The organism is Allorhizobium sp. nf9_anc, assembly GCF_056323085.1.
The window spans coordinates 4,069,301-4,126,971 of sequence record NZ_CM150481.1; the positions used below are offsets into that span (position 1 = coordinate 4,069,301).

A 57,671-nucleotide genomic window follows, 5' to 3' on the forward strand; every position below is an offset into this window, starting at 1 on the left:
GCCTTCGAGGCGCTGTTCCACCCAGTCGGCACTGCTGCCCTCAATGGTGACAGTGTCCCGCTGCTGGTCGAGCAGCAGTGTCACGGTTTCGTCGCCGCGCACCAGCATCACGCGCTCTCCGGCAAGGTCGATCCGGGCACTGCCAGACAGTGCAATCCGGGCTTCCGTGATGACCTCTTCCGTCGCCTCGTTTGGCGCGGTAACCGCGTTTTCGGTGGGAGATGTCCCGGATTGTGCCTGGGGCGTCGGCGACGTCATGAAGCTGAACGTGGAGCTCGGTTTCGCAACGCTCGGCGCCGGAGCCGCTGCCGCTGAAGGCGCCGGCTCTGTGCGGGTGATCGTTTCGCGCGTCGTCTCGATCCAGTCGGGATTCGGATTGGGGCCGATCGGATCAAAACGGGGATAGGTGACGGTGATGGCGCCATCCCGATCGATGTCGAATTCCGGTCTGATTTCGTAGGATACCCAGTCAGCCAGATAGTTGCCGGCGATACCCCAATTGGCCTGGGAGATGGTCTTGCCGATGGCGAAAAACCACCAGCAGAACAGCAGGTAGATGGCCAGGATGCCAATCGAGAAGGGGATCCGGTAGCGTTGCCAGAGACTACGCTCCAGCACCTGCGGATAGCGCTCTGCCAGACGGTTCAATTCGGCTGTGTTGATCATCGACATGGGAACCTCACGTGACCGACTGGAAGGCCTGATCGCCGACGAGCTTTTGGCGCAGCCAGGCTGAGAACTGGTCGACGGCAATGACGGTCGACAGAAGGAGAAGCACGATGGCGAGGGTCTTTGCTTCGTGGCCCTGGCCGATCGAAAGACGCAGCGCTTCGCCGATCCCGCCGCCACCGACGGCGCCGATGATCGTCGAGGCGCGCACATTGATCTCGAGACGCAGCAGGAAATAGCTCATGAAGTTCGGCATGACCTGGGGCGTGATCGCAAACCAGACGCGCTCGAACCAGTTCGCGCCAACGGCCCGCAGGCCCTCATCCGGTCGCATGTCGGCGTTCTCGATGACTTCGAAGAACATCTTGCCGAGTGCGCCGATGGTGTGGACCGTGACAGCAATGATCGCGGGGATGGGGCCGAGCGACAGAATGGCCAGGAAGAAGCCGGCGATGACGACTTCCGGAAAGGCACGCAGGATTTCCATGAAACGGCGCACCGGCCAGCGGACCCAGTTGCTCGCCATGGTGTTTTTTGCGGCGAGAAAAGCGAGGCCATAGCCGAAGATCATCGCAATCACGGTAGACAGTAATGCGATGTTCACCGTCTCGAGCATCTTATGAAAATATTCGGGGATGTAGAGGCTCTCGGTGATGTAGAGCCGTCCCTCGGGATAATTGTATTTGAGGCTGCCGTCGTCATAGGGCGAGGGCAGGTCGAACATGGCACGCCAGATTTCCCAACCGTCGCGGGGCGCCAGATCGCCGATAAAATCGAAGAGATATGGAAGACGGTCGAAGAACTTGCCGGAATTGGTCTCGTTGGCGAACCAGAGCGAACCGGTCACCGCCATGATCAGGATGACCGCGCCAAGGCCCGTATACATGCGCCGCTTGGCCGCGAGCTCCTGCCAGTGGCGCTCGACGGCTGCGCCGCGTTCGCTCAAGATGGGCTGTGTCGCCGTCATGGCCATCACCGCAATTCCTCTGGAAAAGACTTCAAGGAAAGACCGCCGGCGGTTTCCCGACCGGCGGTCTCATTAACTCGTTGGCAATCAGCCGCCGATGGTTGCCTTGCGGGCGTCGATGATCGGCTTGTAGAAGTCGACGTTCACGTCCGTGTAGCCCTTGAAATCACCGCCCTGGACAGCCGAGAAGCATGCCGGGTCGGAGTTCGGCAGATCCGTCATGAACTGCTTGAACTTCATCTTCATGTCCTCATTCATCGACGTGCGGACGACGATCGGGCCGTTCGGGATCAGCGGGGACTTCCAGACTTCAACGAGGTCGTCCATGTTCAGGATGCCCTTGTCGACCATCTTCTTCAGGTTGCCCGAGGTGTAGCCGTCCTTGAATTCGCCAACGCCAGAACCCCAGGTGGTGCCGACGTCGAAGGTGCCCTTGACGACTTCGAGAACGAGGTTCTCGTGACCGCCGCCAAAGCCGGTCGAGGAGACAACCTGGTCAACCGGGGCGCCGAGAGCTTCCGGCAGGGTGACGAGGGGCACGAGGTAGCCGGAGGTGGAGTCCGGATCGGCATAGCCGAGCTTCTTGCCCTTGATGTCTTCGATCTTGGCGATGCCCGAGTCCTTGCGGGCGACCATGATCGAGTAGTAGCCGCTCGAACCGTCGGTCTGAACCGTAGTCAGGATCGGCTCAACGGCGTCAGCCTTGGCGAGGTAGACCTTGGCGAAGGCGGAGGCGCCGAGTTCGGCGTAATCGAGCGTGCCGCCGAGAAGGCCCTGGACAACGCCGTCATAGTCGGCGGCCGGGAAGAGCGAGACCTTTTCAACGCCGAGAACCGACGGCAGCTTTTCGGTCATGCACTGGAAGTTGCGCAGGCGGTCGGCTTCGTTTTCGCCGCCGAGGATGCCGATGCGGAATTCCTTGAGGTCTTCGGCGTGGACGCCGGAAGCCAGAGCGACGAGTGCTGCCGTAGCGAGCAGGGTCTTCTTCAACATGAGTTCATCTCCTGTTTGGTAGGATGAGGGTGTGTCTTGACTTCTTGCCCTTGTCGCAGGGCCTGCGATCGTCGTGGCTCAGGCCTCGGCAACTGCGAGGGGGCGGAGGCCGGCGGATGAGGTCTTGCGCTGCTCGTTGTCCTGATGCGCAAAGGTGATGCTCGTCGAGGTCATGGTCTCGTCGATGCCGGCGCCATGCTGGTCGGCGCCGTAGATTTCGTGGACAGCCTCGGCCGTAAGATCAGACGGCGTTCCGTCGAATACGACGCGGCCACGCGCCATGCCGATGATCCGCTCGCAGTAATTGCGGGCCGTATCGAGCGTGTGCAGATTGGTGATGACGGTGATGCCTTCGCGCTCGTTGATGTCGCGCAGCGCGTCCATCACGATCTTGGCGTTGAGCGGGTCGAGCGAGGCGATCGGTTCGTCGGCCAGGATCATCTTCGGCGATTGCATGAGGGCGCGGGCGATTGCCACGCGCTGCTGCTGACCGCCCGAAAGCGTGCCGGCTGCCTGCAGTGCCGTCTGTTCGATCCCTAGGCGCTCCAGGGCTGCGATCGCCATCAGGCGCTCTTCGCGGGAGAAGATGTTCAACACGGAAAGCGCCGTGGAACGATGGTTGAGACGGCCAAGCATCACGTTTGTCAGGACGTCAAGGCGCGGCACGAGGTTGAACTGCTGGAAGATCATCGCGCAATCACGCTGCCAATTGCGGAGTGCTGCGCCATGCAGGCCGGAGATCTCGAGATCGCCGAAGCGGATGCTGCCGGACGTGGGGTCGACCAGGCGGTTGATCATGCGCAGCAGCGTCGATTTGCCTGCACCCGAGCGGCCGATCACACCGACCATCTGTCCGGCCGGGATCTCGAGGGTTACGGAATCAACGGCCTTGTTGGTTCCGAACTGGCGGGTGAGGTTGTCCAGCCTGAAGCGCATCGTCGTTCCTTCGCCGTCATTAATTGCGGTGCTGGAGATGCATTAGCGTGGGCCCGTGAAGCGCTAATGTCAGTTTTGTGTCGGATTTGTTAAACTTCGCAAGCATCTGAAAAGACTGAATTTAGGCGTGCTTTGCGATGAATTCCGGGGCGTCCATGTGACGGAAATCATCCAGTGCTGCGAACAGGCGATCGTGGTCCCAGTCCCACCAGGCGAGCGCCTGCATGCGCTCGGCAACTGATCCGGGAAACCTCTCACGAATCAGCTTTGCCGGAACGCCGCCGACGATGGTGTACGGAGCCACATCGCGGGAGACGACGGCACCTGCGCCGATCACCGCACCGTCACCGACAGTCACCCCCGGCAGGACGGTTGCGCCATGGCCGATCCAGACGTCATGGCCGATCACGACCCGGTTTTCCCGACGCCAGGCAAAGAAATCGTGGTCGTTCTCGGCGCCATCGAAATAGTCGGCTGCACGATAGGTGAAGTGATGGAGCGTCGGGCGCCAGGTCGGATGGTTGGTGGCGTTGATGCGGACGCTTGCTGCGATGTTGGCAAATTTGCCGACCGTCGCGCACCAGATCGAGCCGTCCTGCATGATGTAGGAATAGTCGCCCATCTCGACTTCTTCCAGACGGCAACGATCGGCAACTTCCGTGTAGCTGCCGAGGGTCGAATTCACGACCCGGGCGGTCTCGTGGACAAGAGGGGCGATCCCGAGCTTCTTGGTCATGCTGCTGTCTTTCGCGGCGAAAACTGCATGACATCGAGGATGCGGTCGGCGACGGCTTCGCGCACTTCCTCGTCATGGAAGATGCCGAGCAGAGCGACGCCGGCTTCCTTCTTCGCGCGGATCATCGAGACCACAACGGCGCGGTTAGCCGCATCGAGCGAGGCCGTGGGTTCGTCGAGAAGCAGGACAGCATGATCGGTGATGAAGCCGCGGGCGATGTTAACGCGCTGCTGCTCGCCGCCGGAGAAGGTGGACGGTGGCAGCTGCCAAAGATCACGCGGCAAGTTTAGCCGGCTCAAGAGTTCGCTTGCGCGTTCGCGTGCCTGGTCCGAGGCGACCCCGCGGGCGACCAGCGGCTCGGCCACGACGTCGAGCGTCGACACGCGCGGTACGGTGCGCAGGAACTGGCTGACATAGCCAAGCGTGCCGCGCCGGACCTCAAGCACGGTGCGCGGGTCGGCGCTCGCGATATCGACGATCCGGCCGGCGTGATTGACGAGGATCTGACCGTTGTCGACGGCATAGTTGCCGTAGAGCATCTTCAGCACCGAGCTCTTGCCGATGCCAGAGGGGCCGCCGAGCACAACGCATTCCCCTGACGCGATAGAGAAGGAGACGTTGGAAACGACCGGCAGAACGAGCCCGCCGCGCAGATGCATGGTGAAGCTCTTCGAGACTTCGGAGACGATGAGGGGCGTGGCCATAGGTTTCTCCGTCAGACCTGCAGGATCGAGGATACGAGCAGCTGGGTGTAGGGTTCGCGCGGATCGTCGAGCACGCGGTCGGTCAGGCCTTGTTCGATGACATGGCCGTCCTTCATCACCATCATCCGGTGGGAGAGAAGCCGGGCCACCGCGAGGTCGTGGGTGACGACGATGGCGGACAGGCCGAGGTCGTTGACCAGACCGCGGACGAGATCGAGCAGGCGGGCCTGGACCGAGACGTCGAGGCCGCCGGTCGGCTCATCCATGAAAACCAGGCGGGGGCCGGTGACGAGGTTGCGGGCGATCTGCAGGCGTTGGCGCATGCCGCCGGAAAAGGCGCGGGGCTGGTCGTCGATGCGATCGGTCGAAATCTCGACGCGCTCCAGCCATTCGCTCGCCGTCTGGCGGATGCGGCCATAGTGCCGATCGCCGACGGCCATCAGACGTTCGCCGACATTGGCGCCGGCCGAGACGGTCATGCGCAGGCCATCAGCCGGATTCTGGTGCACGAAGCCCCAGTCGGTGCGCATCAGGAAGCGTCGTTCAGCCTCTCCCATGTGGTAGAGCTCGCGATACTGGCCATCGCGCATGTGATAGTCGACGCTGCCGGTCGTCGGCATCAGCCGGGTTGAGAGGCAGTTCAGGAGCGTCGTCTTGCCCGAGCCGCTTTCGCCGACGATGGCGAGCACTTCGCCCGGCCAGAGGTCGAAAGAGACCTCCTTGCAGCCGATACGCTTGCCGTAAAACTTCGAGAGATTGCGGACCTTGAGAAGTGGCTGGTCGCTCATTCTGCGGCCTCCTTTTTCTGGAAGAGCATCTCGCCGATATGGCCTTCCGCCTGACGCGTCTCGCAGTGGTCGGTATCCGAGCAGACGAACATCCGCCCGCCCTTGTCGTCGAGCACGACTTCATCGAGATAGACATTGTGGGCGCCGCAGAGCGCGCAGGGCTTGTCGAAGGTCTGGATCTCGAAGGGGTGATCCTCGAAGTCGAGGCTGACGACGTCGGTATAGGGTGGGACCGCATAGATGCGCTTCTCGCGACCGGCGCCGAAGAGCTGCAGGGCTTCCGACATGTGCATCTTCGGATTGTCGAATTTCGGCGTCGGTGAGGGGTCCATCACGTAGCGGCCCTCGACCTTCACCGGATAGGCATAGGTTGTGGCAATGCGGCCGTGTTTGGCGATGTCCTCGTAGAGCTTCACATGCATGAGGCCGTATTCTTCCAGCGCATGCATCTTGCGGGTCTCGGTCTCGCGTGGCTCCAGGAAGCGTAAGGGTTCCGGGATCGGCACCTGATAAACGAGCACCTGGCCTTCCCTCAGCTTCTCCTCCGGGATGCGGTGACGGGTCTGGATGATCGTCGCTTCGCTGGTCTTTGTGGTGACCGCGACCTCGGCGACCTTCTGGAAGAAGGCGCGGATGGAGACGGCATTGGTCGTGTCGTCGGCGCCCTGGTCGATGACTTTCAGCGTGTCGTCGCGGCCAATGATCGAGGCTGTTACCTGCACGCCGCCAGTGCCCCAGCCATAGGGCATTGGCATTTCTCGGCTGGCGAACGGCACCTGATAGCCGGGAATGGCGATCGCCTTCAGGATCGCGCGGCGGATCATCCGCTTGGTCTGTTCGTCTAGATAGGCGAAATTATAGGTTGCGAGTTCGGTTGCCGGCGCGGTCATTCTGCGGCCTCCTTCAGGTTAGTCTGTTCAGTTCGGGTGGCCTCGTGCTTGACCCGCATGCGGCGGACGAGGTCGAGTTCGGCCTGGAAGTCGACGTAGTGCGGCAGCTTCAGGTGCTCGACGAAGCCGGTCGCCTGAACGTTGTCGCAATGGGAAATGACGAATTCCTCGTCCTGGGCGGGCGCCACGACATCCTCGCCGAATTCCTCCGTGCGCAGCGCCCGATCGACCAGCGACATGGACATGGCCTTGCGTTCACCCTGGCCGAAGACAAGGCCATAGCCGCGAGTGAATTGCGGCGGGGCCTTGGCCGAGCCCTTGAACTGGTTGACCATCTGGCATTCGGTGACGCGGATTTCGCCGAGCGATACGGCAAAGCCCAGTTCCGGCACATCGAATTCGACCTCGACCAGACCCATGCGGATTTCGCCGACAAAGGGGTGGGTGCGGCCATAGCCGCGCTGGGTCGAATATCCGAGCGCCAGCAGGAAGCCTTCGTCGCCGCGGGCGAGTGCCTGCAGACGCAGGTCGCGGGGCATCGGAAATTCCATCGGCTCGCGGGTGATGTCGCCGGCGATGTGATCCTCGGGCATCTCGCCATCCGGCTCGATCAGGCCTTCGCCATCGAGGATGTCGGAGACCCGCATGACATGCTCCAGACCTTCCTCGCGCTGGTCGCCCGTTTCCACCGTGTTTTCGTCGAGAAGCGAGGGGTCGAGAAGGCGGTGGGTATAGTCAAAGGTCGGCCCGAGGAGCTGCCCGCCCGGCAGATCCTTGTAGGTGGCGGAGACGCGGCGCTCGACGCGCATCTTACCTGTTTCGATCGGCCGAGAGGTGCCGAAGCGCGGCAGCGTGGTGCGGTAGGCGCGGAGCAGGAAGATCGCCTCGATCATGTCGCCGCGTGACTGCTTCAGAGCAAGTGCTGCCAGCGCACAGTCGTAGAGCGAGGCTTCGGCCATGACGCGGTCGACGGCGAGGCCGAGCTGGGCGACGATCTGATCGATCGTCACCGACGGCAGCGATCTGTCACCACGGCGACGGTCGGCAAGCAGCTTGTGGGCGTTGGCGATGGCTTTCTCGCCACCCTTGACGGCAACATACATGGCTCAGGCCTCCATCTCGCGGATCATGGTCGTGCGCGGCAGCGCGATGAAGCGGCGACCTGCGGTCAGCACCACGTCGACACCGCGCGGGAAGAGGGCGCGATTGTCGGCCCATTGGCGCAAGAAGGTCTCAGGCAAGCCCTTCGGGGCGATCTTGGCGGCGTCGCGAATGCCGGGACCCGTCAGTTGCAGCGGCCGGCCTCCCTCGAGCGACGCGACCTCGACGACCAGCGTCGTCGAACGATCAGGGTATTCCTGGGTTCCCAGCGCAAATTGTGCCAGCGACGGGAACGGTGCTCCCGCTTCAACGAAGGCAAACTTCGCATCGGACTTTGTGGAGGTCAGGCTGGCGCCGGTGTGGAAGCCGACCCAGCCGGGCAGGGCGGATTTCGATAGGGCAGTCGTCATCCAGATCGGCGTATCGTGATCGCAGAGCGTCAGAAGGAGAGCACCGGCCGCAATGCCGAGCGGCGCGGGCGGAGCCACTGGTACCTCCACGACACCTATGGTGCCCGGCTGGGCCATGGCATCCATGACGGCCCGGAAAACCGTCTGTGCATGTGTCACGGCATCCGGGAAGCCGCCGTCCAGGCTTTCGGTGTGTCCAATCATCAGTCTTCTCCGCGGACCATGGTGAAAAAGTCGACCTTCGTGGCCGCCGTTTCGGCTTCCAGCTTTTCGGCATCCGCCAGAAGGCGTGTTTCGACGGGTGTGAAGAGCTGTGTGTCGAGCGCCGCCCTTACTGCTTCGTCTTGCGCCACGGCGTCGAGCACGGCCGAGAGACTGGCCGCCTTCCGGTCCGTGCCGAGGCGATAGCCATGGCCGATCCGTCCGTCAGAGAGCCTGACGCTAGCGCGGCTCACCGTCGCTTCGCCGAGATTGAAGGGTGCACCACCGCCGCCGATGCGACCCTTGACCATCACGAGCCCGGTCTCCGGCCCGCGCAGTGCGGTAAACACGGGCGCGGGGTCGAGTGATGAAAGGGCTGTTTCCAGTTCGGTCAGCGTCGCTCTGGCCAGCAGATCGACGATCCGCTTTCGATCGCTCTGCGCGCCGGTGTCAATTTCGTTGGCTCTGTCCATTGTCAGTCCTCGAAATGTCTAGTAATATAGACAACCATACAAGTTACTTTATGAGTAACCCGAGGTCGTGACAAGCTTGTGACAGGAGGACCGTTTCCGGTGATACAGAGACAGAAGGGTGTGGCCCTGTGGCGCCAGATTTCGGATCGGATCCGCGCCAATATCCTCTCAGGTCTCTATGACAGGACGGGCATGGTCCCGGCGGAAACTGCGCTCGCCGAAGAGTTCGGGGTCAACCGCCACACGGTGCGTGCAGCGCTCGCGGCCCTTCAGCAAGAAGGGATCGTCCGGGCAGCGCAGGGGCGCGGCACCGTGATTACCCAGCGCGACAAGTTCGATTTCCCGATTGGCCGGCGCACACGCTTTACGGAAGGCATCGGCGAACAGGCGCGTGATCTGAAGGGGATCCTGCTTTCGTCAGTGCAAGAGGTTGCGACGCCGGAACTGGTCGAGCGCCTGCGCCTGGCACAGGGCGCCCATGTCTTGAGGCTGGATGGGATCAGGAAGGCGGATGGACGCGCGGTCTCGCGATCGACGATGTGGTTTCCTGCCGAGCGTTTTGCAGGGATCGACAAGGCTTTCTCGGAGACGGGTTCCATAACCCGTGCTCTCTCGATGTGCGGCGTGGATGACTATCTGCGGGAGGTCACGGAGATCTCGGCGGTTCATGCGGAGCCGGACGACGTCGCGCATCTCGAACTGACGCCCGGAGCTATCGTGCTCGTGACCCGGGCCGTCAATACCGATCCCGAGGGTCTGCCTATCCAATATGCGATTACGCGTTTCGCCGCCGACCGGGTGCAATTCACGATCCGCAATTGAGGCCGAGACGACGCCCGGTTCCTGATTGCTCAGGAAGCCGGGCGCCCGATTTTCGGTGCCGAGGATCAGGTCGCCGCATAGGCGGCGAGAACCGCGGCAATCTGTTCAGGGCTCAGATTGTTCGACTGGGTCGCGCTGATCGCCTGGAGCTGTGCGGTGGTCATGTTGGAGATCTGACCCACCGTCAGACCGGGCAGGGCCTGCTCGCTGATCGCAGCAATGTCATCGGCGGAGAAGGTCCGGAAGTTGTTGGCGCCAAATGCCGACAACTGTGCGGAATTCAGCCCTGCTACCTGCGTCGGTGTCAGTGCCTCGGCTTGTCCTGCCGTGAGCGCGCTCACCTGCGCGACCGTCAGGCCGCTGATCGCCTTGGCGTCCATGGCCGCAACCTGCGATGTCGTCAGCCAGGCGACCCTATCCGTCCCGAGTGTTGCCAGCTGGATGGCATTCATCGACCCGATCTGCGCGGATGTCAGCGCGCCGACCTGATCCTGGGTCATCGCCCTCAGCTGGTGATAGGTCAGGCCGGCGACCTGGCCCGTCGTCAGGGCGGAGATCTGTTCCGGCTGCAATGTGGCGAAGATCGCGGGCGACAAGCCGCTCACTGCCGTCGGGGACAGTGCTGCGATGTCCGTCGCCGTCAGCGTTTCAAGCGCCGTCGAGCTGAAGGCTGCCAGCTGGGTTCCGCTCAGGGCGCCAAACTGCGCCGATGTCATCGCATCGACCTGGCTGGATGTCAGGGTCGCTATCTGCGCAGTGCTCAGCCCCGGAATGGCTTTGGGGGCGATGGCCGCAATCTGCGTTGTCGACAGGGCAGAAATGGTGCCGGCCGAGAGCGAGGCGATCTGTGTCGCGGTCAGCGCGCCGATCTGGGTTGCCGTCATGACGCCGAGCTGATCTGGCTTCAATGCGTTCAACTGGTCGAAGGTCAAGGCGCCGACCTGCGCTGCTGTCAGGATGCCGATTTGTTCCTGGCTGAGGCCCGCGATGTTGGCGGCCGACAGGCCCGTGATCGCTGCCGGCGAGATGGATGCCAGCTCCGTGTTCGACAGCGTTGCGAGCTGCGCCGAGGAGAGTGCGCCGATCTGTGTCGAGGTCAGGGCCGCGATCTGGGTCTGGCTGAGGCTGTCGATCTGCGTCGTCGACATGGAGGCGATCTGGGTCGCCGTCAGGCCCGGGATCGTCTTGACGTTCAGCGCTGCGATCTTGTCACTGGTCAGCGTGGCGAGGCTGTCATTGCTGAGCAGCGCCACCTGGCTTGCGCTGAGTGCCCCGATTTGTGTGGTCGAGAGAAGAGTTACCTGCTGGGGCGTGAGCGCTCCGACCTGGCTTGGCGTCAGAGCGGTGATCTGGGCTGCCGTCAGTGCGGTGATCTGGTCGGCGCCCAGGACAGCGATCTGCTGTGTCGTCATGCCGGCGATCCCGGCCGCGCTGATCGCGGCAAGCTTCGTCGCCGGTAGGTTGGAAAGCTGGGTCGGTGTCAGCGCCGCGACCTGTGTCGCCGTCAAGGCACCCATCTGCGCGGTGGTCAGGGATTCAATCTGATTGGACGTCAGAGCCGTGACCTGTGTCGTGGACAGTGCGGCGATGGCCGTCGTGCTCAAGGCCGCGATCTGTTCCTGAGACATCACACCGAGCGACGCCGTCGTCAGGGCTGCAGCCTGGGTCGCACCAAAGCCGGCAACCTGCTTTGCGCTCAGCGCATCCACTTGGGTCGGGGTCAAGGCTGCCGTCTGGTCAGCACTCAATGCACCGAGCTGGGCCGGCGTGAGGGCTGCAATCTGATCGAGGTTCATGGCGGCGATGGTTTCAGCATCGATCCCGCTCAAGGCGCCCGTCGTGATGGCCGCCATCTCTGTCGGCTGGAACGCCAGGATATCGGCCGCGCGCATGGCGCCGAGCTGCGCTGCCGTCAGGCCCGCAACCTGGGTCGCCGTCATCGCCTCGACCTGATCGGACGACATCGCCGCGATCTGATCCGTGCTCAGGGCTGCAATCGTCCTGGCGGAGAGGCCGGCAATCTGTTCACGCGACAGCGATGCGATGTTGCTCGGCGACAGCGAAGCAATCTGGGCTGCGGTCACGGCCTGCAACTGGCTGGCGCTCAGCGATGCAAGCTGGGTCGGCGTGAAGGAGACGACCTGCTCGTTCTTCATCGCCGCGATCTGCGCGGAGGTCAGCTTCGCAATCTGTTCCAGGCTCAGGCTGTCGATCTTGTCGGCAGAGATCGAGGAGATGGCGCTTGTTGAAATCGCGGCAATCTCGGCTGGTGTGAGGGCTGACAGCTGCACTTCGGACAAGGACCCGATCTGGGCGCCGCTCATCTTCGAGATCTGTGCGGAGCTCAGTCCGTCGATCTGGTTGTCCTCGAGGGCGGCAATCTGATCCGTGGTCAGCCCCGTGATCGAGGCGGCCGCGATGGCTCCGACCTGCGAGGGCGACCATGCCTTCACCGCCTGCACCGATAGGGCGGACAGCTGAGCGGCACTTAGAGCTGCAATCTGGCCGTTGCTCATCGCTTCGGTCTGGAATGCCGTGAGGCCCGCGACCTGCTCGGCCTTCAGCGCCCGGATCTGGGTTGTCGTCAGCGCGGCTACCTGATCGGGCGCCAGGGTTGCGATGCGTTCCGGCGTCAGGCCGGTGATCGCCTTGGCACTGATGGCGGCGATTTTCACCGGGCTCATTGCCGCGACGGATTCAGCCGGCAAGGCTGCTACCTGGGCTGCCGAGAGCGCACCAATCTGGCTGGTGGAGAGGGCGTCGAGCTGATCTGCAGTGAGCGACCCGATCTGGTCGACCGTCAGGCCGGTGATGGCGCGCGCGCTGAGCGCTGCGATCTGTTCCTCAGAGAAGCTGGCAATCGCAACTTCCGGCATGGCTGCGATCTGCACGCCGGTCAGCCCGCGAACCTGCGTCGGTGTGAAGCCTGCGATCTGGTCCGGTGTGAAGGCTGCGGCCTGGGTCGCCTTCAGCGCCGAGATCTGCGAGGTCGTCATGGATGCGACCTGGGTGACGCTCAGAGAGGAGATCTGATCCGTTGTCAGCCCGGTGACGGCTGACACGCTGATGGCGCCAATCTGGGTGGGAGACAGGGCTCCGATCTGGGCCGTCGACAGACTGCCGATCTGGCTGGCATTCATCGCCGCGATCTGGGCCGTGGTGAGGCTCTTCAGCTGATCGGTGCTCATCGCTGCAAGTTGGCCGGCACTCAAGCCGGCCACAGCCTTCGATGACAGCGCTGCAATCTGCGTGGTGGTAAAGCCCTCAATCGTGGATGTCGGCAGGGCGGCAATCTGGGTGGGGCCGAGCGCTCTGATCTGGGTGGTGGTGAGGGCGGCCAACTGGTCTTCGGTGAAGGCCGACATCTGTGTGCGGGTGAGCGCCGCAATCTGGGCCCCCGTCATCGCCGATGTCTGGGACGGAGACATGCCCGCGATATGATCCGCGGTCAGGCCGGAAATGGCGCGGGGATTGATGGCCGCAATCTGGCCGTTCGAAAGGCTGGCAACTTGCTCGACAGAAAGAGCGCCAAGTTGCTTCGACGTCAGGGCCGTCATTTGCGCGTTGGTGAGGGCTCCGATCTTTTCGTTGCCGAGCGCTGCGATCTGGGTCGTTGTCAGCCCTGTCACGCCACGGGCGCTGATCGCGGAAAACTGTGTCGTCGAGAGGGCGCCGAGCTGTTCGGTCGTCATTGCGCCGACCTGCGTGGGGCTGAGCGCTGTAATCTGGCTGTTGGAGAAGGCTGCAACCTGCTGAGGTGTCAGTGCTGCGATCTGCGCCGGCGTGAGCGCCGAAATCTGTGTCGTCTTCAGTGCCGAAATCTGGGTGGTCGTGAGACCCGCCAGCCTTTCCGGCGATTGCCCCCTCAGGGCGGCCGTGTTGATGGCGGCCATGTCTTCAGCCGAGAAGGTCGCCAGATCCTCGGTGCTGAAGGCGCTGAGCTGCGTCGCGCTCAGTTTTGCGACTTGCGCTGGCGTCAGGGCCTCTGACTGTTCGGTGCTCAGTCCGCCGAGTTGGCTTGCCGAGAGTGCCGCAACCTGTGTCGCTGCCAGGCTCGAAACATCTTCCGTCGAGAGCGCCGTGATCTGGTCGAGGGTGAGACCGGTGATCGAGCGCGGGGCAATCGCCTTCAGCTGCGCGGTCGACAGCCCTGCTACAGCCTCTGTCTGGAGGGCCGAAATCTGCGACGACGTCAGCGCGTTGACCTGCGTGCTCGAAAGCTGGCTCACCTCCTCGTCTGACCAGGAGCTCACGGTCGAATTGGGGAGTGCCCGGATCTGGGCGGGGCTGAGCAGGGAAATGGGCGACGTCATGTCTATCGGCCTCTTGTTTTCAAACGAATGCGCTCAAAAGTGTTTCACCGGCTTGCATCCATCTGATCGAGGCTATGCGTCTCAACATTTTCAGCGCGTTCCGGCACAAGGTCTCGCCCGGCAGTTCGTTAGACCGCCCAGCATGATGCCGTTTTAATCGCCAAGGCTTGCCTGAGCCTGTGCTGTCACATCTCCCGGTTGGTCAAAGGTGTAGGGTGGTCGATGCAGCGAATGGCGCAGCAGCAGGTATGGCGCCGATCGGGTCGACATTCTGCAGTCAGATTGCAGCCTTGGGATGCAGCGGCGCGTGCACTTCGGATCCCAGCCGTTGCGGCTTGCGCTGCGAAACCGGGCATGAGCAGCAGTTTCTGCTGCTCAGCTATCCGCTTGCGGCACAGACGAAGCTTCGTCACGCAGGAAATGCCGGCCGAGATGGCCGACACCGTCCTGGATATCTGCTTCGATCGCCTTTGCGAGGGCTTGCAGGTCATTGGCCCGGATCGCGTCCATCGCTTCGGCGTGGCGGTCGATGCGATAGCTTTCTTCGAGCTTTGCGGTCGCCAGACGCATGAAGGGACCGAGGCGCAGCCAGACGGACTCGATCAGTTCGAGCAGAACGCCGCTCGCCCCCGGCTCATACAAGGTGCGGTGAAACAGGAAGTTGAGCTCCGTCGAGCGGAGCAGATCATCGGCGCCATAGGCTTGGTCGATCTCCGCATCGATCACCTGCAGCCGCTCCAGCCTTGCCTTGTCGATATGGGGCAGCGCCCGCATGGCCGCGAGCGTTTCCAGGGCTGTGCGGGCGGCGATGATCTCCTCGAATTTCGAGAGGGTCATTTCCGGCACGCGGACGCGGCGATTGTCGAGATATTCCAGCGCACCATCCGCGACCAGGCGATGCAGAGCCTCGCGCACGGGCATGGCGCTCACCCCGAGGTCGTCGGCGACGCCGTTGATGGTGATCGGCAGACCAGGGGCGACCGCGCCCGACATGATACGGGCCCGCAGCGTCCGATAGACGCGCTGCTTGCGTGATTCCTCCGCCTTGCGTTCCTCGATCGCCATGGTTCGACCGCGTTCTCCCTGTTTGTTATCGATGTCCGTTGCCTGACTTTCGCGGTTCGGACATTTACCCTCTTGAAATTTGATCAAACTAACATTTGGTATAGTCTGACGGAGTGCAAGGCCTGAAGGCTTGCATTCGCGACGTTCCAGGAAACTCACATGACCGCAAAGACAATCGGCATCCTCGTCACCGGCCATTCGCCTGCCGAACTCGCGAACGAGTATGGCAATTACGCCGACATGTTTGCCGCTCTGCTCGGCAAATTCGATTTCACCTTCAAACGCTATTTCGTTGTGGACGGCGAGTTTCCGGACAGCCCGACAGACGTCGATGGCTGGCTGCTGACGGGTTCCAAGTTCGGTGTCTACGAGGATCACCCGTGGATCCGCGAGCTCGAAGATTTCATCCGACAGGTGCATGCCGCCAAGGTTCCCATGGTCGGCATCTGCTTCGGCCATCAGGTCATGGCGAAAGCCCTCGGTGGCGAAGTCGAGAAGTTCAAGGGTGGCTGGTCCGCCGGTCCGGTTCGTTACACGCGATCCGACACGGGTGAGGAGCAGGTCCTCCTTGCCTGGCATCAGGACCAGGTCATCCGCGTGCCTGAGGGTGCCGAGGTCGTCGGCAAGACGGATGCCTGCGAGAACGCCGTCATTCGCTACGGCGACTGGGGCCTCTCCTACCAGCCACATCCGGAGTTTTCGCCGCGCTTCTTCGAGGGACTGGCAGAGGCACGCAAGGCCGCCATTCCCGAGCCCCTGTTCGAACGGGTGAAGAAGGTCGATGTGCCGATCGCAACCGACAAGATCGCTGAGGAGATCGGCGAGTTTCTCGGGCGCGACCGCTGAAGCGGGGCAGGACGCGTCTAAGCGTCCCAGCTTTCCTTGATGAAGGCTTCGAAGAAATCCGAGAAGGTTGCCACTCGAAGCGGTAGCTGTTCGTAGGGCGGGTAGTAGAGCGTCAGCCAGATCTCGGGCGTGTTCCAGCCCGGCAGCACTTCGACGAGTTTTCCCGCGCGCAATTCCTCGTCGACGATGAAGCGGGGCAGGAGGGCAATGCCTTCTCCAGCGATCGCGAGCTTGCAGAGAAAATCACCGTTGTTGATCGAGAACCGGCCCCGGGCCTCAACGGTCCTGACTTGTCCGGGTCGGCTCAGTTCCCAGGTCTCGGTCTTCGACTGATCGTGATAGCTGAGGCATTCGAGTGTCGTCAGATCCTCTGGGACCTTCGGTGTGCCATGGCGCGCCAGGAAGGACGGCGCAGCGACCAGCAGACGCGACACCGGACGGATCTTGCGCCAGATCGTCGACTTGTCTGTCGGCGGACCCGAGATGCGGATCGCGAGGTCGTAATTCTCCTGGAGAATGTCGACGAAACGGTCGGACAGTTCTATTGCGACGCTGGTGCGTGGGTGCATGATGGAAAACTGCGACAGCACCGTCGGCAGAACCTTCATTCCCAGCGACATGGGTGCGGAGACCCGGAGCGATCCTGCCGTCACCTTCTGCAGATCCCGGGTTTCCTCCGTCGCCCGGGCAAGACCTTCGACCAGCGGCGCGACGCGGGCCGCATAGGCGGCGCCGGCCGAAGTCAGTGAGACTTTCCGTGTTGTGCGCAACAGGAGCTGCACGCCGAGCTGATCTTCGAGGGCTGAGACCGTGCGCGTGACGGAAGCCGGCGTCATGGCGAGCAGGCGCGCCGCTGCGCTGAAGCTGCTTTGGTCAGCGACCGTCAGAAAGGTCCTGATGGCTTCGAACTCGCCCATCGGATTGTTGCTCCCAGTGAAATAATATCCGCAATATTACAGCTATTCTCAATCGAAAAGCCGTGGCCCATATTCCGTTCAACAGAACAAAGCCGGCGCGATTGCCGGGAAAGGATCAGAGCCATGCTTACCCAGATCAAAGGCCTGCATCACGTTACCTCCATGGCTGCGGATGCCCAGGAAAACAACGATTTCTTCACGAAGACCCTCGGCCTTCGCCGGGTCAAGAAGACCGTCAACTTCGATGCTCCCGACGTCTACCACCTCTATTACGGCGACGAAGTCGGCAATGCCGGATCGGTCATGACTTATTTCCCGTTTGCCAATATGGGCAAGGGTGGTCGCGGTGCCGGTGAAGTCTCCGAGACCGTCTTCTCCGTGCCGAAGGGCACACTCGGTTTCTGGCAGGATCGCCTGTCGAAGCAAGGCGTCAAGGAACTCGGCTCCTATTCGCTCTTCGGTGAGGACCGTCTGCGTTTTGCCGGCCCTGATGGTGACGGCTTTGCGCTGGCCGAGGTCGACGGCGACAGCCGCGTGCCCTTCGCCGGTGGTCCGGTTGGCGTTTCGGAAGGGGTTCACGGTTTCCGCGGCGTGACCATGCGGTTGCGCGACGAAGGTGCGACCGGCGAACTCCTGAAGTTCATGGGCTACCAGCCGGTCGACAAACAGGGTGACTTCGTCCGCTATGCGGTCTCCGGCGGCAATGGTGCCGACTATATCGATCTCGAAGTTCTGCCGGGTGCATCGCATGCCCAGCAGGGTGCAGGTTCGGTGCACCACGTCGCCTTTGCCGTGGAAGATCGTGCGGCTCAGCTCGAAGTTCGCAAGGCGCTGCTCGACACGGGATATCAGGTCACGCCGGTCATCGACCGTGACTACTTCTGGGCGATCTATTTCCGCACCCCGGGTGGTGTGCTGTTCGAAATCGCCACCAACGAGCCCGGCTTCAACCGGGACGAAGATACGGCCCATCTCGGCGAGGCGCTGAAGCTGCCGACACGTTATCAGCAGTATCGCTCGCAGATCGAAGCCCATCTGACCCCGATCAAGGACTAATCGCACAGAGGGACGATGCCTGACGGCGTCGTCCCTCTTGCGGAGGAACCAATATGGCACTCGATAGCTACATCCACCTCTACCAGGCACCGCAGGGTGCCGCACCGCTGGTCTTCACCTTTCACGGCACCGGCGGCGACGAACATCAGTTTCCCGGGCTCGTGAACCGGATCCTGCCCGAGGCGGGGATCGTCTCGCCCCGCGGCGACGTCTCGGAATACGGGGCTGCGCGCTTCTTCAAGCGCACCGGCGAAGGCGTCTACGACATGGCCGATCTCGCAGAGAGAACGGCGAAGATGGTGGCCTTCATCCGCGCGCACAAGGAGAAGAACCCGGATCGACCGATCTACGGGCTCGGTTACTCGAATGGCGCCAATATCTTGGCTTCGGTCCTGTTCGAGGCGCCTGATCTCTTCGACCGCGTGATCCTCATGCATCCGCTGATCCCGTTCGATCCGCCGGCACAGCAGGGGCTTTCGGATGTTGCGGTGCTCGTGACTGCCGGCCAGCGGGATCCGATCTGCCCGCTGCCGCTGACCGAACGGCTGGCCGCCTATTTCGAGGCGCAAGGCGCTCAGGTCGAGACTTTCCTGCATCAGGGCGGTCATGAGGTTTCGCAAGGCGAAGTCGACGCGATCGCCGCCTTCCTGCAGAAGCCCTGACATCACGCACACGAAACGCAAAAGGCCCGCAGACAGAGTTGCGGGCCTTTTTTCGTCTCGACTATCAGCCGATCTGGATCAGGGCTTTGATCAGACCGGATTTCTCGCGCGCCCAGCGCGGCAGATCCGTAGCGAGATCTGCCAGGGTCGTCCGATGCGTGATCAGCTGGTCGATCGGCACGAGACCATCCGCGATCGATTTGCGGACATGATCGAAGTCGACGCGGGTCGCGTTGCGGCTGCCGATCAGCATCATCTCGCGCTTGTGGAATTCGGGGTCGGAGAAGGTGATGTCCTCCTTCACCACGCTGACCAGCACGAGGCTTCCGCCGTGGGCGACGAAGCGGAAGGCGCGTTCCATCGATGGGCGATAGCCGGTGGCATCGAAGACCACGTCGAAACCGTCTCCCCCGGTCAAGTCCGCGACCGCAGACTCAAGACTGTCATCGGCCAGAAGACCTGATGTGAAGCCGAGGCGACTTGCTGCCATCGACAGGCGCTCGCTGCTGGTGTCGAGCAGGGTCACGTCATGTCCGGCAATGCGCGCAAAGATCGCCGTGCCAAGCCCGATCGGGCCTGCACCAATGACCAGTGCCCTTGATCCCGCGGGCGCCATAGAGCGACGGACGGCGTGTGCGCCGATCGCCAGAAATTCGACGGTGGCTGCGGCTTCCGGTGACAGGTCGTCAGCGGGATACAGGTTGATGGCAGGGACCGTGATCTCCTCGCACATTGCCCCATCCGTGTGCACACCGAGCACGCGAATATTCGTGCAGCAGTTGGGCTTGTCCTTGCGGCAGGCGATGCAGGTGCCGCAGGCGATATAGGGATTGACGATCACCTTCGTGCCGGCGCCCAGGTCGACGCCTTCGCCCGCCTCGACGACAGTTGCCGAGATCTCGTGGCCCATGACGCGCGGGTATTCCAGGAAGGGGTGCTTGCCTTCGAAGATATGATAGTCCGTCCCGCAGATGCCAACATGGCTGATGGCGATGCGGGCTTCGCCTGTTTTTGGACGCGGCGGCGGATCGCGATCGACGATCTCGAGACGGCCCGGTTCGACACACAATGCGGCCTTCATGCTTATTCCTTTCGGCTGCCCGGCAAGGTTTGACGAAAAAAAAGGGGATGCCATTCGCGGCACCCCCACCTTGGGAAATTATCAGCGGCTGCCGCGGCGGCGAAGCTGGTCGAAATAGACGATCAGGATGATCAGGGCACCGGTGATGATGCGCTGCCAGAACGAGTTGACGTTCATCAGGTTGGCGCCGTTGTTGATCGTCGCCAGAATGAAGGCGCCGAGTAGCGGACCCTGGACCGAACCGACGGCGCCGAACAGGCTGGTGCCGCCGATGACCGAGGAGGCGATTGCCTGCAGTTCCCAGCCTTCGGCCTGGGTGGCGTTGCCGATCCCGATGCGCGAGGCAAGCAGGATGCCGACGAAGGCAGCACAGGTCGAGGACAGGATGTAGGCCATGTAGATCGTGCGGTTGACGTTGACGCCGGAGAGGCGTGCCGCCTCGCTGTTGGAGCCGACCGCGAAGAGATAGCGACCCCAGCGGCTAAGGTGCAGGAAGACATAGGCGGGCACGGCGACGACGATGACCATCCAGAACAGGCTGGGCACACCGAGGAAGTCGGCGCGGGCGAAGTTGGTGAAGGCCTCGTTGGAGATCGAGATGGTCGAACCATTGGTGATCAAGAGGCCGATGCCGCGGAGCGAAGTCAGAGTTGCGAGCGTGATGATGAAGGCGGGAAGCCCCATGCGCACGATACCAAAGGCATGGAACATGCCGATGGCGACACCCATCAGGAGGGTGAGGATGATCGCAAGCCAGACGGGCAGGCCCGCCGCCAGGAGCCAAGCGAGGATGACGCTGGCGAAACCCACCACCGCGCCGACCGACAGATCGATGCCGGCGGTGATGATGACGAAGGTCTGGCCGACGGCGAGGATCGCCGTCATCGCACCCTGACGCAGCAGGTTGCTGATGTTGTTCGGTGTCCAGAAGCTGTTGGTGGCAAAGCCAAGGAGCAGCCAGAGGAAGAGCAGGAGGCCGAGCAGCGTGAGGCTGAAGAGGATACTCATGCCCCTCTTCGGTGCGACCTTGGTCTCGGTGGTGTCGGTGCTCATCTTTGTCCTCCCAGTCGTCTTTTCATGTCGTTGTTTGCGGGTATCACGTCTCAGACGCCGATCGCCTCGGTCAGCACGTCTTCATGCGATGCGGTTCGATAGTCATGGCTCGCGACCAGTCTGCCCTGGCGGAACACGTGCAGGCGGTCCGATAGCTCATAGACCTCCGGCAGGTAGGACGAGATCAGGATGATGCCGGCACCCTGCTTCAGGAGTTCCGCGAAGAGCCTGTAGATCTCGGCCTTCGTTCCGACGTCGACGCCGACGGTCGGTTCGTCGAAGATGAAGAGGCGCGCGCCGTGGCTGAGCCACTTACCGATGACGATCTTCTGCTGGTTGCCGCCGGACATGGCCGATGCGAGCACGGCACGTGTCGGCGTCTTGATCTTCAGATCGTTGATCTGCTTGTCGGCGTTTCCGGCTTCCAGCTTCGGGCTGATGGTGAGGCCCCTGCTTAAGCGGCCGAAGACTGGCAGGTTGATGTTGAGGCCGATCGGCAGGTTGAGGCAAAGGCCCTGGTCGCGTCGGCTTTCGGGGGCGAGTGCGATGCCGAGGTCCATGGCCTTGCGTTCGGTATCGATAACGACCTTCTTGCCGTCCCAGAAGACTTCGCCTGCCGTCAGTTTGTGACGGCCATAGAGACCCAGCGCAAATTCGCTGCGACCGGCACCGATCAGGCCGTAGAGGCCGACGATTTCGCCCGAGCGGACCGAAAGCGAGACATCCGAAAAACCCGGACCGGAAAGTCCCTTGGCCTCAAGGATGGTGGCACCGATCGGCAGCTTTTCCTTGTGGTAGATCTGCTCGATCGAACGGTTGATCATCAGCGAGATGAGTTCGGCGTCGTTGGTCTCGCCGATCAGGCGGGTGCCGACATGGGTACCATCGCGCAGGACAGACACGCGGTCTGCCAGTTCGAAGACCTCTTCCATGCGGTGGCTGATATAGACGATGGTGACGCCTTCCGACTGCAGGCGGCGGATGAGGCGGAAGAGCTGGGCCGATTCCTGGCGCGTCAGATAAGCCGTCGGCTCATCGAAGATTATAAAACGGATACCGCGCATCGCGGCTTTGGCGGTGGCGATCAGCTGCTGCTGGCCGATCGTGAGATTGGCGAGAATTTCGCCGGCGGGCAGGTTGAAGCCGAGGTCGTCGAGCACGTTCTGCGCAGCGGTTGTCATGGCGCGCTGGCGCATGATGCCGCCCGACGACATCTCGTCGCCGAGGAACATGTTGGCGGCGACCGAGAGATGCGAGCAGAGCACGACTTCCTGATGCACCGCGTTGATGCCGCGCTGGATCGCCTCGTTCGGCGTGGCGAGTGCGACCGGCTTGCCGCACCAGCGGATCTCGCCCGATGTGCGCGGAATGACGCCCGTGAGAAGCTTGATGAGGGTGGATTTGCCAGCGCCATTTTCGCCGACGATGGCGTGGATTTCACCGGCGAGGAAACTTAAGGTCGCGGGCTTCAGAGCCTCCACGGCGCCATACTTCTTCTGCAGGCCGATGAGCTCGAGGATCGGCGTTCCCGGCGGGATGCGATCGGTCTCCAGCAGTTCCGGCGCGTCGTCGTGCCGGTGGCTTACATCGTGCAGCGAAGTCATGTCATTCCTCCCAAATCGCAGGGAAATCGACGGGCGCCTCCTGCGCCCGCCGTTTCCGGTCCGGCACGCGCGACAGATGCCGCGCGTGCCGAAGTCTCGATCAGTTGACCTTCGGGTTCAGAAGGGCATCGATCTTCGGGTCGGCCATGTTGGCCTGGGTCACGAGGTTTGCACCGGTGTCGACGAAGGTCTCGACCTTCTCGCCCTTGGAGACGGCGAGTGCGGTCTTCACGCCGTCGTAGCCCATGCGGTACGGATCCTGGACGACGAGACCGGCAAGTACGCCTTCCTTGAGGAAGCCGACGGTCTTTTCATCCGAGTCGAAGCCGATGACCTTGATCTTGTCGCCGAGCTTGTTTTCGGCGATCGCCTGGCCAACGCCCTGCGCCATGATCAGGTTCGAAGCGAAGACGCCAACGATGTTCGGGTTGGCGGTGATCAGGTCGGTCATCATGTTGAGGCCGGTCGTGGCCTGGCCATCGGCAAAGCGGTCGACGGTCACGGTGATGCCCGGATACTTGGTCTTCATCTGGTCGAGGAAGCCTTCACGGCGCTGGTCGAGCGAACCGACGCCCGGCAGGCTGGTGATGATGGCGACTTCGCCCTCTTCCTTGCCGGTCGCTGCCTTGATGGCGGCTGCAAGGCCGTCAGCTGCGATACGGCCACCCTGGACGTTGTCGGTGGTGAGGAACGAGGTGAAGGCCTTGGAGTCGGCACCGGAGTCGATGCCGATAATCGGAACCGCCTTGGCGGCTTCGTCGATCGGCTTGCCGAGTGCCTTGAACTCGGTCGGCGAGATCACGACGGCGGCAGGTGCACCGGCAACAGCGTTCTCGAGAATGCTGATCTGGCCGTTGATGTCAGACTCGGACTGAGCACCGAGTTCCGGCACGTTCACGCCGAGGTCCTTGCCAGCCTGGCGGGCGCCGGCGAGCACGATCTGCCAGTAGAAGGACGTGGTGTCCTTGACGATGATCGGAATGGTCACGTCCTGGGCGAAGGACGCGGCCGGCATCATCGACGTCATCATTGCAGCGCCGGCGATCCCCATCAGGGCGCGGCGAGTCATGCTCTTCAGAATGGTCATTGTGGTTCTCCTCTCAACGCGTCCTGTTCCTCCGGTGAGATCGACCTGCAGAACGCAACCGGGTCGATCTTTATCGATAAAAAACATTTTATCGAGGCACGCTACTCCAGCATTCTGGAGAATGCAAGCGGGCAAAATGGGCTCCTCCGAACTCGCTTTTGCCTTGAAATCCAGGGCTTCCCGGGCCTCCTCAGACCCGGTGAACCTCTTCCGGATAGACGACGCCCTTCTTCAGGATGACGTTGCCGTAAATCCGCAATTCGGTGGTTGCGACGATGTATGCTGCCGTCCGTGCACGCTCGTAAAAGGCGAAGCGCTCGAGGCTTTCGAGCTGGAAGTCGCCCGCCAGTCTCGTGATCGTCGCCTGGAATTCGGCGCAGATTTCCGGGGCCGCGTGGGGGTCACCGACCACCTGCATGCGCCAGGCCGCATCCTCGACGAACTGGTCGAGCGGCATGTGGGCGAGGATCGCCTCCAGGATTTCGACGGCGCCGACGCCGTCTGCCCGGATGACCGGGGGACCCATGGTGCTCGCCGGGAAATTGCCGTCGGCAATTACGATCTCGTCGCCGTGTCCCATCGTGGCGATGGCGTGCAGCAGGTCAGGTCCCAGCAGAGGATGGATGCCTTTCAGCATGGTCAGCTCCTATTCCCGGACAGGCGCATCGCCGAGCGGCGGTGCAACGAGTGTGTGCGCCTCGAAGGGTGCGAAGGCGGAGGCCGGCAGTTCCTCTGATGTCAGCGCCATGTTGCGGTTCAGGCTTTCCGGCTTTGCCGTGCCGATGATGACGGAGGCGACCGCCGGATGGTGCAGCGGGAACTGCATGGCGAACTGGGCGAGCGGCTTGTCGGCCTGCTTTGCCAGGTCTTCCATCGCGCGCACCTTGCCGAGCACTTCGTCGGTTGCGGGGGTGTAGTCGAAATGCGCGCCCGGAACGGCGCCCGTTGCCAGGATACCGGAATTGAAGACGCCGCCGGCGGTGATCGAGGTGCCGCGCTTCTCGCAGAGCGGCAGCAATTCCTCGACGGCGGAGCGATCGAGCAGCGAATAGCGGCCAGCCATCAGGATGACGTCGATATCGATGTCAGCCATCATCTCCAGGCAGGCGGGTACCTCGTTGACACCGAGACCGAAGGCCTTGATCGCGCCAGATGATTTCAGCTGGTCGAGCGCCTTGTAACCGCCGTCGCGCAACTGCTTCACATAGCGATCGTTGACCTCGCGGCCATGCGTGTAGACGCCGATATCGTGGACATAGAGGATGTCGATGCGATTGAGGCCAAGGCGTGCATAGCTGAAGTCGACCGAGCGCATGATGCCGTCATAGCTGTAGTCGTAGACCAGCTTGAAGGGCAGAGGATCGACGAAGCCGACATTCGGGATCTGATCCTTCGGCACCGGTGCCAGCAGGCGGCCAACCTTGGTGGAGAGCACATAGCTCTCTTCCGGCTTGTCGCGCAGGAAGTCGCCGACATAACGCTCGGCCTGGCCGAAGCCGTAATGCGGGGCCGTATCGAAATAGCGGATCCCTTGATCCCAGGCGGCCTGCAGCGTTGCAATGCCGACATCGCGGGGGCAGGGGCGGTAGAGGCCACCAAGCGGTGCGGTGCCGAAGGAGTATTCGGTCACTTCGAGGGCGGTCTTGCCGATGCGTCTCGTCTTCATGCTGATATCCGGATCCCAGTTGTCGAGGTCAGAGCGTGGCACCGAGGTGCCACGGCACGAATTCGTTGTCGCCGTAGCCGAAGAGCTCGCTCTTGGTCTTCTGGCCCGAGGCGGTCTCGATGATCAGGTCGAAGATGTCGCGACCCAGATCCGAGACGCTGGCGTCTCCCGTGGCGATGACGCCGCAATCGATGTCCATGTCCTCTTCCATCGACTTGTAGAGCGCGGTGTTGCTGGTCAGCTTGATGGAGGGCACGGGCCGTGAGCCGAAGCAGGAGCCGCGGCCGGTGGTGAAGGCAATGACGTTTGCACCGCCTGCTACCTGGCCGGTGGCCGAGACTGGGTCATAGCCGGGCGTGTCCATGAAGACGAGGCCGTGCTCGGTGACGCGTTCGGCGTAATTGTAGACGGCGGTCAGCGGCGAGCGTCCGCCTTTGGCGACCGCACCGAGGGATTTCTCGAGAATGGTTGTGAGGCCACCCTTCTTGTTGCCGGGCGAAGGATTGTTGTCGAGCGAGGCGCCGTGCTGGGCGACATAGGCCTCCCACCAAGAGATCAGCCCATCGAGCTTGACGGCGACATCCTCGTTGACGGCGCGGCTGCGCAGCAGGTGTTCGGCGCCATAGATCTCCGAAGTCTCGGAGAGGATCGCCGTGCCGCCGGCACCAGCCAGGATATCGACAGCGACGCCGAGGGCCGGGTTGGCTGTAATGCCGGACAGGCCATCCGAACCGCCGCATTGCAGGCCGACGATGATCTCGCTGACGGAGATCGGTTCGCGGCGCATGGAGCCGACTTCGGCTGCGATCTCTTTCAGGATCGAAAGGGCATTCTCGACGGCGCGGCGCGAACCGCCGGCATCCTGGATGTTGAAGTGACGCTTGGAGGCGCCGGCGCCGCTCTGGCCGTAAAGCGTCAGCTGGTTCACTTCGCAGCCGAGGCCGACCATCAGCACGCCGCCGAAATTCACGTGTCTCGTGTAGCCGGCTATTGTTCTGTGTAGCGTGCGCATGCCGTCGCCGGTCGAGCTCATGCCGCAGCCCTGGTCGTGCACGATCGGCACGAAGCCGTCGATGCCCTCGTAATGCGGCAGGATGGTGCGGTTCGCGGCATCCGCGATGGCGCGACAGACCGTGGTGGAACAGTTCACGCTGGCGATGATGCCGATGTAGTTGCGGGTCGCGGCGCGTCCATCGGCGCGGCGATAGCCCATGAAGGTGCGCCCCTTGTCGGCAGCAGTCGCCGTTTCGGGCTGGGCAAGGCCGCTGACCGAAAGGCGGTCTTCATCGAAGGCGAGATTGTGGGAATGGACGTGGTCGCCGGCTGCAATGTCCTTCGTGGCGCGGCCGATCGCCTGGGCATATTTGACGACAGGCTCACCCTGGCGGATGGCGCGGACCGCCACCTTGTGGCCAGGATCAATCTTCGCCGCTGCCGGCGCGCCGCCCGGCAGGACATGCCCGGCTTCGATCGCAACAGTGGTCACGGCAACATTGTCGTCCTGCGACAGCAGGATGCAGGCTGGTTTCGACACCCGATGTTTCTCCCATGCGTCCGGCGATACCGGATCCTGTGTTTTGTCTTTTATCGGCAATAGACAGTTTCTCGTCAATGGGTATGATATCGATAAAGAACAATTTGCTCCAGTGCGGAGCGGGAGGAACAGAAACCCTTGTCGAAGGAGAGGAAGGCCGCCGCAATCGGTGGTTTCCATTGCGCGGGTTCGCATCTTGCGCCAAGAGGCAAAAGACCGAAGCGCCAGATAACATCAACCAGGCAGATCCATGGCCAAGCAGAACACCGTCTTCAAGGATGCTTACAACCGCACGCTGAAGCTGATCGAGGAAACGGACACGCTTCCCTCGGAGCCGGAGCTCGGCGGGTTGCTCAGTGTGAGCCGCACGACCGTCAGGGCCGTCCTGACGCGCCTCGGAGAAGCGGGGCTGGTCGCCTGGGACAAGCGTTCGAAGACGGTGTTGCGGCGGCCGGTCCGAAACGACTATTTCCCCGACGAGGAGACAAACTCCCTTTCTGACATCATCGAGCGCAGCTTCATGCGGCGGATCCTGGCCGGCGGGGCGCAGCCGGGCATGCAGATCAACGAGCTGGAACTTGCCCGTGAGATTGGCATCGGGACCACGAGCGTCCGCGAGTTTCTGATCCGTTTCAGCCGTTTTGGGCTGATCGAGAAGCGACCGAACAGCCATTGGGTGCTGAAGGGGTTTACCCGCGAATTCGCGCTCGAGCTGACCGAGGTGCGCGAAATGTTCGAGCTGCGCTCGGCGGCAAGCTTCGTGCATCTGGCCGAGGACCATCCGGCCTGGGACGAGCTCCGGCTGGTTGAGGCGCAACACCATGCGCTGCTGGCCGACATCGACAATCGCTACATGGACTTCTCCGAGCTCGATGAACGGTTTCATCTGCTCGTCCAGAAGGCGTCGAGCAATCGCTTCATCATCGACTTCTACGACATCATTACGATCGTCTTTCACTACCACTACCAGTGGAACAAGACGAATGCGCGAGCCCGAAACCAGCGGGCGCTGGAAGAGCATCTCGACTACATCAGCGCGCTGTTTTCCCGCGATGCCGGAAAGATCGAAAAGGCCTGCCGTCAGCATCTGAAATCGGCACGCGAAACGCTGCTGCAATCCATCCAGGAGCCTGCCTGAGCCATGAACACGCCCATCCTGCAATTCGGCACGAGCCGGTTTCTCCAGGCGCATGCCGATCTTTTCGTCAGCGAGGCTATGGAGGCAGGGAAGGCACTGGGGCCAATCACCGTGGTGCAGACGAGCGGCGATGCCTCCCGGGCCGGGCGGATTGGCGCCCTTTCGGCGCCCGAGGGATTTCCGGTCATTATCAGGGGGCTGGAGGACGGAAAGCCCGTGGAGCGGGAGTTGCGCGTGCGGTCGGTCAGCCGGTCGCTGTCCACCGCAGCCAACTGGGACGAGGTTACCCGGATCTTCGTCGAAGAAGCGCGTGTGGTTCTCAGCAATACCGGAGACAAGGGCTATGCCCTGGTTGACGGGGACACGGTCGACGGCGTTCCGCGTTCTTTTCCGATGAAGCTCCTGGCATTGCTGCATGCGCGCTTCCGTGGTGGTGGCATGCCGCTGACCATCTTGCCCTGTGAGCTGATCTCGCGAAACGGCGAGGTTCTTCAGCGGCTGGTCGTCGATCTCGCAAGCCGGCACATTCCCGACGCGATGTTCGTTTCCTGGCTCACCGACCGTGTCATCTGGGGGAATACGCTTGTCGACCGCATCGTCTCCGAGCCGATCGAACCTGCGGGGGCGATCGCGGAGCCCTATGCGATCTGGGCGATCGAGCGGCAGCCGGGACTGACCCTTCCCTGTGAGCATCCTTACATCAAGCTTGTCGACGACCTGACGCCCTATGAGCGGCTAAAGCTGCATATTCTCAATCTCGGCCATACGGTCCTTGCCGATCGCTGGCAGAGGCAAGGCCGGCCGCAGTCGGAATGCGTCAAGGACATCCTGGCCGATGCTGAGATCCGTGGTGAACTGGAGGAGATTTACCGCGAGGAAGTCGTGCCCGGTTTTCGGGTGCATGGGCTCGGTGACGAGGCGGAGGTCTATGTGGCGACCACGCTGGAGCGCTTTCTCAATCCCTATCTGGAGCACCGCCTGGCCGATATCGCCGGCAATCATGCGGAAAAGGTCGTCCGCCGCATCATCGGTTTTCAGGAATGGTGCCCGGGCGTGGCGATGCCCAGACTGTCAGCGATCGCGCGACGTTGACCCCGAGCGCTCAGGCTTGTGGCATGCCCTTCGAGCGCATGCGGCGGCGAAAGGCGGTCGGTTTCTCGACAAAACGCTGGCTGAAGGCCTCGTAGAAGCGGGAGACCGAGCCAAAGCCGCTTTCGAAGGCGACGTCGGTGATCGAGAGGTCGGTTGAAATCAGCAGGGACTGCGCGGTGTCCAGGCGGTGGCGCACGATCGCCTGGTTGATCGTGTGGCCGACGGCCCGCTTGAAGATCGACATGGCATAGTTCGGATGCAGACCGACGGCGTTTCCGACATCATCGGCCGAAATGTTCTCCAGGGCACGCTCGGCGATGAAGCGCAGCATGCGCTCGATGTGCTCGACGCGCTCGCTGTCATTGGCGCTGAAACTGGCGATCGCCGAGCCTTCCTCGCGGAGATCCCGCCACCCATCGCGCTCGATCCGGAGAACACGGGCTGTCAGTTCGTTGCGGACGATCTCGGTCAGGTTCTCGTCGCCTGCCAGGAGTTCCTCGCGCCAGCGCTGGAAGATGTCCCGATCCCAGGAGCGGATTTCCAAGGCCTCGATCATCGCGCCGCGGAAGACGGCGTCGCGGAAGCGGCTGAGATTGGCAAGTCCAAGGAAGACGGACATCGGGACATAGAGGCAGACGAAGCGGGTGCCTTCCCTGCGGTCGGTCACCTGGTGCGGGATCATGCCCCAGAAGAGGCAGAGGCGCCCCTCATCGACCGTCAGCTCGCGTCCATCGAACCAGTAGGTCATCTGGCCCGTCAGCACGAAGTTAAGCTCGATCTGGCTGTGCATGTGCGGCCCGGCCATGCGATGCACTGTCAGGCTTTCCCCCGCACAAAAGCGATGATCGCCGAAGATGACCAGCGGGTGTCGCGGGTCATGGTCGGGATGCACGGGGACCGATTCGTCCACCAACAGGGGCTTCACATGTTCCAAATCTTAGGATCCCGGAAAAGATCGGCAAAAACTCGGTAGATTATTACGGGTTTGAATCGGATGATCAAGGTGAGCTGAGAATTCCGCTCCGGTGGGATCCGGGGCTTCAAGCTCGGCATATGCAATGCATAACGGTCATAGGGAGGAAAACATGACCTTTTTCAAAAGCCTGAGCAGCCTTGCTCTGGGTGCTGCCCTTCTGTCGTCCACCGCATTCGCCGGTGAAATCGTGCTCAACTCCGACCATTCCGATCCGGCGCCGAAAAAGGCGATGGAAGAATTGATCGCTGATTTCCAGAAGGCCAACCCCGACATCACGGTCAAGTGGAACAACTTCGACCACGAAGGCTACAAGTCCGCCATCCGTAACTTCCTGACCGCTGACGCGCCCGACGTCGCCGCATGGTATGCCGGCAATCGCATGGAGCCCTTCGTCAAGGCCGGTCTGTTCGAAGACGTCTCGGATGTCTGGGAAGCCAATGGCCTGAACGACCAGCTGAAGTCCGCTTCCGCCTCGATGACCATCGACGGCAAGAAGTGGGGCGTCCCCTACACCTATTACCAGTGGGGCATCTACTATCGTAAGGACATCTTCGCCGAACAGGGCATCGAGCCGCCGAAGAACTGGGTCGAATTTCTCGCCGCCTGCGAAAAGCTGAAGACGGCCGGCATTACGCCGATCACCATCGGCACCAAGGCCCTGTGGCCGACGGGCGGCTGGTTCGACTATCTGAACCTGCGCGTCAATGGCTACGAGTTCCACATGGAGCTGACCTCCGGCAAGGTTCCCTACACCGATCCGCGCGTGAAGGCCGTGTTCGAAAAGTGGGGCGAGCTGGTCAAGGCCGGTTACTTCAATGAGAACCATGCCGCGATCGACTGGCAGGATGCGATCCCGCAGATGGTCCAGGGCAAGGCTGCCATGTATCTGATGGGCAACTTCGCTGTCGCCACCATGAAGGATGGCGGCCTGAAGGAAGAGCAGATCGGCTTCATGCAGTTCCCGGAAATCACCGCCGGCATTCCGATGTCGGAAGAGGCTCCGACCGATACGTTCCACATCCCGTCGGGCGCGAAGAACAAGGAAGATGCGAAGAAGTTCCTCGCCTACCTCGCTTCGCCGGAAGCCCAGACGAAGATGAACGCGACGCTCGGCCAGCTGCCGGTCAACAACAAGGCCGAAAAGCCGGCCGATCCGTTCCTCAGTGCCGGTTTCGAGATGCTGTCGAACGCCTATGCGCTCGCTCAGTTCTATGACCGCGACGCCAACGCCGAAATGGCGAAGGCCGGCATGGAAGGCTTCCAGGAATTCATGGTCAAGCCAGACGATATGGACCGGATCCTGGAGCGCCTCGAAAAGGTTCGCGCCCGCGTCCACAAGTAAGCCATAGAGCTCCCTGCGCCGGGTGCTGTGGGTCTCCCTGGGCCCGCGGCATCCGGTTGCCGTTTCCCTTTTCATCAGAGGTGCCGCCATGAGCAACACCGTTCCTTCGTCCTCCGGCTTCTGGAAGCGAAACCAGCAGACGCTTGCGCCTTTCCTGTTCCTGGCGCCCGGCATGCTGATGTTCCTGATCTATGTGCTCGTGCCGATTTTCGAGTCGATCTGGATCAGCTTCCATGACTGGGACGGTCTCGGCGCGATGACCTGGATCGGCTTCGGCAATTATGTCGAACTCGCCGATGACGACACCTTCTACACCTCGCTTTACAACAACCTGATCTGGCTGGTGCTCTACCTGCTGTCGATCCCGGCGGGGCTTGCAGTCGCACTCTTCCTTAACCAGACCGTCACGGGCATCCGGCTCTACAAGTCGCTGTTCTTCTTTCCCTTCGTGATCAGTCAGGTCGTCGTCGGCCTGATGTTCACCTGGTTCTACGCACCAGATTTCGGCCTGTTTTCGAAGCTCACGGAAATGCTGTTCGGCGAACAGATCGCCGTTCTCGCCGACGAGCGCTACGTAACCTACGGGATCATCATTGCGGGCCTCTGGCCGCAAACGGCCTATTGTATGATCCTCTACTTGACGGGTCTCAACAACATCAATCCGGAGCAGGTGGAAGCCGCCCGCATGGACGGTGCCAAGGGGCTGAAGCTGCTCTGGTACGTGATCCTGCCGCAGCTGGCACCGGCAACCTTCATCGCCATGGTCGTGACCGTCATCGGCTCGCTGCGCTCCTTCGACCTCGTCTCCATCATGACCGCCGGCGGCCCCTACGGTTCGAGCTCGGTGCTCTCCTACTTCATGTATGAGCAGGCGCTCTCCGAATACGGATTCCGTATGGGCTACGGCGCGTCGATCGCGGTCGTGCTGTTCCTGATCATGATGGTCTTCATCTCGCTCTTCATCGTCCGCATGCTCGCCCAGGAAAGGAACGCCTGATGTTCCCCACTCCGATCCAGAAGGCCTCGCCCTTTGCGCAGACGGCCTACAAGATCCTGCTGCCGGTTGCCCTTTTCCTCTGGCTCCTGCCTCTGATCGGCGTCGCCATCACGTCGGTGCGTCCGGCGGGTGACCTTGCTGCCGGCAATTATTTCGGCATTCCCTCCGGCTTTGCCGGTTTCGATAACTATTCGGCGGTCTTCAACAACTCGCCGATCGGCTATTACATCCTGAACTCGTTCAAAGTGACGATCCCGACAGTCATCGGTGCGGTGGCGCTGTCCTGCCTCACGGGCTTTGCCCTTGCTGTCTACAAGTTCAAGGGCAATCTGGTCCTGTTCTTCTTCTTCGTGGCCGGCAACTTCATCCCGTTCCAGATCCTCATGGTGCCGGTGCGTGACATGACGCTGAGGGCCGGTCTCTACGACACGACGATGGGCCTCGTGCTCTTCCATGTCGCCTTCCAGACCGGTTTCTGCACGCTCTTCATGCGCAATTTCATCAAGGGCCTGCCGTTTGCGCTGATCGAGTCTGCACGCGTCGAGGGCGTCTCGGAATGGCGGATCTTCCGCTACATCGTGCTGCCGCTGATGCGTCCCGCAATTGCAGCCCTCTCTGTGCTCGTCTTCACCTTTGTCTGGAACGACTACTTCTGGGCGACGGTTCTCGTGCAGGGTCAGCATGCCATGCCTGTGACCGCGGGTCTCTATTCGCTGAATGGGCAATGGGTTGCTGCCTGGCATCTCGTCTCCGCCGGCTCGATCGTCGCGGCCCTGCCGCCGGTCGCCATGTTTTTCCTGATGCAACGGCATTTCATTGCCGGCCTGACGCTTGGAGCGACCAAGGGATGAGCAAGATTGTCACCATTGATTCCGGCCAGCTGGCGCTGAGCCTGCGTCTGCCGGAGCTCGGCATGCCGGAAATACTGTCCTTCGGGGCGGAGCCTGCATATGCCGATCCTTTGTTCGAGATCGAGCGTTCAAGCCGCGTCAACGGCATGGATGTGGCCGTGCCCTCGTCCGTTCTCCTGCCGACAGGCGGCATGGGCTTCTTTGGCTGGCCGGCGATATCGGGGCATCGTGGCGGGCGTGATTTCGTCGCCCAGTTTGGCAAGTGGGAGTTTTTCCGCGACGGGCATTGCACCGTGCTTGCCGGTCTCGATCCCGTGGCAAAGCTGGCCATTTCGATTACGCTTACAGCCTATCCCTCCGGTCCCATCTCGATGGCGACGAAGCTCACGAACCGGGGCGAGACAGACTACCAGCTCGACCGCTGCATGGCCGGCACGTTCCTCGCGCCCGCCGGTGACCTGCAGGTGATGAGCTTTACCGGCATCTGGGGTCGCGAATTCCAGACCCGGCGCGAGTTGCTCGGTAACGGTACCTGGATCCAGGAAAATCGTCGTGGCCGCACTTCGCATGACCGCTTCCCGATGCTGTTCATCGAAAGCGAGACCCAGATCTTCGGCGTGACGCTCGGCTTCAGCGGCAACCACCAGATGGTGATCGACCGCACCGATGACGGACGGCGCCTCGTGCATCTCGGTGAGTTGTTCGAACCGGGCGAGATCATCCTTGGACCGGGCGAAAGCTATGAAAGCCCTGTTGCCTATGCCGGCGCCGATACGGAAGACTTCCACGCCTTCGTTCGCGAGGAACTGACCACCTGGCCGAGCGGCAGCATGAGTCCCCGTCCGGTGACGCTGAACACCTGGGAAGGCAATTATTTCGACCACCAGATGGAGTCGCTGAAAGCCCAGGCGACGGCTGCCGCCGAGCTCGGCATCGAACGTTTCGTGCTCGACGACGGCTGGTTCGGCAAGCGTGACGACGACACGACGAGCCTTGGCGACTGGGATATCGATCCACGGAAATATCCCGATGGCCTGAAGCCGCTCGTCGATCACGTGACCGGGCTCGGCATGCAGTTCGGCATCTGGTTCGAGCCTGAAATGGTGAATCCCGTCTCCGAACTCTACAAGGCGCATCCGGATTGGGCATTGACGATCGAAGGGCGTCCGATCCTTGAATCGCGCACCCAGGTTGTGCTGGACCTCACGCGTCCCGAGGTATCGGACTATCTCTTCGGCAAGATCGATGCGGTGCTCTCCAACCACGCCGTTTCCTACATCAAGTGGGACATGAACCGCGATCTGACGCATGCTGCGGGTCGCGATGGCAAGGCGAAGATCGCGGCGCAGACGCGTGCCGTCTACGCGCTGATGGACCGTGTTCGCGCCGCCCATCCCGATGTCGAGATCGAAAGCTGCGCATCCGGTGGCGGTCGTATCGATTACGGCGCGCTTGCCCGTACGCATCGTGTGTGGACCTCGGATTGCACCGACGCTCTGGAGCGGCTCGAAATCCAGCGCGGCGCAACCGTCTTCGTGCCGCCAGAGATCCTGGGTTCTCATATCTCCGCATCGCCGAACCATCAGACGGGCCGCCGTCATAGCCTGTCCTTCCGGGCGCTGGTGGCGCTTGCCTATCATCTCGGTGTCGAGCTCAATCCGCTGGAGCTTTCGGACGAAGAACGCGATGAACTGAAGGTCTATATCGAGGCCTACAAGCGTCTTCGCGGTCTCTTCCATGCGCCGGGCGCTTCCTTCCGGCTGGAGCCGCTCGACGGACGGTATGTCTGGGGTGCGGCAGGCGACGAGCGTATCGTGGTGATCGTGGCGCAGGGGCCTCAGATGGTGGGCGAACAGCCGGCACCGCTCAAGCTGCCCGAGAGTGTGACGCAGATCGGCGGGCGGTGGAGCATCTCCAAGATCCTTCCGGTCGAACCGGAATTCATCCGCATTTCCGAGGGGCAGAAGAGGCTTCTGTCAGGCGCGATCAGTTTCGATCTTGCCAATGCCGGCCTGTCTGGCCTGCCGCTGCCGATGCTGCGGCCCGAAAGCGCTTTGCTCCTCGAACTCATTCCTTCAAAGGGAGGCAATACCCATGGCTGACGTGAGCCTGCGCGGCGTCAAGAAACAATTCGGCGCCTTGAGCGTCATCAAGGGCGTCGATCTGGACGTTAAGGACGGCGAGTTCTGCGTGTTCGTCGGTCCGTCCGGCTGTGGCAAGTCCACGCTTCTGCGGATGATCGCCGGCCTCGAGGACATCACCGAGGGTTCGCTTGCGATCGGCGGCAAGGACATGACCAGCATTGGCCCCTCCGAACGGGGTGTGGCCATGGTCTTCCAGTCCTATGCCCTCTACCCGCATATGACGGTCTCGGAAAACATCGGCTTTGGCCTGAAGATGACCGGTCATTCGAAGGTGATGATTGCGGAGCGTACGGCTGTTGCCGCCAAGCTCTTGCAACTGGAGCCGCTTCTCGATCGCAAGCCTGGCCAGCTCTCGGGTGGTCAGCGTCAGCGCGTAGCGATCGGTCGTGCGATCGTGCGCAATCCGGAAGTCTTCCTGTTTGACGAGCCGCTCTCCAACCTTGATGCGGCACTCCGCGTCCAGATGCGCACGGAGCTTTCCAAGCTGCATCAGGACCTCAAGGCGACGATGATCTACGTCACGCATGACCAGGTCGAAGCCATGACCATGGCCGACAAGATCGTGGTGCTGTCTGCCGGCAAGATCGAGCAGGTTGGTTCGCCGCTCGAACTCTATCATCGCCCGAACAATCTCTTCGTTGCCGGCTTCATCGGCTCGCCGAAGATGAACTTCCTGAAGGTGCAGGTGTCTGCGGCTGAGGGTGCTGCCGTAGTCCGCCTGCCGGGCGCCGATATTTCGATCCCGACGCATGGGGCGAGCGTTCCAGCGGGCGAGATGACCTTCGGCCTGCGACCTGAACATATCGACGCGACCGGCAAGGGCGACGTCGTGATCGAAGCGACCGTCAAGCTCGCCGAATATCTTGGCTCGGAGACGCTGTTCTTCGTGACACTCGCCGACGGCTCGGAGCTTTCGGTGAAGGCCGATGGCCTGGCCAGCGAGAAGCCTGGCCAGACGCTGCGCCTCGGCATCAATGCCAAGGCCTGCCATCTGTTCGACAAGGACGGCAAGGCCGTCATCAATGGGGATCTGACACGATAATGCTGGGCGTCTGCTACTATCCGGAACACTGGGACGAAAGCCGGTGGCGAACCGACGCGCGCCGGATGCGCGAACTCGGCATTTCTTTCGTGCGTATCGGTGAATTCGCCTGGTCTCGTCTGGAGCCCTCGCGCGGTACCTTCACGTTCGAATGGCTCGACCGGGCGATCGATGTGCTGCACGAAGCGGGCCTCAAGGTCGTGCTGGGAACGCCGACCGCGACCCCGCCCAAGTGGCTGGTGGACGAATGCCCCGATATCATTCCCTATGACGAACAGGGCCGCCCGCGCGGCTTCGGCTCGCGCCGTCACTACACATTTTCTTCCGAGACCTGGTGGAAGGAGAGTGCCCGGATCGTCGAGATCGTCGCCAAGCGCTATGGCGAGCACCCCGGCATTGTCGGCTGGCAGACGGACAATGAATATGGGTGTCACGATACGACGGTTTCCTGGGGTCCTGAAGATCTGAAGAGCTTCAAGCGCTGGCTGCGCCTCCGCTACCAGTCGACCGACCAGCTGAACGAAGCCTGGGGTTCGGTCTTCTGGTCGATGGAGCTTTCGAGCTTCGACGATGTGGCACTGCCGAACCTGACGGTGACCGAGCCGAACCCGGCGACGCGTCTCGACTTCTGGCGCTTCCATTCGGACCAGGTTGCGGCTTACGACAAGATGCAGTGCGAGATCATCCGCAAGCATTCGCCCGGTCGGTGGATCACCCATAACTTCATGGGCTTCGTCTCCGATTTCGACCACTTCAAGGTCGGCGACAATCTCGATCTCGCCTCCTGGGACAGCTATCCGATCGGTTTCGTCGAGAAATTCCCCTTCACGGAAGACGAGCGCAATCGCTGGGCCGAGACTTCGCATCCCGATATCGCGCCCTATCACCACGATCTTTACCGCGCCGTCGGCAAGGGTCGTTTCTGGGTGATGGAGCAGCAGCCGGGTCCGGTCAACTGGGCGCCGTGGAACCCCGTCCCGAAGCCCGGCATGGTGCGGCTCTGGACGTGGGAAGCGCTGGCACATGGCGCTGATGTCGTCAGCTATTTCCGCTGGCGCCAGGCGCCGTTTGCGCAGGAACAGATGCATGCGGGCCTGAACCTGCCTGGCCTCGACGAATGGTCGCCGGGTGGCAAGGAAGCCATGCAGGTCTCAGACGAACTGGCCGCTCTCGGCGCGCTTCCCGAGACGAGCCAGGCACCCGTCGCATTGGTCTTCGACTACCAGAGCTACTGGTCGACGATGATCCAGCCGCAGGGCAAGGACTTCCGCTATGAGGAACTGTGCTTCCGCTGGTATGAGGCACTGCGCCATCTCGGTCTGAACGTCGATTTCGTCCGTCCGGGCGCGTCGCTCGAGGGTTATCCGCTGGTCGTCGTGCCCTGCATGACGGAAGTGACCGAAGCGGCGCGGGCCGAGCTCGAAAAGGCCAAAGGTGTCGTGGTGATCGGTGCCCGCACGGGTTCGCGCGACCGCAATTTCCGCATCCCGGAAAACCTGCCGCCGGGTCCGTTGGGCAGCCTGACGGGCAATCGCGTCATTCAGATCTCCTCCATACGACCGGGGCTCTCGGATGGCGTTTCCGGTGCGGTTTCGGGCTGTGCGATCCGCTGGCGGGAATATGTCGAGACATCGGCTTCGGTTCTCGCCACTTTCGATAACGGCGATCCGGCGCTCACCGAGAAGGGCAATGTTCTCTATCTCGCCTGCTGGGCCGATGCCGATCTCCTGGCCGACGTGCTGGAGCTTGCAACGAAGAAGGCAGAGGTTCCGACGCTGCGGGTTCCAGATACGATCCGCATCCGTCGCCGCGGCGATCTCGTCTTCGCCTTCAACTACGGAATGGAAGACTGGACGCTCCCTGAAGGCGCCGATCCGGTGCTTGGCGAGAGCGTGCTGAAACCGCAGGCCGTCGCCGCCTGGCGCGGGTAATTCCGAATGTTTGAAAGGGCCGGCGTCATGCCGGCCCTTTCCGTTTGTCGTGCGGCTCGCACGGAACTCATCCATCGCTCACCGGTTTGCCCTTGGACATCGCTACAAGGAGCAAGCCCATGGCCGACTATCCGACACCCCCATTTTCGCAGAGAAAAGTCCCGATGCCGGGGCGCACCTCGGATATGACGCCGAGGCCTGATCATGGCGAGGAGAGTTACAAGGGGTCGGGCAAGCTCGAAGGGCTGAAGGCGATCATTACCGGTGGCGACAGCGGGATCGGGCGTGCCGTCGCAATCGCCTATGCCCGTGAAGGCGCCGACGTTCTGATTTCCTATCTCGATGAAGACGAGGACGCGAAGGAGACCGCTCGCTGGATCGAGAAGGCAGGGCGCAAGGCTGTGCTCGTCCGAGGGGATATCCAGAGCGCCGAGCATTGCAGGCAGATGGTCGACACGGCGGCACGTAAACTGGGCGGCATCGACATTCTGGTCAACAACGCTGCCCATCAGGCCACGTTCGACGACATTACCGAGATCCCGGACGAGGAGTGGGAACTGACGTTTCGGGTCAATATCCATGCGATGTTCTATCTGACGAAGGCTGCCGTGCCGCACATGACCAATGGCGGTTCGATCATAAACACCGCTTCGATCAATTCCGACAGCCCCAATCCGTCATTGCTCGCCTATGCCACGACCAAGGGCGCGATCCAGAATTTCACGGCGGGTCTTGCGCAGATGCTGGCGGACAAGAAGATCCGTGCCAACACGGTTGCACCCGGGCCAATCTGGACACCACTGATCCCATCAACCATGCCGGAGGAGTCGGTGAAGAACTTTGGCAAGCAGGTGCCGATGGGACGCCCCGGGCAGCCCGCGGAATTGCAGACAGCCTATGTGATGCTGGCAGACCCGCTTTCGAGCTACGTCTCCGGCGCGACCATCGCTGTTACTGGCGGCAAGCCGATCCTCTGAGGGTTGTTGATCCAAACGACTGTCGCTTGCCTTTCACAGAAGGCGTGGCATGGTTCCGGTCATGCGCAAAGTGATTTTGATCGTTCTCGACGGGCTGCGTTATGACGTGGCCCGTACCTGTCTCGGCTATATGGAAGGCCTCGTTTCGGCCGGCCGGGCTGATGTCCGCAAGCTGACTTGCGAACTGCCGGCCATGTCTCGGCCGCTTTACGAAACTCTGCTGACGGGACGTCGGCCCGTGGATCACGGCGTGGTCAGCAATGGGGTGGTGCGCCGGTCGGTTGGTGACAATCTCTTCGGCCGGGTCCGGGCACAGGGTAAGAGCACCGCTGCGGCTGCCTATCACTGGGTCTCGGAACTCTATGTCTCCTGCCCGTTTGACCGGCATCGCGACCGCATCCTGGTCGATGGCAGCGGAGACATTACACACGGCCTGTTCTACTGGGACGACGCCTATCCGGACAGCCATCTCTTTGCCGATGCCGAATGGCTGATCCAGGCCAAGGCGCCGGATTTTCTCTTGCTCCATCCGATGAATGTCGATGATGCCGGCCACAAGCATGGCGGCGCCAGCGTCGGGTACCGAAATGCAGCGCGCCTGCAGGGCGACCTTCTTGCGCGACATCTGCCGGGCTGGCTTGAGGCCGGCTACACGGTGATCGTCACCGCCGATCACGGCATGGGTGATGACGGTAATCATGCAGGGCCGACGCCTCAGGAGACCGAAGTGCCGTTTTATACGGTCGGTTTCCGGCTCGATCGCGATGCACCTATCAAGCAAACCGAAATTGCGGGGATCATCTGCCGGCTGATGGAGATCGATCCCGGTCAGATGCCGGCCTTCTCGGGTACCGTTGATCCCATCTGAGACAATCTGTTCCTGATCCGGTCGGGCTGCCTGCCGTAATGGGTAGCAATGACCTGCAGGAGTTTGCGATGTCCGACTTTTCTGGAATGACCTCCCTCAACCCCGGCTACCGTGCACTTGTGCTCGGGGCGAGTGGAGGGATCGGTGGCGCTTTCGCCGCGGCGATCAAGGCTGACCCCGCCTGTGGCTCCGTCGTTGAACTGTCGCGCAGCCGCGATGGCTTTGACATCACTGATGAGGCCAGTGTCAGCGCTGCCGCAGCTCGACTTTCCGAGGCAGAGTTGAAGTTCGATCTCGTCATCTGTGCAACGGGCGCGCTCGTGATCGACGGCAATGGTCCGGAAAAGACCATCAAGGCGATCCAGGCGGATGTGATGGCGGCGCAGTTTGCGCTGAACGCAATCGGACCGGCGCTGGCGCTGAAGTATTTCGGGCCTCTCTTGTCCAATGAAGGCAAGAGCGTCTTCGCGACGCTTTCGGCGCGGGTTGGTTCGATCGGCGACAACAAGCTCGGCGGTTGGATTTCCTATCGTTCGGCCAAGGCAGCGCTGAACCAGATCACCCGCACGTCGGCGATCGAAATCGCCCGGTTGCGACCAAAGGGCGTGGTCGTCACCCTGCATCCGGGTTCGGTGGACACCGGCTTCTCAGGTGGCTTTTCCAAGGGGCATGACCGCATCCAGCCGTCCGAGAGCGTAGCGATGATGCTCTCCGTTCTGGATCGGCTTGAGCCGGCTCAGACGGGTGGCTTCTTCGCTTATGACGGCCAGCCGATCGAATGGTGAAGCCTTCCCGCATTCATCTCGTCCTCGGCGATCAGCTCAGCCATTCGCTGTCTGCGCTTGCCGATGCCGATCCGGAAACCTCGCTTGTTCTCATGGCGGAAGTCATGAGCGAGGCGACCTACGTCAAGCACCACAAGAAGAAGATCGCCTTTCTCTTCTCGGCCATGCGCCATTTTGCGGATGAGCTCAGAGAGAAGGGTCTTCAGGTCCGTTATGTCACTCTGGACGATCCTGAAAATACACAGAGCCTTAAAGGGGAACTGGCCCGCGCACTCGCAGACACCGCTGCCGCCCGCGTCATTGCGACGGAATGTGGGGAGTGGCGTCTGGCGGAGGATATGCGCGGATGGGAAGCGTCCCTCGGTGTGCCGGTCGAGATCCGCGACGATCATCGCTTTCTCTGTTCGATCGAAGACTTCCGGGAATGGCGCAAGGGCCGCAAGCAGTTGCGCATGGAGTATTTCTATCGCGACATGCGCCGGCGCCACCGGGTGTTGCTGGAAGGCGAGGATCCTGTCGGCGGAAAGTGGAATTTCGATGCCGAAAACCGCAAGCCACCGGCCGAGGGGCTGAAGGGGCCGAAGCGGATCAGCCACGCCAAGGATGCGATCACGACATCCGTCCTGGCGATGGTCGAAGAACGCTTTGCCACGCATATGGGCTCGCTCGAAAGCTTCCATTTTGCGGTGACTGCTTCCCAGGCCGAAAAGGAGCTGCAGCAGTTCATCGACGAGATCCTGCCCACTTTCGGCGACTATCAGGACGCGATGGTGAAGGGTGAGCCCTATCTCTACCACTCGCTGATCTCATCCTATGTCAATGCCGGCCTGCTGCTTCCGATCGACGTCATCCGCAGAGCAGAGGCGGCGTGGTTCGAGGGACGGGCTCCGCTGAATGCCGTCGAGGGCTTTATCCGGCAGATCCTCGGCTGGCGTGAATATGTGCGCGGCATCTATTGGACCGAGATGCCCGACTATGCCGGCCTCAACCATCTCTCTGCCTCGCGTCCGTTGCCGCAGATGTACTGGACCGCAAAGACCGACATGGCCTGCATGAAGGGCGCGATCGGTGACACGATCGAGCATGCCTATTCGCATCACATCCAGCGGCTGATGGTGACCGGCAACTTTGCCATGCTGGCCGGGATCAATCCGGTTGAAGTCTGCGAATGGTATCTTGCCGTCTATTCCGATGCCTATGAGTGGGTCGAACTGCCGAACACGCTGGGTATGGCGCTCTATGGCGATGGCGGCATTATGGCGAGCAAGCCCTATGCGGCGAGCGGCAAGTATATCGACCGAATGAGCAATTTCTGCGGAGGCTGTCGTTACGACCCGAAACTGACGACAGGCCCGATGGCCTGTCCGTTCAATGCGCTCTACTGGGATTTTCTCGATCGCAACACAGAGAAGCTCGCGCGCAATCCGCGGCTTTCGAACATGTTTGCGACGTGGCGGCGGATGGATCCGTTCAAGCAGGACGCCATCCGCAAGCACGCCGCCCAGGTGCTGGAGACCCTCGATACGATCTGAGCGGCCGTTGCGGTTCAGATTGCCGGGCTCGGCTCTTCCTTGAGCAGGCCACTGGTCCGCAGAAGTGACGTGAAGCGGCCACCGAGCGCGCTCAGCTGCTCGTAATTGCCCATTTCGATGACCCGGCCATGGTCGAGGAAGACGACGAGGTCGGCTTCGCGGATGGTCGACAAACGGTGCGCGATGATGAAGGTCGTGCGGTTCTTGCGCAGCCGGTCGATGGCCTGTTTGACCCGGGCTTCGGTTTCGACGTCGAGCGCGCTGGTTGCTTCATCGAGCACGAGGATGGGGGCGTTCTTGAGGATCGCGCGAGCGATCGCAATGCGCTGGCGCTCACCGCCCGACAGGCGGTTGCCGCGCTCGCCGACATGGGTGTCGTAGCCGATCATGCGGCTTTCGATGAAGTCGGTCGCTGCGGCGGCCTCTGCCGCCTGGATGATTTCTTCCTCGGTCGCGTCTTCGCGTCCCAGGCGGATGTTTTCCCGGATCGAGCGGTTCAGCAGGCCTGCATCCTGGAAGACGGTCGCGATCGCATGGCGCAGCGACTTGCGGGTCACCTTGGCGATGTCCTGGCCGTCGATCAGGATCTGGCCCGCTTGTGGATCATAGACGCGCTGCAGGAGATTGATCAGCGTCGTCTTGCCAGCACCGGTCGGGCCGACGATGGCGACAGTCTGGCCCGCACCGACATGGAAGGAAATGTCGCGTACGCCCTGCGTGGTGGAGGCGAAATCGAAGCAGACGTCGCGGAATTCGACGTCGCCGCGAACCTGCTTGAGTTCGCCTGCGCCGACGCGCTCCTCGCGCTCCTGCACGGCGTCTTCCAGCTTGTAGAAGTCCTCGAGCTTGGAGCGCGCCTCGAAGATCTGGTTGATGAATGTGATCATCTGGTCAAGACGCGCGATCAGCAGGCCGGCAAAGCCCGTAAATGCGATGATGTCGCCAACCTTCAGCTCGCCCCGCTGAACCAGCAGCGTGCCGATGACGAGGATGACGAGCATGGATAGTGTCGAGGCGATGCGGTTCAGCGCGCCAGCAAGCGCCCACCAGTCAAGCACCGGATACTGAGCCGAGAGGAGGTTGGTCGTATACTGCTTGAGCGCACGTGTTTCGGCTTCGATACGGTTGTAGCTGTGCAGCACGGACACGTTGCTGATCGAATCACTCACATGGGAAAAGACCGTGTGATAGTGGCTCTCCACGGAGGCCTGGCCTTCCTTCGTCCGGTTCATCACCGTCTTGCCGATGATGACATAGAGGATCGCCAGCACGATGAGGACGCATGTCAGCCGGACGTCCATCGAGAAGGCGGTGGGGATGAGCAAGGCCAGCGCCACGGCGGTTGCCAGATGCGTGCGCATGAATTCAAGCCAGAGGCCGAAGAGCGTCTCGCCGGCACGCAGCAAGGTGTGCAGAGCGTTTGAGGTGCCGCGCTGGTGATGCCAGCTGAGCGGCATCGAAATGATCTTTTCGAAGGAGTCTGTCAGAAGGTCCGCGCGTCGGCCATGGGCCAGACGGTCCGCCTGTCTCGCCACGAGAACATAGGCGACCGTGTTGAAGACGCCGAAGCAACCCCATGCGATGAGGATCGTCGTTGCATCGCGCTTCTCGGAGATCGCATCGATGATGCGACCGAAAAGAATCGGCTCCAGAATCGTAATGACTGCGAGCACGACGTTTGCGGCCACCACAAGCGATACCCGCAATCTGTAGCGTGCAAGATATTTCAGAGCCTTGAAATAAACCTGGAGCAGGGACAAGCTGTGTTACCTTCGTGTTCGTTCTCGGTATGCGCCAAGACACTGTCTGGCCCGGTTGTTCCGCCGGTGTGGAGGATGCCTAATGCTACAGCGGATCCTCTGCAAGATCCCGCGTTTGCGGAGCGGGTCGACCACGGCTCTCGCAGGCCAGAGTCGGTAGCAGGCTTTAAGCTTCCCATAACGCAATTTGACGATAAATGTTCATATTGCTCCGGGTGGTTGAAAAAAACGCTGCTCGTGGCTTTTTAATGGTATTTTAGCTGCGCATTTTGGAGAGACTTTGTGAACATCAATCAATTGCTGCATTTTTTGGTCATCGTTGATGAGTGCCGGACAGCGGCGGAAGTCATTACAGCGCTTGAGAAATTGGTTCGGTCCTACGGGTTCGACTATTATGGTGTGGTTCGGCAACCAAAACCGGACGAAAATCCGATGGAACTCGTATTGACCGGGGTCTGGCCTGAAGGGTGGCCGCAGCTTTACATCGCAAAGAAATATGTGCTGATCGATCCGACGATCCGCTATCTCGGCCAAGCCCAAGCCGGATTCCGCTGGCGGGAAGCACTGCATGCCTTCCGCGCCGATCCGCACCGCAAGCGCATGGAGCGGATGCTCTCAGACAGCGTGCGTTTCGGTCTGGTGGATGGATATATCTTCCCCGTTCACGGACGCACCGGGCTCTTGGGTAACATGACCGTTGGCGGTCGCCCGATTGATCTCTCTCCCACCGAAGTCACGCTGTTTGATGCCGTCGCGAAGAAGGCTTACTGGCGTCTGCTCGAATTCAAGTTTGCTGGTGAGATCGAGCCTGCGAAACCGATCGATACGCGCATGACCCGGCGTGAAATGGAAGTTCTGAACTATCTCGCGGACGGGCTGACCTCCAACGAGATCAGCAAGATCCTGAAGATCTCCAATCACACCGTCGACTGGTACATGAATGGTATTCAAGACAAACTAAATGCAAAAAACCGCCAGCATGTGGTTGCCCTGTCGTTTCGCCTGGGTCTGGTGACATAAGCAAGGATTGAATCTTTCACCGGTCGTCCAAGGCAAATTGAACTTCCTAAAACAACGCGCTATGACTTTTCTTCGCAGGTGCACAATGCCCTGGCATATCGTTTTGGGGAGATCGAATTGCCAATATCCAAGATCCTTGTCGCCAACCGTTCGGAAATCGCGATCCGCGTCTTTCGCGCCGCCAACGAGCTCGGTCTGAAAACGGTCGCCATCTGGGCCGAAGAGGACAAACTCGCGCTGCACCGCTTCAAGGCGGACGAAAGTTATCAGGTTGGTCGTGGCCCGCATTTGTCGAGGGATCTCGGACCGATCGAAAGCTATCTGTCGATCGAGGAAATCATCCGTGTCGCCAAGTTGTCCGGCGCGGATGCTATCCATCCTGGCTACGGTCTCCTGTCCGAAAGTCCTGAATTCGTGGACGCCTGCAACGATGCAGGCCTGATCTTCATCGGTCCGAAGAGCGACACGATGCGGCAGCTTGGCAACAAGGTGGCCGCCCGCAATCTTGCGATCAGCGTTGGTGTGCCGGTCGTGCCCGCCACCAATCCGCTGCCGGATGACGAAAGCGAAATCCATCGGTTGGCGGCAGAGATCGGCTATCCGGTCATGCTCAAGGCCTCCTGGGGCGGTGGCGGTCGCGGTATGCGTGCCATTCGCGATCCCAAGGACTTGTTGCGCGAGGTGACGGAAGGTAAGCGCGAGGCAATGGCTGCGTTCGGCAAGGACGAGGTCTACCTCGAGAAGCTCGTCGAGCGCGCCCGTCACGTCGAGAGCCAGGTACTCGGCGATACGCATGGCAATGTGGTTCATCTCTTCGAGCGCGACTGCTCGATCCAGCGCCGTAACCAGAAGGTCGTCGAGCGTGCGCCTGCACCTTACCTGAACGAAGCGCAGCGTCAGGAACTTGCCGACTATTCGCTCCGGATCGCCAAGGCGACCAACTATATCGGTGCCGGAACCGTCGAATATCTGATGGATGCCGACACCGGCAAATTCTACTTCATCGAGGTCAATCCGCGCATTCAGGTCGAGCACACCGTCACCGAAGTCGTGACCGGCATTGATATCGTGAAGGCGCAGATCCACATCCTTGACGGCCATGCGATCGGTACGCCGGAATCGGGCGTCCCGAAGCAGGCTGAAATCCGCCTCAACGGTCATGCGCTGCAGTGCCGCATCACCACGGAAGACCCTGAGCAGAACTTCATTCCGGACTACGGTCGCATCACCGCCTATCGTTCGGCGGCCGGCTTCGGCATCCGTCTCGACGGCGGTACCGCCTATTCGGGTGCGATCATCACCCGCTATTACGATCCGCTGCTCGTCAAGGTAACGGCGTCGGGCAGCACGCCGCAGGAAGCGATCAGCCGCATGGACCGCGCTCTGCGCGAGTTCCGTATCCGTGGCGTGGCCACGAACCTGACCTTCCTCGAAGCGATCATCGGCCATCCGAGCTTCCGCGACAATTCCTACACGACACGCTTCATCGACACGACGCCGGAGCTTTTCCAGCAGGTGAAGCGCCAGGACCGTGCGACCAAGCTTCTGACCTATCTCGCTGATGTGACGGTCAACGGACATCCGGAAGTGAAGGGCCGCCCTAAGCCTCCGGCCGACGCCGCCGAGCCGGTCGTTCCCTATATCGATGCCGAGATCAAGCCGGGCACGAAGCAACTCCTCGACGAGCTCGGTCCGAAGAAGTTCGGCGACTGGATGCGCAATGAAAAGCGGATCCTGATGACCGATACGACCATGCGCGACGGTCACCAGTCGCTGCTGGCCACACGCGTTCGTACCCACGATATCGCCAAGATCGCCGATACCTATGCGCGGGCTCTGCCGAACCTCTTCTCGCTCGAGTGCTGGGGTGGTGCGACCTTCGACGTTTCCATGCGCTTTCTGACGGAAGATCCGTGGGAGCGTCTCCAGCTGGTGCGCGAGGGCGCGCCGAACCTGCTGTTGCAGATGCTGCTGCGTGGCGCGAACGGCGTCGGCTACAAGAACTATCCCGACAATGTGGTGAAGTACTTCGTTCGTCAGGCGGCCAAGGGTGGGATCGATCTCTTCCGCGTCTTCGACTGCCTGAACTGGGTCGACAACATGCGCGTGTCGATGGATGCGGTCATCGAAGAGAACAAGCTCTGCGAGGCGGTGATCTGCTACACGGGCGATCTCCTGAATTCGGCGCGTCCGAAGTATGACCTGAAGTACTACACGGCACTTGCCGCCGAGCTCGAAAAATCCGGCGCGCATATCATCGCCGTCAAGGACATGGCCGGCCTTCTGAAGCCGGCTGCCGCCAAGGTGCTGTTCAAGGCTCTGCGTGAAGCCACCAGCCTGCCGATCCACTTCCACACGCATGATACATCCGGCATTGCTGCGGCGACGGTGCTTGCGGCTGTGGAAGCCGGTGTCGATGCGGTCGACGCCGCCATGGATGCCTTCTCCGGCAACACATCGCAGCCCTGCCTTGGCTCGATCGTCGAGGCCCTGCGCGGCTCGGAACGCGATCCGGGTCTCGATCCGCACTGGATCCGTCGCCTTTCCTTCTACTGGGAAGCCGTTCGCACGCAGTATGCGGCCTTCGAAAGCGATCTCAAGGGTCCGGCTTCGGAAGTCTATCTTCACGAAATGCCGGGTGGACAGTTCACCAACCTCAAGGAACAGGCTCGGTCGCTTGGCCTCGAAACCCGGTGGCACGAAGTCGCCCAGGCCTATGCCGACGCTAACCAGATGTTCGGCGATATCGTCAAGGTGACCCCGTCGTCCAAGGTCGTTGGCGATATGGCGCTGATGATGGTGAGCCAGGATCTCTCCGTGGCGGACGTCGAAAATCCGGCCAAGGACATCGCTTTCCCTGATTCGGTTGTCTCCATGCTGAAGGGTGATCTCGGTCAGCCTCCGGGCGGTTGGCCGGAAGCGCTGCAGAAGAAGGTGCTGAAGGGCGACCAGCCCTATACGGCCGTCCCCGGTTCGCTTTTGCCGCCGGCCGATCTGGACGCCGAACGCAAGATGATCGAGGAGAAGCTCGGTCGCGAGGTGACGGATTTCGAGTTTGCCTCCTACCTCATGTATCCGAAGGTCTTCACCGACTATGCGCTGGCCGCCGATACCTATGGCCCGGTCTCGGTTATCCCGACGCCGCAGTATTTCTATGGTCTGCCCGCGGGCGAGGAGTTGTTCCTCGACCTCGAAAAGGGCAAGACGCTCGTCATCGTCAATCAGGCTCTTGGCCATACCGACGACAAGGGCATGGTTACCGTGTTCTTCGAACTGAACGGCCAGCCACGCCGCATCAAGGTGCCGGATCGCGCCCATGGTGCTTCGGGCAGCGCCGTCCGCCGCAAGGCGGAAACCGGCAATACCGCGCAGCTCGGCGCACCTATGCCCGGCGTGATTTCGCAGGTGTCCGTCTCTGCCGGCCAGACCGTCAAGTCTGGCGATGTGCTGCTCTCGATCGAGGCGATGAAGATGGAAACGGCGCTGCATGCCGACCGCGACGGGACGATTTCGGAAGTCCTCGTCCGGATCGGTGACCAGATCGATGCCAAGGATCTGCTGATCGTTTATTCGGCCTGATCCTTTCCCAACGGCTCAAAAGAGAAGAGGCCCCGCCATCGCTGGCGGGGCCTCTTTCGTTTCGATCATTCGGCAGCCTTGGCCTTTGGCTTTCGTGCCGGCTTTTTCGCTGGCGGCGGAGAGGTGGGCTCTGGCAGATCGTGGCCGATCACCTGTGCCTTGCCATCCAGCGTCACATCGTAGCCCGCAGTACTGCGCGTCACGGCGACGTCGACCTTGCGGCCGTCGATCTCTACCTTGGCCTTGAAGCCTTCCCAGTGTTCCGGGAGAGCTGGGCTGACAACGATGTCGCCGCCCTTGCGGCGGATGCCGAGGAAGCCCTCCACCGCAAAGCGATAGAGCCAGCCGGCAGAGCCCGTGTACCAGGTCCAGCCGCCGCGTCCTGCATAGCCGTCGCCGCCGTAGATGTCGGCCGCGACAACATAGGGTTCGACGCGGTAGCGCTCGGCTTCTTCGGCCGTGCTGGCGTGGTTGATCGGGTTCAGCATTTCAAAGACACGCCAGGCATCGGCCAGGCGACCTGCCTTGACCAGCGACAGCCCCAGCCAGATGGCAGCATGGGTATACTGCCCGCCGTTCTCGCGCACACCCGGCGGGTAGGCGCCGATGTAACCCGGATCGACCTGCGGCTTCTCGAAGGCCGGGGTGAAGAGACGGACGATGCCGTTTTCCGTATCCACAAGCTTGGAGACTGCCGCGTCGAGCGCCTTTGCCGTATGCACCGGATCCCCGAGGCCAGAGAGAACACTCCAGGACTGGGCGATCGAGTCGATCTGGCACTGAAGGGCTTCGTTCGAACCGAGCGGTGACCCGTCGTCGAAATAGCCACGACGATAGTGATCGCCGTCCCAGCCCGCCGTTTCCAGGGCTGCCTTGAGCTTTACGACATGATCGCTCCAGCGGGCACCGCGTTCACGCTCGCCGCGCTTGTCGGCCTGAAGCTTGAAGCGCTCCAGCGTGGCGGCCAGCAGCCAACCAAGCCAGACGCTTTCGCCGCGCCCTTCGATGCCGACACGATTCATGCCGTCGTTCCAGTCGCCACCGAGGATCAGCGGCAGGGCGTGTTCGCCGGTGCGGGCGATGGCAAGGTCGAGCGCACGAGCGGCGTGCTCGTAGAGATCAGCAGTTTCTGCTGCGACCCCAGGGAGGAAGAAGCTGTCGTGCTGTCCCTGCTTCAGTTCCTGGCCGTCGAGGAACGGGATCTGCTCTCTAAGGATCGTCTCGTCACCGGTTGCCGTCACATACTGGTCGATCGCATAGGCCAACCAGACGACGTCGTCGGAGATCATGGTTCGGACACCCGCTCCGGTCTGCGGCAACCACCAATGCTGGACATCACCTTCGACGAATTGCCGTGCCGCCGCCTTCAGGATCTGACTGCGGGCCAGGTTTGGCTCGACCGTCAGGAAGGCCAGAGTGTCCTGCAGCTGGTCGCGGAAACCATAGGCTCCGCTCGCCTGGTAGAAGCCGGCGCGAGCGAAGAGACGGCAGGCGAGAGCCTGGTAAGGCAGCCAGCGGTTGACGAGGTTGTCGAAGCCCTTGTCGCCAGTCTCCACCGAAAGCTTGCCAGTGAAACCGGTCCAGAAGTCGCGATTGGACTTGAGAACGGTTTCGAAGCCCGCCGCACGAACCGACTTTACCAGATCGACGGCCGCGTCCGCGGTATCGGTTTCACCGAGCAGGAAGGTCATGTCACGCGACTGACCCGGGGTGAGTTCGATATCGAATGCGATCGCGGCACAAGGATCGCTCTCGCTTTCAATCGAACCCGTCAGGGCCGAGGCACGCGCGACCGCCTGAGGCAGCTTGATCGTGCCGTTGCGGCCGATGAATTCGCGGCGGCTTGTGGTGTACCCTTCCGGCTGTTCCGGACCCGCCAGGAAGGCGAAGCGGCCGGGGTAGTTGATGTCGTAAGGGTTGGAGGCCAGAAGCGCTCCAGTTTCCTCATCGAAGGTCGAGAGAACGAAAGGCGCGGTGCGGGTCTGGTTGTTACCCAAAACCCATTCCGCATAACCATAGACGCGGAACTTGCGCGCTTCGCCGCTCGTGTTCTTCAGCCGGATCTTCGAGAGCTTGACGGGGCGCACGCGGTCGACCGTCTGGGTGAGTTCGATCTCCAGGTCGCCGTGGCGGCTGACGAAGGTCGAGTAGCCCAGACCATGGCGGGTCTCAAACGTCGCCGTCGGATCGAGGTTCAACGCGCTGGCCGTCGCATAGGCACGACCGCTGACGAGATCCGTGACGTAGAAGGCCTCGCCGGGGCGGTTGACGACCGGGTCGTTGGTCCATGGCGTGACCTGGTAGTCGCGCGAGTTCTGGCTCCAGGTGAAGCCTGCGCCTTCGGCCGAGACATGGAAGCCGAAGCTTTCATTCGAGATGACGTTGATCCAAGGATGAGGCGTGTTGGCGGTGCCGTCGAGGCGGACGACATATTCCATGCCGTCCTTCGAGAAGCCGCCGAAGCCATTCCAGAAATCGAGGTCGGACCCGTCGATCGTCTTGCTTGTCTTAATGGTGGCCGGCAGGGACGGCGGCAGGCCGGCCCATTCGACTTCACCGTCGATGGTGCGCGGGGTGGCGAACAGGGAGACCGCGCGGTTCACCTGGTCGACGATCTTGCCGTTGCGGGTGTGCAGGACAACGCGGGCTGCCGCAAGGACGGCCAGTGTCGCGCCTTCGTCCTGCAGGTCATCACGCACGGTGAAGACATGCTGGCGACCGCCAGGCAAGCGGTGGCGCAGGTTGTCTGCCATCTGGTCGAGCGCGTGCTGCATGTCCTGGGCATAGGAGGTCGCACGCTCGTTGATGATCGCAAGATCTGCCACGACGCCACGGCGGCGCAGATATTCGAGCGCACTCATCGCTTCGCGGGCGATGTCCATGTCCATGTCGTCGTTGATGCGCAGCGCAAAGATCGGGAAGTCGCCCGAAATTGCCATGGGCCAGAGGGCCGACTGAGAGCGCAGGCCCTTGCGGACCGTTTCCGGATCTGCCCGCAGGTGATTGTCGGGGTAGACCAGATAACGGCCAAGATGCTGGAAGGCCGCTGCCTGCTGCGAGGTGATGCCGATGTGGCGCAGTTCGACCTGGGCGCGGGTCCAGGCATGGATCAGTTCATGGCTGAAGGCGTCCGGGTGGCGGTAGCGTTCGATCGCCTGGTCGATTTCCTCGCGGCTGGGTGCTGCCATGGTCCAGAAGATGACCTGAACCTTCTTGCCGGCCGGTACGCGAACGACGCGGCGCAGGCTGAGGATCGGGTCGAGCGTGAAGCCTTCCGTACCAGACAGGTTTGCGCCCGGATCGAAAGCAGCGGCTTCGCCGAGGCTGCGGCCACGGCCCAAGAACTTGCGGCGATCGGTTTCGAATTCCGTTGGGCGGCCTTGGCCTGCGCTGTCGACCACGAGGTGGGCGACGCACATATCGGGATCCGACGGGCTGCGCTTGTTGCGCTCGGCGCGAATGACGTCGCGACGGCGGCCGAATTCGGTCTTCACGAACATGCGCGAGAAGAGCGGATGGGCGTTGTCGCTGTCTTCGAAGGCGAGAACCGGCTCGGTATAGGAGGTGACTTCGATGTAGCGATCTTCGGTCCCGGTGTTCAGGATCGTCAAGCGGCGGCCTTCGGCGTCATGCTCGGTGCCGACGATGCATTCGACCGAGGTCGAGATGTCGCCCACCGTCTTGAAGAATTCGGCCTTGTCGTCGCCGAAGATAACCTTGGTCTTTTCGTCTTCCGCACGGCGTGGCGCTGATGTCGCCGACCACCATTCGTTGGTCGCGGTATCACGCAGGAAGAGGAAAGTACCCCAGCGGTCTTCGGTGGTGTCGGGTTTCCAGCGGGTGACGGACTGGCCGTTCCAGCGCGAGAAGCCCGAGCCGGTCGCGGTCAGCATGACCGAGTAATGACCGTTCGACAGGAAGTTGACCTCGCGGTCCTTCGTTGCCGGATCTTCGACGGTGCGGATCTCGGCACGCAGAAGGTCGGCCTGGCCCTTGCCCGGCGTCTGCGGCTCGTATTTTGCGCTCATGACCGGGATTTCGCGCGGGGTCTTCTCCTGCAGGAGAAGTTCGGCGGCTTCGATCACCGGATCGGCGTGGAAGAGTGCACGCAGGCGGCCGTTGAAGGCGACGTTGGCGATTGCCGCGATCGACATGCCATGGTGGTGGGCATAGTAGTTGTAGACAACAGCACACTTCTTGCCGTCGGGCAGACGGGTCGGCGTGAAGTCTACGGCATCGTGGAAACCATAGGCACCGAGCGCGCCGAGCTTGCGCAGCCGCTTCAGGTTCTCAAGAGCCGCTTCCGGATAATACTGGCTGGCGAGGATCGAGGCATAGGGCGCGATGACGGCGTTCTGGCCGAGACCGCGCTTCAGACCGAGCGTCGGCACACCGAAGTTGGTGTACTGGTAGTTCATCTCGTGGTCGCGGGCGTTGAAGGCCGCTTCCGAGATGCCCCAGGGAATGTTCAGTCGGCGACCATGGTTCATCTGCTCGATGACGATCAGATTGTTGGTCTGGTTGAGGATGCCACCTTGGCGCTCCTGCATGACGAGCGGCGGCATCAGATATTCGAACATCGAGCCGGACCAGGAAATCAGCGCGGCGCGTGCACCGATCGGCACGACCTGACGGCCGAGGCGGTACCAGTGTTCCGTCGGCAGGTCGCCCTTTGCAATCGCAAACAGGCTGGTCAGTCGGCATTCGGAGGCGAGAAGGTCGTAGCAGGCTTCGTCCAGTTCGCGGGCGTCGACCCGGTAACCGATCGACAGCAGACGACGCTCGGGACGGAACAGGAAGGTGAAGTCCATCGAGAAGGCGAGGTCGCGGGCGCGCTCGGACAGCTGGCTCAAGCGCTGGCGCAGCGGATCAATGTTCGACAGGTCGAAGGCAGTGTCGGAGATGTGGGCTTCACAGACCGAAACCAGCGATTCCGTCCAGCGCACCACTTCGGCGCTCGGCTCGGAGCGGACTTCGTGGTGCAGGTTGGCCGCGAGCTTCTGAACGTCGCGGGCGAGCACCGCCAGATTGATGATGCGGATCGAAGCAAATTCATGTTCGCGTTTCACCGCAGCAAGAGCCGTGTTGAAGCCGATGATGCGCTCTTCCAGTCGGCGACGCAGCGGGCGGACCGTCTTGCGATCGTCGGGCAGTTTCTCGAGGATTTCGAGAAGGATGCCGCCGACATCGCCGATGCCGTCAAGATTGCCCTGAAGATGGGCCGAAGGCGCTTCTGCCCATTCACGGCAGGCAGACGAAATCGCGATCAGATGGCCGGCGAGATTGCCGCTGTCGACGGCAGAAACATAACGCGGGCCGAGCGTCTTCAGGGTGTCCGTGTAGTACCAGTTGTACAGGTGGCCGCGATACTTCTCCATGCGCTCGACGGTCGCAATCGTCTGCTCCATCCGCTCGATCGTCTGCTCGAAGCTCAGCCAGCCGAAATGGCGGGCCGATACGACGGAGAGCAGGTAGACGCCGATGTTCGTCGGCGAGGTGCGGTGCGCGATGATCGGTTCGGGCGTTTCCTGGAAGTTATCCGGGGGCAGGTAATTGTCGCCGGCCGTGGTGAAGGTCTCGTAGTAACGCCAGGTACGGCGCGCGATCTTGCGCAGCTCGTAGGAGACGTTTTCCGGCACTTCGAGGCTGTCTTCGGTCTCGGCCGACTGGCTGACATACCAGGCGAGCAGCGGGGAAAGGACCCAGAGGAAGGCGAAGGGAAGGCCGATCAGGTAGCCATAGCCACCCGGCAGGGCCGCAACGCCGACCGACAGCACCGCCAGGATCGGGGCGTGGCGCATGTTGCGGTAGTAGGAGTTGATGGTTCCCTGGGCTGCCGACTGAACGCTTGCGGCGGTGCGCCATTCCAGGAGCAGCTTGCGGCTCACCAGCAGGCGGTACAGGGAGCGAACGATGGCGTCGGCCATCATGCAGGCATTGTCGGCGATGAAGACGATACGCAGGGCGACCTGGGCATTGATCGACCGGACTTCCGACCAGAGTGTCTGGAAATGGGCGGCCGGGACAATGTCGGTCTGACGCGGCACGATGCCTGACAGCAGCGACAGGGTCGGGGCGACGAACAGGCTGAAGATCAGGACCAGCTGCCAGATGGTGGCGCCGACCGGTTCCATTGTCGCCCAGCCGAGGACCGAAGCGGCATACCAGGCGATTGGCGTCAGGGATCGGCGCAGGTTGTCGACCATCTTCCAGCGGCCTAGGCTGGTGATGCCACGATTGGTGTCGCCGATATAGGGAATGAGCTGCCAGTCACCACGTGCCCAGCGATGCTGACGGGAGATTTCGACCTCGTAGCGGGTCGGGAAGTCTTCGACTAGTTCGACGTCGGTGACGAGCGCACAACGGGCGAACGAACCTTCCAGCAGGTCGTGGCTGAGAACGCTGTTCTCGTCGATCCGGCCCTTGATGGCGGTCTCGAAAGCGTCGACATCATAGAGACCCTTGCCGGTGAACGAGCCTTCCCCGGTGATGTCCTGATAGACGTCGGACACTGTGAAGACGTACGGGTCCAGACCGCGGTTCATCGAGAAGATGCGCTGGAAGACCGAGGCGTCCTTGCCCGTGGTCAACGACGGCGTGACGCGCGGCTGCAGGACGCCGTAGCCGCTGATCACGCGACCGGTCTCCTCATCATGGACGGGGCGGTTGATCGGGTGATGCATCTTGCCGACGAGCTTGGTGACGGCATCGCGCATCAGGCGCGTGTCGGCGTCGAGCGTCATGACGTAACGCACGTTTTCAGGCACCATGTTGGCGCCCGGCAGGTAGGACGTGTCGCGGTCGCCGCGCAGGAGCAGGTTCAGCTCGTGCAGCTTGCCGCGCTTGCGCTCCCAGCCCATCCAGCAGCCTTCTGCCTCGTTGTAGAGACGGCGGCGATGCATCAGATAGAAGCGGGTCTTACCGGCGAAATCGTAGCGGCTATTGAGGTGGGCTACTTCGCGTTTGGCGTAATCGAGAACCTCGAGATCCGCCGCGGACTCCTCCGTCTGGCTATCCTTCCAGTCGCTCAGCAGCGCGAAATAGATCTCGCCATGCGGGTTGGTCAGGTAGTGGACTTCAAGGTTGCGGACGAGTTCGTCGACATCGTCGCGCTTGGTGATCATGCAGGGAACGACGACAAGCGTGCGCGCCTCTTCGGGGATGCCGTCTTTGAACTCGTAACCGGTCAGGCGGAATGGTTTGACGAAGAAGGTGACGAGCGTGTTGAAGAGGCCCGTCGCACCCTCGGACACCGGCAGAGAGACCAGGATCAGCAGGATCAGGATCAGCGAGGTCGGAAGTCCGGCCTGCGTGAGGAAGTGTCCGATGACTGCAAGTGCTGCAATCGTCAAGGCGACGACGGGCACGGCGATCGAGAGCCAGTTCAGGCGCTTGATGAAATCGGTGATGATGCGCGAGAGCGGCTGGCTGTAGCCAATGGCATCCTCGAGCTCGATGCGCCGGCTGCCGACCAGATAGCTTCCGACGTCGAGCTGGCCGTCCGGCCCTGCTGCACGCGTCGCCACGTCGATCGCGGTCTGGGCGATTTCAATCTCGGACTGGTCACAGCGCCGTGCCAGCTTTTCGATGGTGTTGCGGTAGGCGTTGCGTGAGCCGAAATCGAGCTGGCGATAGTCGGTATGCTGGCCAAGGATCCGGTCGACATGGCTGACCTCTTCGACCCAGACCGACCATTCCTTGTCGTCGATCTCTCTGAGGCCGCGGACGATGTTGCCCATCGTCACGTTGCCGGACGAAAGCCTGTTGTGCTCGGCGTCCATCGCCTCTTCGGCGGTGCGACCGGCGGCCTCAAGCCGGCTTTCCAGCCATTCGACCGCGAAGCTCGTGTTCTGCGAGCCGTTGCGCAGGCGATAAAGGAACTGGGTGGCGAAGGTGTTGTCGTCGGCAAGCTGCTCGATCTGGCTGAGATAGGTCGCCGCCGCAACGGGGTCGTTGAGGCGGACGATCTCATCGGCCACCTCGTTTGCCCGGCGGCGCATCCGGCGCGAGCGGTCCACACGGGTCGCAATGCGGCGGAGGTTTTCCACCAGCACGAAGCGCACGATCGAAGGCAGCGCCCATAGTTCACCGATTTCCAGGGTCTGATGCTGCTGGTAGCCTTCGACCAGGGCCGTCATGCTTTCCTGGCTGACGGTCGAGTGTGTATGGGCAACATAGAGCCAGGCGAGTGCCATGGTCCGCGGGATCTCGCGGTGGCCGATCTTCATGGTCGGCAGCTGGCGATAGAACTTCTTCGGGAAGTCGCGACGGACTTCCTGGATCGCTTCTTCGATGATGTAGTGATTGTCGAGCAGCCATTCGGCAGCCGGCGTGATCGTCGCGCCAGCTTCGACGTCTGCTGCCGTCGCGCGGTAGACCCGCAGGATCTCGCGCTCGTTTTCCTTGTGCCGGGCGAAGAAGTCGAAATCCATCAAGCCCGGCAGTTCGGTGGCACCGTTCAGCGCGAGCGACGCGGCGCTCTCCCGCAACTCCTCGATCGTGAAATAGGCAGATCGAATGGAATCGTTGTGGTCGATCTGCTTGGTTTCGAGGTCGCGCGATGGGACATGCAGCGTCATGAAGAATAAGTTCTCAGTTTGGTGGTTGAGTTGAAGGCCGTCGGGCTCGAACCGTCCGGTCGTCGCCTTGGCGCCTCATTGCACAAAATCGGGCTGTTGACCAACAATCGAGGCAGAAAAAGGCCGTAATGCGACGTGTGACCAGTTGCTTTGAGACTCTGTAGGCGACTTTCGCTTCGTGGCAGGTGAATTGGCGTTTTTATGCCGTATTTCAAGCGTCTGGCCAAGAGGCTTGCTGGAGGTGCTTACGCCGTAGGAGGGCGTTTGTTCCTTCTGCATCCCTCGTTCTCATCGCTAGGTTACCAGAAGCCAAACCGACAGCCGATGGCAACCTTCCTCCGCATCTCATTTCGCGTCACTCAGGCCCTGTTTCTGAGCGGCAAGCCGCCGAGCATGGCCTCCACCGCGTCGAGCGCGATATGGGCGAGGCGGCCTTCGTCGAAGAGGTCGCTTGCGAGCGAGTTTTCGAGCCATAGCCCGTCGA

The 57,671-nt window shown here is 61.8% G+C and carries 43 protein-coding genes (2 of these 43 running past the window's edge); 18 read left to right on the forward strand and 25 right to left on the reverse strand.

Annotated features, from left to right (window positions below; translation table 11 throughout):
• From phnE (AC02Y0_RS19855) to phnG, 11 genes are all read right to left on the reverse strand, one after another.
• A protein-coding gene (gene phnE / locus AC02Y0_RS19855; protein ID WP_476380703.1) for a phosphonate ABC transporter, permease protein PhnE crosses the window boundary here: on the reverse strand, positions 1-672 show its 5' portion. It extends 855 nt beyond the left edge of the window; only the first 672 of its 1,527 coding nucleotides appear in the window; the start codon lies at positions 670-672; the stop codon falls past the left edge of the window.
• A 7-nt stretch (positions 673-679) separates the two neighbouring features.
• Positions 680-1,642, reverse strand: coding sequence for a phosphonate ABC transporter, permease protein PhnE (gene phnE, locus AC02Y0_RS19860; RefSeq protein WP_102021085.1), 963 nt, complete (start codon positions 1,640-1,642; stop codon positions 680-682).
• An 81-nt stretch (positions 1,643-1,723) separates the two neighbouring features.
• Entirely contained in the window at positions 1,724-2,629 is a 906-nt protein-coding gene (phnD, locus tag AC02Y0_RS19865; RefSeq protein WP_476380705.1) for a phosphonate ABC transporter substrate-binding protein, read from the reverse strand.
• 78 nt (positions 2,630-2,707) lie between these two features.
• Positions 2,708-3,565 carry a phosphonate ABC transporter ATP-binding protein gene (gene phnC / locus AC02Y0_RS19870; RefSeq protein WP_102021083.1) on the reverse strand — a complete coding sequence of 286 codons (858 nt, stop codon included), beginning with the start codon at positions 3,563-3,565 and terminating at the stop codon, positions 2,708-2,710.
• Positions 3,566-3,686: 121 nt separating this feature from the next.
• Positions 3,687-4,301, reverse strand: coding sequence for a DapH/DapD/GlmU-related protein (locus tag AC02Y0_RS19875; protein ID WP_476380707.1), 615 nt, complete (start codon positions 4,299-4,301; stop codon positions 3,687-3,689).
• A complete protein-coding gene (gene phnL, locus AC02Y0_RS19880; RefSeq protein ID WP_476380709.1) occupies positions 4,298-5,005 on the reverse strand; it encodes a phosphonate C-P lyase system protein PhnL in 708 nt (235 codons plus the stop codon). The genes AC02Y0_RS19875 and phnL overlap by 4 nt, the downstream gene beginning before the upstream one ends.
• Positions 5,006-5,016: 11 nt before the next feature.
• Positions 5,017-5,793, reverse strand: a complete 777-nt coding sequence (phnK, locus tag AC02Y0_RS19885) for a phosphonate C-P lyase system protein PhnK (RefSeq protein ID WP_102021080.1) — start codon at positions 5,791-5,793, stop codon at positions 5,017-5,019.
• Entirely contained in the window at positions 5,790-6,683 is an 894-nt protein-coding gene (locus AC02Y0_RS19890) for an alpha-D-ribose 1-methylphosphonate 5-phosphate C-P-lyase PhnJ (protein WP_476380711.1), read from the reverse strand. The genes phnK and AC02Y0_RS19890 overlap by 4 nt, the downstream gene beginning before the upstream one ends.
• Positions 6,680-7,786: a carbon-phosphorus lyase complex subunit gene (locus AC02Y0_RS19895; protein WP_476380714.1), complete on the reverse strand. Its 1,107-nt coding sequence runs from the start codon at positions 7,784-7,786 to the stop codon at positions 6,680-6,682. The genes AC02Y0_RS19890 and AC02Y0_RS19895 overlap by 4 nt, the downstream gene beginning before the upstream one ends.
• Before the next feature lie 3 nt (positions 7,787-7,789).
• A complete protein-coding gene (gene phnH, locus AC02Y0_RS19900; protein ID WP_476380716.1) occupies positions 7,790-8,398 on the reverse strand; it encodes a phosphonate C-P lyase system protein PhnH in 609 nt (202 codons plus the stop codon).
• Entirely contained in the window at positions 8,398-8,868 is a 471-nt protein-coding gene (gene phnG, locus AC02Y0_RS19905) for a phosphonate C-P lyase system protein PhnG (RefSeq protein ID WP_476380717.1), read from the reverse strand. Before phnG ends, phnH begins: the two co-directional genes overlap by 1 nt.
• Positions 8,869-8,967: 99 nt before the next feature.
• Between phnG and phnF the strand changes: the two genes are divergently transcribed.
• A complete protein-coding gene (gene phnF / locus AC02Y0_RS19910; protein WP_476380719.1) occupies positions 8,968-9,690 on the forward strand; it encodes a phosphonate metabolism transcriptional regulator PhnF in 723 nt (240 codons plus the stop codon).
• A gap of 65 nt (positions 9,691-9,755) precedes the next feature.
• Here phnF and AC02Y0_RS19915 read toward each other — a convergent pair whose 3' ends face one another.
• A complete protein-coding gene (locus tag AC02Y0_RS19915) occupies positions 9,756-14,003 on the reverse strand; it encodes a beta strand repeat-containing protein (RefSeq protein WP_476380721.1) in 4,248 nt (1,415 codons plus the stop codon).
• 375 nt (positions 14,004-14,378) lie between these two features.
• Complete coding sequence (locus AC02Y0_RS19920) at positions 14,379-15,068, reverse strand: GntR family transcriptional regulator (protein WP_476380723.1); 690 nt, start codon at positions 15,066-15,068, stop codon at positions 14,379-14,381.
• Positions 15,069-15,227: 159 nt separating this feature from the next.
• On the opposite strand from AC02Y0_RS19920, the gene AC02Y0_RS19925 reads away from it, so the two are divergent.
• A complete protein-coding gene (locus tag AC02Y0_RS19925; protein ID WP_476380725.1) occupies positions 15,228-15,914 on the forward strand; it encodes a type 1 glutamine amidotransferase in 687 nt (228 codons plus the stop codon).
• A gap of 17 nt (positions 15,915-15,931) precedes the next feature.
• Here the strand turns inward: AC02Y0_RS19925 and AC02Y0_RS19930 are convergent, their stop codons facing one another.
• On the reverse strand, positions 15,932-16,831 hold the full coding sequence (locus tag AC02Y0_RS19930) for a LysR family transcriptional regulator (protein ID WP_476380726.1): 900 nt from the start codon (positions 16,829-16,831) through the stop codon (positions 15,932-15,934).
• Between the two features lie 123 nt (positions 16,832-16,954).
• Between AC02Y0_RS19930 and AC02Y0_RS19935 the strand changes: the two genes are divergently transcribed.
• Both AC02Y0_RS19935 and AC02Y0_RS19940 read left to right on the forward strand, forming a co-directional pair.
• Positions 16,955-17,887 carry a ring-cleaving dioxygenase gene (locus AC02Y0_RS19935; protein ID WP_476380728.1) on the forward strand — a complete coding sequence of 311 codons (933 nt, stop codon included), beginning with the start codon at positions 16,955-16,957 and terminating at the stop codon, positions 17,885-17,887.
• A 53-nt stretch (positions 17,888-17,940) separates the two neighbouring features.
• On the forward strand, positions 17,941-18,549 hold the full coding sequence (locus AC02Y0_RS19940; RefSeq protein ID WP_476380730.1) for an alpha/beta hydrolase: 609 nt from the start codon (positions 17,941-17,943) through the stop codon (positions 18,547-18,549).
• 64 nt (positions 18,550-18,613) lie between these two features.
• Here AC02Y0_RS19940 and AC02Y0_RS19945 read toward each other — a convergent pair whose 3' ends face one another.
• The 7 genes from AC02Y0_RS19945 to AC02Y0_RS19975 form a co-directional block, all read right to left on the reverse strand.
• Positions 18,614-19,630, reverse strand: coding sequence for a zinc-binding alcohol dehydrogenase family protein (locus tag AC02Y0_RS19945; RefSeq protein WP_476380731.1), 1,017 nt, complete (start codon positions 19,628-19,630; stop codon positions 18,614-18,616).
• A gap of 81 nt (positions 19,631-19,711) precedes the next feature.
• A complete protein-coding gene (locus tag AC02Y0_RS19950; RefSeq protein WP_112239602.1) occupies positions 19,712-20,683 on the reverse strand; it encodes an ABC transporter permease in 972 nt (323 codons plus the stop codon).
• Positions 20,684-20,733: 50 nt separating this feature from the next.
• Positions 20,734-22,287, reverse strand: a complete 1,554-nt coding sequence (locus tag AC02Y0_RS19955; protein WP_476380734.1) for a sugar ABC transporter ATP-binding protein — start codon at positions 22,285-22,287, stop codon at positions 20,734-20,736.
• A gap of 100 nt (positions 22,288-22,387) precedes the next feature.
• The gene (locus tag AC02Y0_RS19960; protein ID WP_476380735.1) at positions 22,388-23,374 is read right to left on the reverse strand and encodes a substrate-binding domain-containing protein; all 987 of its coding nucleotides are present in this window, start codon (positions 23,372-23,374) and stop codon (positions 22,388-22,390) included.
• A gap of 190 nt (positions 23,375-23,564) precedes the next feature.
• On the reverse strand, positions 23,565-24,011 hold the full coding sequence (locus AC02Y0_RS19965; protein ID WP_476380737.1) for an RbsD/FucU family protein: 447 nt from the start codon (positions 24,009-24,011) through the stop codon (positions 23,565-23,567).
• 9 nt (positions 24,012-24,020) lie between these two features.
• Positions 24,021-25,040: an aldo/keto reductase gene (locus tag AC02Y0_RS19970; RefSeq protein ID WP_476380739.1), complete on the reverse strand. Its 1,020-nt coding sequence runs from the start codon at positions 25,038-25,040 to the stop codon at positions 24,021-24,023.
• 28 nt (positions 25,041-25,068) lie between these two features.
• The gene (locus AC02Y0_RS19975; protein ID WP_476380741.1) at positions 25,069-26,574 is read right to left on the reverse strand and encodes a UxaA family hydrolase; all 1,506 of its coding nucleotides are present in this window, start codon (positions 26,572-26,574) and stop codon (positions 25,069-25,071) included.
• Between the two features lie 250 nt (positions 26,575-26,824).
• On the opposite strand from AC02Y0_RS19975, the gene AC02Y0_RS19980 reads away from it, so the two are divergent.
• The gene (locus tag AC02Y0_RS19980) at positions 26,825-27,712 is read left to right on the forward strand and encodes a GntR family transcriptional regulator (protein ID WP_476380742.1); all 888 of its coding nucleotides are present in this window, start codon (positions 26,825-26,827) and stop codon (positions 27,710-27,712) included.
• Between the two features lie 3 nt (positions 27,713-27,715).
• Positions 27,716-28,804 (forward strand): mannitol dehydrogenase family protein, encoded by a 1,089-nt coding sequence (locus tag AC02Y0_RS19985; RefSeq protein WP_476380744.1) that lies wholly within the window; start codon positions 27,716-27,718, stop codon positions 28,802-28,804.
• 10 nt (positions 28,805-28,814) lie between these two features.
• Here the strand turns inward: AC02Y0_RS19985 and AC02Y0_RS19990 are convergent, their stop codons facing one another.
• On the reverse strand, positions 28,815-29,594 hold the full coding sequence (locus AC02Y0_RS19990; RefSeq protein ID WP_476384098.1) for a helix-turn-helix domain-containing protein: 780 nt from the start codon (positions 29,592-29,594) through the stop codon (positions 28,815-28,817).
• A 295-nt stretch (positions 29,595-29,889) separates the two neighbouring features.
• Between AC02Y0_RS19990 and AC02Y0_RS19995 the strand changes: the two genes are divergently transcribed.
• From AC02Y0_RS19995 to AC02Y0_RS20040, 10 genes are all read left to right on the forward strand, one after another.
• A complete protein-coding gene (locus tag AC02Y0_RS19995; RefSeq protein WP_476380745.1) occupies positions 29,890-31,122 on the forward strand; it encodes an ABC transporter substrate-binding protein in 1,233 nt (410 codons plus the stop codon).
• Between the two features lie 88 nt (positions 31,123-31,210).
• Entirely contained in the window at positions 31,211-32,119 is a 909-nt protein-coding gene (locus tag AC02Y0_RS20000; RefSeq protein ID WP_444556861.1) for a carbohydrate ABC transporter permease, read from the forward strand.
• Positions 32,119-32,970, forward strand: coding sequence for a carbohydrate ABC transporter permease (locus tag AC02Y0_RS20005; protein WP_476380747.1), 852 nt, complete (start codon positions 32,119-32,121; stop codon positions 32,968-32,970). Before AC02Y0_RS20000 ends, AC02Y0_RS20005 begins: the two co-directional genes overlap by 1 nt.
• Positions 32,967-35,072, forward strand: coding sequence for an alpha-galactosidase (locus tag AC02Y0_RS20010; protein ID WP_476380749.1), 2,106 nt, complete (start codon positions 32,967-32,969; stop codon positions 35,070-35,072). Before AC02Y0_RS20005 ends, AC02Y0_RS20010 begins: the two co-directional genes overlap by 4 nt.
• Positions 35,065-36,156 carry an ABC transporter ATP-binding protein gene (locus AC02Y0_RS20015; protein ID WP_476380751.1) on the forward strand — a complete coding sequence of 364 codons (1,092 nt, stop codon included), beginning with the start codon at positions 35,065-35,067 and terminating at the stop codon, positions 36,154-36,156. The genes AC02Y0_RS20010 and AC02Y0_RS20015 overlap by 8 nt, the downstream gene beginning before the upstream one ends.
• Positions 36,156-38,087 carry a beta-galactosidase gene (locus AC02Y0_RS20020; protein ID WP_476380753.1) on the forward strand — a complete coding sequence of 644 codons (1,932 nt, stop codon included), beginning with the start codon at positions 36,156-36,158 and terminating at the stop codon, positions 38,085-38,087. The genes AC02Y0_RS20015 and AC02Y0_RS20020 overlap by 1 nt, the downstream gene beginning before the upstream one ends.
• A 119-nt stretch (positions 38,088-38,206) precedes the next feature.
• Positions 38,207-39,064: an SDR family oxidoreductase gene (locus tag AC02Y0_RS20025; RefSeq protein WP_476380754.1), complete on the forward strand. Its 858-nt coding sequence runs from the start codon at positions 38,207-38,209 to the stop codon at positions 39,062-39,064.
• A 61-nt stretch (positions 39,065-39,125) separates the two neighbouring features.
• On the forward strand, positions 39,126-39,932 hold the full coding sequence (locus AC02Y0_RS20030; protein WP_476380756.1) for an alkaline phosphatase family protein: 807 nt from the start codon (positions 39,126-39,128) through the stop codon (positions 39,930-39,932).
• A gap of 68 nt (positions 39,933-40,000) precedes the next feature.
• Positions 40,001-40,717, forward strand: coding sequence for an SDR family oxidoreductase (locus tag AC02Y0_RS20035; RefSeq protein ID WP_476380758.1), 717 nt, complete (start codon positions 40,001-40,003; stop codon positions 40,715-40,717).
• Positions 40,711-42,249: a cryptochrome/photolyase family protein gene (locus AC02Y0_RS20040; RefSeq protein WP_476380760.1), complete on the forward strand. Its 1,539-nt coding sequence runs from the start codon at positions 40,711-40,713 to the stop codon at positions 42,247-42,249. The genes AC02Y0_RS20035 and AC02Y0_RS20040 overlap by 7 nt, the downstream gene beginning before the upstream one ends.
• A gap of 14 nt (positions 42,250-42,263) precedes the next feature.
• Here the strand turns inward: AC02Y0_RS20040 and AC02Y0_RS20045 are convergent, their stop codons facing one another.
• Positions 42,264-44,009 (reverse strand): glucan ABC transporter ATP-binding protein/ permease, encoded by a 1,746-nt coding sequence (locus AC02Y0_RS20045; protein WP_476380761.1) that lies wholly within the window; start codon positions 44,007-44,009, stop codon positions 42,264-42,266.
• A 282-nt stretch (positions 44,010-44,291) separates the two neighbouring features.
• Between AC02Y0_RS20045 and AC02Y0_RS20050 the strand changes: the two genes are divergently transcribed.
• Together AC02Y0_RS20050 and pyc are read left to right on the forward strand one after the other, a co-directional pair.
• Entirely contained in the window at positions 44,292-45,029 is a 738-nt protein-coding gene (locus AC02Y0_RS20050; RefSeq protein WP_444556870.1) for a LuxR family transcriptional regulator, read from the forward strand.
• 117 nt (positions 45,030-45,146) lie between these two features.
• Positions 45,147-48,608, forward strand: coding sequence for a pyruvate carboxylase (gene pyc, locus AC02Y0_RS20055; RefSeq protein ID WP_476380763.1), 3,462 nt, complete (start codon positions 45,147-45,149; stop codon positions 48,606-48,608).
• A 65-nt stretch (positions 48,609-48,673) separates the two neighbouring features.
• Here the strand turns inward: pyc and AC02Y0_RS20060 are convergent, their stop codons facing one another.
• Together AC02Y0_RS20060 and AC02Y0_RS20065 are read right to left on the reverse strand one after the other, a co-directional pair.
• Positions 48,674-57,187, reverse strand: coding sequence for a glycoside hydrolase family 94 protein (locus AC02Y0_RS20060; RefSeq protein ID WP_476380765.1), 8,514 nt, complete (start codon positions 57,185-57,187; stop codon positions 48,674-48,676).
• Positions 57,188-57,546: 359 nt separating this feature from the next.
• A protein-coding gene (locus AC02Y0_RS20065; protein WP_476380766.1) for a TetR family transcriptional regulator C-terminal domain-containing protein crosses the window boundary here: on the reverse strand, positions 57,547-57,671 show its end. Its footprint extends 511 nt past the window's final position; only the last 125 of its 636 coding nucleotides appear in the window; its start codon lies beyond the right edge, outside the window; its stop codon occupies positions 57,547-57,549.

Coding starts and splice junctions, on each gene's coding strand:
- AC02Y0_RS19915 (WP_476380721.1), bottom strand. CDS start 14,003: ATGACGTCGCCCATTTCCCTGCTCAGCCCCGCCCAGATCCGGGCACTC.
- phnC (WP_102021083.1), bottom strand. CDS start 3,565: ATGCGCTTCAGGCTGGACAACCTCACCCGCCAGTTCGGAACCAACAAG.
- AC02Y0_RS20010 (WP_476380749.1), top strand. CDS start 32,967: ATGAGCAAGATTGTCACCATTGATTCCGGCCAGCTGGCGCTGAGCCTG.
- AC02Y0_RS19990 (WP_476384098.1), bottom strand. CDS start 29,594: ATGCACAGCCAGATCGAGCTTAACTTCGTGCTGACGGGCCAGATGACC.
- AC02Y0_RS19960 (WP_476380735.1), bottom strand. CDS start 23,374: ATGACCATTCTGAAGAGCATGACTCGCCGCGCCCTGATGGGGATCGCC.
- AC02Y0_RS19895 (WP_476380714.1), bottom strand. CDS start 7,786: ATGTATGTTGCCGTCAAGGGTGGCGAGAAAGCCATCGCCAACGCCCAC.
- AC02Y0_RS20005 (WP_476380747.1), top strand. CDS start 32,119: ATGTTCCCCACTCCGATCCAGAAGGCCTCGCCCTTTGCGCAGACGGCC.
- phnK (WP_102021080.1), bottom strand. CDS start 5,793: ATGAGCGACCAGCCACTTCTCAAGGTCCGCAATCTCTCGAAGTTTTAC.
- AC02Y0_RS20020 (WP_476380753.1), top strand. CDS start 36,156: ATGCTGGGCGTCTGCTACTATCCGGAACACTGGGACGAAAGCCGGTGG.
- AC02Y0_RS19965 (WP_476380737.1), bottom strand. CDS start 24,011: ATGCTGAAAGGCATCCATCCTCTGCTGGGACCTGACCTGCTGCACGCC.
- AC02Y0_RS19875 (WP_476380707.1), bottom strand. CDS start 4,301: ATGACCAAGAAGCTCGGGATCGCCCCTCTTGTCCACGAGACCGCCCGG.
- AC02Y0_RS19890 (WP_476380711.1), bottom strand. CDS start 6,683: ATGACCGCGCCGGCAACCGAACTCGCAACCTATAATTTCGCCTATCTA.
- AC02Y0_RS20060 (WP_476380765.1), bottom strand. CDS start 57,187: ATGACGCTGCATGTCCCATCGCGCGACCTCGAAACCAAGCAGATCGAC.
- AC02Y0_RS20030 (WP_476380756.1), top strand. CDS start 39,126: ATGCGCAAAGTGATTTTGATCGTTCTCGACGGGCTGCGTTATGACGTG.
- AC02Y0_RS19955 (WP_476380734.1), bottom strand. CDS start 22,287: ATGACTTCGCTGCACGATGTAAGCCACCGGCACGACGACGCGCCGGAA.
- AC02Y0_RS19985 (WP_476380744.1), top strand. CDS start 27,716: ATGAACACGCCCATCCTGCAATTCGGCACGAGCCGGTTTCTCCAGGCG.
- AC02Y0_RS20035 (WP_476380758.1), top strand. CDS start 40,001: ATGTCCGACTTTTCTGGAATGACCTCCCTCAACCCCGGCTACCGTGCA.
- AC02Y0_RS20040 (WP_476380760.1), top strand. CDS start 40,711: ATGGTGAAGCCTTCCCGCATTCATCTCGTCCTCGGCGATCAGCTCAGC.
- phnG (WP_476380717.1), bottom strand. CDS start 8,868: ATGGACAGAGCCAACGAAATTGACACCGGCGCGCAGAGCGATCGAAAG.
- AC02Y0_RS20015 (WP_476380751.1), top strand. CDS start 35,065: ATGGCTGACGTGAGCCTGCGCGGCGTCAAGAAACAATTCGGCGCCTTG.
- AC02Y0_RS19995 (WP_476380745.1), top strand. CDS start 29,890: ATGACCTTTTTCAAAAGCCTGAGCAGCCTTGCTCTGGGTGCTGCCCTT.
- AC02Y0_RS20000 (WP_444556861.1), top strand. CDS start 31,211: ATGAGCAACACCGTTCCTTCGTCCTCCGGCTTCTGGAAGCGAAACCAG.
- AC02Y0_RS19970 (WP_476380739.1), bottom strand. CDS start 25,040: ATGAAGACGAGACGCATCGGCAAGACCGCCCTCGAAGTGACCGAATAC.
- AC02Y0_RS19935 (WP_476380728.1), top strand. CDS start 16,955: ATGCTTACCCAGATCAAAGGCCTGCATCACGTTACCTCCATGGCTGCG.
- AC02Y0_RS19945 (WP_476380731.1), bottom strand. CDS start 19,630: ATGAAGGCCGCATTGTGTGTCGAACCGGGCCGTCTCGAGATCGTCGAT.
- AC02Y0_RS19980 (WP_476380742.1), top strand. CDS start 26,825: ATGGCCAAGCAGAACACCGTCTTCAAGGATGCTTACAACCGCACGCTG.
- AC02Y0_RS19950 (WP_112239602.1), bottom strand. CDS start 20,683: ATGAGCACCGACACCACCGAGACCAAGGTCGCACCGAAGAGGGGCATG.
- phnE (WP_102021085.1), bottom strand. CDS start 1,642: ATGGCCATGACGGCGACACAGCCCATCTTGAGCGAACGCGGCGCAGCC.
- AC02Y0_RS19925 (WP_476380725.1), top strand. CDS start 15,228: ATGACCGCAAAGACAATCGGCATCCTCGTCACCGGCCATTCGCCTGCC.
- AC02Y0_RS19930 (WP_476380726.1), bottom strand. CDS start 16,831: ATGGGCGAGTTCGAAGCCATCAGGACCTTTCTGACGGTCGCTGACCAA.
- phnD (WP_476380705.1), bottom strand. CDS start 2,629: ATGTTGAAGAAGACCCTGCTCGCTACGGCAGCACTCGTCGCTCTGGCT.
- phnL (WP_476380709.1), bottom strand. CDS start 5,005: ATGGCCACGCCCCTCATCGTCTCCGAAGTCTCGAAGAGCTTCACCATG.
- AC02Y0_RS19940 (WP_476380730.1), top strand. CDS start 17,941: ATGGCACTCGATAGCTACATCCACCTCTACCAGGCACCGCAGGGTGCC.
- AC02Y0_RS20025 (WP_476380754.1), top strand. CDS start 38,207: ATGGCCGACTATCCGACACCCCCATTTTCGCAGAGAAAAGTCCCGATG.
- AC02Y0_RS19920 (WP_476380723.1), bottom strand. CDS start 15,068: ATGGCGATCGAGGAACGCAAGGCGGAGGAATCACGCAAGCAGCGCGTC.
- phnH (WP_476380716.1), bottom strand. CDS start 8,398: ATGATTGGACACACCGAAAGCCTGGACGGCGGCTTCCCGGATGCCGTG.